Raw genomic sequence first — 55361 nt, forward strand, 5'->3', positions numbered from 1 at the left:
TTGACCTGCGTGTAGGGCTCCATCCAGTCGAGCACTTTGCCTTGCTCCGCCCAGAAAGACACAGGGTCTTCGATGGAGCGCTGGTACATGGTTTCGTAAGTCTCTGCATTGATATGCGCACGCGAGGCAAAAGCCTCAGCAGGTGCGGTCATCTTGGTCATGTCTTCCGACATCGTCGCCTCCCAACTCAAAACGCGGCTCACTCACAGAATGAGCCTTCTCCTCAGGATAAGGTTTACAGAGTTTAAAATGAAAACGCGCGTGGGTTGAGGCGGTTGGATCAGTTCTTTGTGAAGATGTTCACGAAAATTTACTGATCTCTGTAAATTTGATTAACAAATGAAAATATCATTCATATTCAAAGTGATACCGTTCGCACATTTCTTGTTTGAAGTGCATTCTGTAAATTTTCCAGCGTTTGCGGTGGACAGAGCATTTTCTTTGACTGCTCGGTTTTTCAGAAGTTGATGGGGTGTTTCTGTCGCTCTGAGGGGGAAGTTGCCCGACTCGCGCTCAATTCTTTGAGCTTTTGCGAACTGGCCGTCACGCCAAACGTGAAAAAGTGTCCGGACACGGGTCCGGGCACTTTAAACGGAGCTGATGATGGCGTTAGGAAGCGAGACGAAGGTCGTCGATGTCTTTTGAGGTTTTGAGCTGTGCGCTGTCGCGCTCCAGTGATGTAGCCTGGGCTTTTAGGGCCTGCAAAGCCGCTGTGGTTTCTTCGAACATAGCGGCGTTATGTTGTGTCACCTGATCGAGTTGGCTGACGGCAGTGGTGATTTCCGACAGGCCCACGGATTGTTCGGACGCCGAGGTCGCGATCGTCTGCACCAAGCCATCCAAATTGGTGACAAGGGATTCGATCTCTGTCAGCGCACTGCCCGAGGCATTGACGAGCTGCACGCCCTCATCGACCTGACGACCGGAGGTTTCGATCAATTTGGCAATCTCATTGGCCGCCTCAGAACTGCGTTGCGCCAAGGCCCGCACTTCGGAGGCCACAACGGCAAAGCCGCGCCCGGAATCGCCGGCGCGCGCCGCTTCCACCCCTGCGTTCAGCGCCAAAAGATTAGTTTGGAACGCGATATCGTCGATCACGCTTGTGATCTTGGAAATCTGGGTCGAGCTTTCCGCGATGTCATTCATGGCTTGAACCGTGCGCTGCACCACATCGCGGCCAACAATGGAGCGATCTTTGGTCTGACCGACCGTGCTTGCGGCATTTTTCGCGCTTTTAGCGGAGCTCTCGACGGAGGCGGCAAGTTGCGTGATGGCGGCCGCGGTTTCTTCAAGCGAAGCCGCTTGAGTTTCGGTGCGGCGGCTCAGGTCCAGAGAGGCGCTGTTGAGGTTTTCGGTCTCGTTGATGATCGTTGTAGCGCCTTCCGCAATTGCTGCGGCGAGATGTGCGACTTTTTCGACCGCATTGTTGAAGTCATTGCGCAGCTTTTCGTAGGAAGCCGGGAAGACCTCATCGATGTGAACCGTCAGATCACCGCGAGACATCGCACCAAGACCTGTTGCAAGAGAGTCCACGACTCTTTGCTGTTCTTTCAAATTTTTCTCGCGTTCTTCTTCCGCGAGCGCACGTGCTTTTTCTTTTTCGATGCGTGTTGCTTCTTGTTCCAACCGGCGTTGCTCGGCGATTTGTTCCTCACGTTTTTGGGCTTGGCGTTCGCGTTCGACATTTGCCTCGCGCTCCTGCGCGAGTTCGGCGTCTTTGATCGCTTGTTGCTTGGCCAATTCCTCGCGTTCGAGCAAGGCGTTTCGGAAGACCTCCAGAACGCGTGCCATTTCGCCGATTTCACTTTTGCTTTCGGTCATTGGAACGGGGCTTTCGGTGTCACCGTCAGACATTTCGGACATGCGCAGTTTGAGGGCATTCAAAGGTTTTGTGACACTGCGCACCAATAGGGTGGACACGCCGAGGAGCAGGATCAGCGTGACGACTTCAACCGCATGCCCAATATTGCGCATGGTGGCCATCTGGGCTTGGATGTCGGACAGGTAAGAGCCGGTTCCGATAATCCATCCCCAGGGCTGGAATTCGGCGACATAGCTGATTTTTTCCTCATCTCCATCGCCATTCGGCTTGTTGAAGAAATAGGTGATCATGCCACGACCTTGCTCTTTCACAAGAGACGTCATCGAGACGAAAATGTTTGTGCCGCGCGTGTCGGTATAGTTGGACATGTCCTGACCGATCCATTCCGGCTTGGTGGGGTGCGCGATCATTGTGTTGTTTTTGTCGAAGGCAAAGAAATAGCCGGCCTCGTCATAATTGAAGGACATGACGCGCTCTTGGGCGATGGTATAGGCCTCCTCACGGGAGAGGTTGCCTGCCTCAACTTCTTTTTCGAGCATGTCCAGATTTGAGACAACAGTGTCGACGATATCGCTGAGGTGTTGTTCGCGCATGCCGAAGGCGGTGTCATAGGAAATGCTCATGATGATTTGTGTGAGCGAAAGGATCATGATCATCGACACGAGGACGATGGCATAGATCCGTACGGAAAGTTTTGAGAGGAGTTCTCGAATCATCTGGCCCCATTTCTGTGGGAGGTGAAGGTCAATTTTGCTCAAGATGGGCGGGGCTTCTTAAGATTTGGTGCATTGTTTTTCTTTTTGCGAAATTGTGTGAAAGCCGCGGCGGGCAAGTTCGGTGATCAGGCTGGTCTTGCCCACGACCTAAGGTCGCCCGTCACAACGAAGAAATGGTCAGTCAGGGGCCATCCTTGGGTTTGACAAGGGGGGGGGCTGCGATGGGATCAACATGGCCTGAGCCATGGATCAAAGCACCAGAGATTTTCGTAGGCAAAACAGCGCGTATCTGCGTGACAGAGGCAAATCCTCTGACAAGAAAGGCAGAACTATCTGATGCTTTTCAAGGGAATTTGGTGGAGCCTAGCGGGATCGAACCGCTGACCTCCTGCATGCCATGCAGGCGCTCTCCCAGCTGAGCTAAGGCCCCAAATGACCGGTTTGGCGCCGGTCAGGCGACTGTGCGGGTGGGCGTTTCCCGTCCGCCCGCGCTTCCTATTTTGTCTCGCCAGACGTTGCAAGCGAAAAAATGACAGGCAGATGAAATTTCCCATCTGCCTTGTCGGGTGATCCTCAGATCAGTCCTCGTCGTCCGCGGCGACGTCGGCAATCTCGTCGAGGGAGACGTTATCGTCATCCTCGTCATCGTCGAGAAGATCGTCATCGAGATCGATGTCTGCATCATCATCGACCAACAGATCATCCTCGTCGTCGAGATCGTCGGCGGGTTTCGCCTGTTCTTTTTCGGTGATGGCAACGCGGGACTTGTTGTTCACGTCAAACGTCACGATCTCACCGGTGTAGGGAGACACGATCGGATCGCGGTTCAAATCATAGAACCGTTTGCCGGTGGTGGGGCAGACGCGTTTTACGCCCCATTCCTCTTTGGGCATGATGAATCCCTTTCGTTTAATCTGATCCATATGTGGAGACCTGCGGGCCATGCCATATCGCAAGGGAGCTGTCAAAGGCTTTTCCCTCAAAAAATGGTAAAGAGCGTGGCCTCGGCTCCTTCGCCACGATATGTGGGGAGAGTGGACCAGAGAGGCAAGTATGGGCGACATTATTCTCGACGGAAATCCGCCGGTGGGCGTGACTTTGCGGCGCTCGAGCCGGGCAAAGCGGCTGTCTCTGCGGGTGTCGCGTCTCGATGGCCGAGTGACGCTGTCGATGCCCGCGCGTTTGCCGGAGCGTGAGGCCTTGGCGTTCTTGCGTGAAAAGGAAGATTGGATTCGCAAACATCTCGGCACGCGGGCGCCGGAGCAGGCGGCCGTTTTCGGAGCCTCTGTGCCGTTTTTGGGTCGAGAGGTGGAGATCGCGCCGGGGAAGGGGCGGCGTGCCCTCTTGATGGACGGTCGCCTTGAGGTGCCCGGCGAAGCGGACCGCGTTGCTGCAAGGGTGAAAGCTTTTCTCAAACTTGAGGCGCAGATGCGGCTGCGCGAGGCCTCGGACCGTTACGCGGCCTTGCTGAACACCGATTACGGGCGGATCACCCTGCGCGATCCGCGGTCGCGTTGGGGGTCCTGCACCTCGGCGGGCAATCTCATGTATTCCTGGCGTCTGGTGATGGCGCCTGCGGCGGTGCTCGACTATGTCGCCGCGCATGAGGTGGCGCATCGGTTGGAGATGAATCATTCGGATCGCTTTTGGGCCCATGTTGCGCGGGTCTGTCCCGATCATGCTGCGCATCGCCGCTGGTTGCACACCGAGGGCGAAAAGCTACACGCTTGGCGGTTCGAGACGGATTGACATTCCGGCCTTTGTGATCACATTTGCGCGCATGATTACGCCCACGATCCGCCCCTCAGAGACCCCGACCGTTGCCCATGACCGCGTTTACCGCGCCCTGCGGACGCGGATCATGCATGGCGAATTCGTGCCCGGTCAGGCGCTGACCCTGCGTGGCATCGGCAAGATGTTCGATGTGTCCATGACACCTTCGCGCGAGGCGGTGCGGCGGCTGGTGGCGGACGGGGGGCTGAACCTCTCTGCCTCGGGGCGGGTGAGCACGCCGGAGCTGTCGAACGAGCGATTGGAAGAGCTGGCCTCGATCCGCGCGCTGATTGAGCCTGAACTTGCCTCTCGCGCGCTGCCGCGGGCGCATATGGCGCTGATTGACCGGCTTCAGACGATCAATGGCACGATTGCCGAAATGGTCGCGAAACATGACGACGTGGGCTACATCCGGGCCAATCTCGAATTCCATCGCACGCTTTATCTGCGTGCGCAGGCGCCTGCGATGCTGGCGCTGACGGAAACCGTCTGGCTTCAGCTCGGCCCGACGATGCGGGCACTTTATGCGCGTCTCAACCGCACCGAGGTGCCGCATAATCACCGTTTGATCGTTGCCGCCTTGCGGGCGGGGGATGAGCCGGGGCTGCGGCTTGCGGTGCGCTCCGATGTGACGCAGGGGCTGCGGATGCTGGCGGTTTGAGGCGACTGTCTCTATTTTTACTAAAATTTTCAAACACTCTGAAATTTAGCGACGGAAGGTCGGGATATTCCCGTTCAACGCCTTGAGACGCGCAACACCAGATTGGGACAGGCCCAAAGCACAGGGACGCCAAATTGGGACAGGCCCAAAGCACAGGGACGCCAACGCTACATCCCGAACAGGACAGACATCGCCGGGGAGGTTGTCTTCGGTGCCGTTGGCACACCCGTGCAGATCATGCGAAGCCTCGATAAGAAGCTTTCCGCCGACGTGTTTTTTTCCGTTGGCCTTTGTTTGCGCTGCGGGGCTATTCAGCTCTGACAGTTTCCGGCCCTTATCACCCCCCCCCGATGACGGGTCGGACGAGAAGGGATCGCATTTTGGCGATCCCTTCTCACCTAACTTTCAGTTTTCTGAAGGTCGCGCCGAGGTTAAAGGCGTGACGCTTTCGCTGTGGCATGACTCTTGCTTGACCTTTTCTGCGCCGCAGAGTCTTTTGGGGTGGGACGGAGTGGAGCAGGGGCATCGCGCATGGCACGTTATCTGGAAATGACCGAAATGATGACGCCGGATCTGGCGAATTTTTCGGGCAAGGTGCATGGCGGAGCGCTCTTGCGTCTGCTCGATCTCGTGGCCTTTTCCTGTGCCTCGCGCTACTCGGGGCAATATGCCGTGACGCTGTCGGTCGATCAGGTCATGTTCAAACAGCCGATCCATGTGGGTGAATTGCTGCATTGCCGCGCGACGGTGAATTACGTCGGCCGCACCTCGATGGAGATCGGCATCCGGGTCGAGGCGGAAAACATCCGCACCCAGACCGTGCGCCACACCAATTCTTGCTATTTCACCATGGTGGCCGTCGATGACACGGGCAAATCCGTGGCCGTGCCGCAATTCACGCCTGAGACGGAAACGGACAAGAAACGCTGGCGGGCGGCCGAGCTGCGCAAGGAGCTTCGCATCGAGCACGCCAAGCGGCTGGAAGAGGCGGCGAAGGGATAAAAAAAGGCGCTCCGAAGAGCGCCTTTTTCGTGTCGGAATGACCCAAAGCCTTATGCGTGGATCGGACCGTCGCCACAGGCCAGAGCGGCCTCGCGCACGGCTTCCGAGTAGGTCGGGTGGGCGTGACAGGTGAGCGCGACGTCCTGTGCCGAGCCGCCGTATTCCATCGCCACACAGATCTCATGGATCATGTCGCCCGCCGCCGGGCCGATGATCGCGGCACCCAAGAGGCGGTCGGTTTCCGCGTCCGCGATCAGTTTCACAAAGCCGTCGCCCTGGAACACGGCCTTGGCGCGCGCGTTGCCCATGAAGGAAAACTTGCCGACTTTCACCTTGCGGCCTTCTTCTTTCAGCTGTGCTTCGGTCTTGCCGACGGTGGCGACCTCCGGCGAGGTGTAGATCACGGCGGGGATCACGTCATAGTTCACATGGCCATGTTTGCCAGCCAGAACCTCGGCGACGGCCATGCCTTCGTCCTCGGCTTTGTGGGCCAGCATCGGGCCGACGATGGCGTCGCCGATGGCGTAGATGCCCGGCACGTTGGTCGCCCAATGTGCGTCGGTTTTGATCTGGCCGCGCTCGGTCATTTCGACACCCAGCTCGGAGAGGCCAAGCCCGTCGGTGTAGGGTTTACGCCCCGTGGAGACCAGAACGACGTCGGCGTCGAGCGTGTGCTCGCTGTCGTCTTTCTTGAGTTTGTAGTTGACCTTCGCCTTGGTTTTCGAGGCTTCGACATTCTGCACAGCGGCGCCCAGAACGAAGTTGAGGCCTTGTTTTTCCAATAGCTTTTTGAAGGTGCGCTGCACGTCGGCGTCCATGCCGGGGGTGATGAAATCCATGAATTCCACCACGGTCACCTCGGCGCCGAGACGGGCGTAGACCGAGCCAAGCTCCAGACCGATGACGCCCGCGCCGATCACGACCATTTTCTTCGGCACTTTCGGCAGCTCAAGCGCGCCGGTCGAATCGACGACCACGCCGCCTTCGTTGTTCACCTCGACACCCGGCAGGGAGGTCGGCACGGAACCGGAGGCGATCACGATGTTCTTGGCCTCATGGACCTCGTCGCCAACTTTGACTTTGCCCTTTTCCGGGATGGAGCCGTAGCCTTTGAGCCAGTCGATCTTGTTCTTTTTGAACAGGAATTCGATGCCGCCGGTGTTCTGGCCCACGACGTCGTCCTTGTAGGATTTCATCTGCGTCCAATCGACGGAGGGGCTTTTGCCCTTGAGACCCATGGCGGCGAAATTGTGCTCCGCCTCATGCAGGTGGTGCGTCGCGTTCAAGAGCGCTTTCGACGGGATACAGCCGACGTTGAGGCAGGTGCCGCCCAGCGTCTCGCGGCCCTCGACCACGGCGGTCTTGAGGCCCAGTTGGGCGCAGCGAATGGCGGACACGTAGCCGCCGGGGCCAGCGCCGATGATGATCACGTCGTAGGATGCCATGGTCTTCTCCTTGGTCAGAATAGCGGGCCGCTCAGATCAGCGCGGCGATGAACAGAATGGCGCAGCAGAGCATGGCGATCATCCAGATATAGGACCGCCACGGCTGCCAGCCGAAAGCATAGGCGGGCACGTAAAGCACCCGTGCGATCAGATAGCCCACGCCCGCGCCGAGGGTGACGGCACTCGACTGATCCGTCAGGTGGATCAGGAATACGCCCGCGGCGAAGAAGGGGAACATCTGAATGTGATTGTCATAGGCGCGCAGCATCCGCGCCGTGGTCTTGCGCATCTCGCGGTTCGGCGCACGGTCGCGGGGGGAGGTGGTGTACCCCGGCCCCAGATCGACATTCGCCATGACAGAGGCCACCACGAATTGCGCGATGTGCAAGAGGCCTGCGAGGGCGAGGAGGGTGAGGAGCGGGGTCATGCGTTGCGATTCCGACTTGCGGTTGCCTCGCCGGAGTTCACATCAACTTTCAATGTTGAAAGAAACTCAAAGTCGTTCTCGGCAAAGGGCTTTAGGTTTTGAAAGCGATTGAAAAACTCGGGTATCAAGTGAATTCCAAGATAGTCGGTTCTTAAAAACGCAATCTGATGAGGCTCATTATTTCCAGCGTGCCGAAGCTGAATAATTGGCAGCTTTTGGGCTTCTACTTGGATTTCATCGTGCGAGAAATCTGCCGACCAGTTGTGCGCAATCTTATTTCTAATTTTTGCAAGATGCTTAAGAGCACTGAATTCGCTGTCTCCAATTAAACCGTGCGCACGTGCGTGCTCAGCAAGAGACATCAAGCCAAGGTTGCTCTCTGGTCCAAACAGCTTTTCTGTTGATTTGTTCGGTTTCAAACTTTCGAAAACAGCTTTTCGAAGTAATTCTTCGAGCATTCCGGTTACCAACAACACTCGAGCCCGCGGCGACTCGGAATTAAGTCGCCGCAGGAAACCTTCATGGTCAATGCTATTTGCGCTTTGACCCAAAGTGGCCTCACAGATCCATCAACAGACGACGCGGGTCTTCCAGCGCTTCTTTGACGCGCACGAGGAAGGTCACGGCGCCTTTGCCGTCCACGATCCGGTGGTCATAGGACAAAGCCAGATACATCATCGGACGGATGACGACCTGACCGTTGATGGCCATCGGACGGTCCTGAATTTTATGCATGCCGAGGATACCGGACTGCGGGGGGTTCAGGATCGGGGAGGACATCAGGGAGCCGTAGACACCGCCGTTGGAGATGGTGAAAGTGCCGCCCTGCATTTCCGCCATGGACAGCTTGCCGTCACGCGCACGTTTGCCTTTCTCGGAGATGGCTTTTTCGATCTCGGCGAAGGACATGCTGTCGGCATCGCGGATGACCGGAACGACGAGGCCCTGCGGAGTGCCTGCGGCGACGCCCATGTTGACGTAGTTCTTGTAAACCACATCGGTGCCGTCGATCTCGGCGTTCACTTCCGGCACTTCTTTCAGAGCGTGGACACAGGCCTTGGTGAAGAAGGACATGAAGCCCAAGCGCACGCCGTGTTTCTTCTCGAAGAGGTCTTTGTACTGGTTGCGGAGCGCCATCACCTCGGTCATGTCCACCTCGTTGTAGGTGGTGAGCATGGCGGCGGTGTTTTGGCTCTCTTTGAGGCGACGCGCGATGGTCTGACGCAGTTTCGTCATTTTCACGCGCTCTTCGCGGGCGGCGTCTTCGGCCGGACGCGGAGCGGCAGGAGCCGCAGCCGGGGCCGGGGCAGCAGCCGGTTTGTTGAGCGCGTTCAGCACGTCTTCTTTCATGATGCGGCCATCTTTGCCGGAGCCGGACACAGACGCCGGATCGACGCCTTTTTCGGCCATCAGCTTGTTGGCAGAGGGCGCGTTTTCGACGTCTTTCCCACCGGAGGCGGCAGGCGCGGAGGCCGGAGCCGCCGCAGGTTTCGCAGCCGCGCCACCCGCACCCGACGACATCTCAGCCAGTTTGCCACCGGCGGCAACGGTGTCGCCCTCATTGGCGATGATGGAGGTCAGAGTGCCAGCAGCCGGCGCGGGCACTTCGACGGAGACCTTGTCGGTTTCCAGTTCACAGAGCATCTCGTCGGCCTCAAAGCTGTCACCCACGGCTTTGAACCAGGTGGCGACAGTGGCCTCGGTCACGGATTCGCCAAGGGTCGGCACCATGATGTCGACGGAGCCACCGGAGGCGGCGGGTTTATCCTCGGCGTGAGCGCGGGGCTTGACCTCTTCGGGGCCTGCGTTGCCTGCCTCAGAGAGCGTGGCGAGGAGCGCGTCAACACCCACGGTTTCGCCCTCGGCGGCGACGATTTCACCCAGCACGCCAGCGGCGGGGGAGGGCACTTCGACGGTCACCTTGTCGGTTTCCAGCTCGCAGAGCATTTCATCGACCGCCACGGTGTCGCCGGGCTTTTTGAACCAGGTGGCGACGGTGGCTTCGGTCACGGATTCACCCAGGGTCGGGACGCGGACTTCAACGGACATAGGATTACCCTTCGATATTGAGCGCATCGTTCACGAGCGCTTGCTGTTGTGCTTTGTGCTGAGACGCCAGACCCGTGGCGGGCGAGGCGGAGGCGGCGCGACCGGCGTAGACCGGACGCGTGTGCTTTGCGCCGATGCGCGTGAGCACCCATTCGATGTTGGGCTCGACAAAGGTCCAGGCCCCTTGGTTCTTCGGCTCTTCCTGACACCAGATGACTTCGGCGTCTTTGAAGCGTTCAAGCTCCTTGACCATCGAGAGCGCCGGGAACGGGTAGAATTGTTCGAGACGCAGGATGTAGGTGTCGTCCTTACCGGCCTCATCGCGGGCCTCCAAGAGGTCGTAATAGACCTTGCCGGAACAGATCACGACGCGCTTGATGTCCTTGTCCGCTTTCAGTTTGATGTCGGACTTGGCGGTGCCGTTGTCGCGATCGGCGTCATCCCAAAGCACGCGGTGGAAAGAAGATCCATCGGTGAAATCGGCGGCCACGGAGGTCGCGAGTTTATGGCGCAGAAGCGATTTCGGCGTCATCAGCACCAGAGGTTTGCGGTAGGAACGGTGCAGCTGGCGACGCAGGATGTGGAAGTAGTTCGCAGGCGTCGAACAGTTCGCCACGATCCAGTTGTCCTGACCACACATCTGCAGGAAGCGTTCGAGACGGGCGGAGGAGTGTTCCGGGCCCTGACCCTCATAGCCATGCGGCAAAAGCATCACGAGACCGGACATCCGCAGCCATTTCGATTCACCCGAAGAGATGAACTGGTCGAACATGATCTGCGCGCCGTTGGCGAAGTCGCCGAACTGGGCTTCCCACAGGGTGAGCGCGTTCGGTTCGGCCAGAGAGTAGCCATATTCGAACCCAAGGACGGCATATTCGGAGAGCATCGAGTCGATGACCTCGTAATGCGCCTGACCCTCACGGATGTGGTTCAGCGGATAGTAACGATCTTCGGAGGCCTGATCGATCAGACCGGAGTGACGCTGCGAGAAGGTGCCGCGTGTACTGTCCTGACCCGCGAGACGCACCGGGTAGCCCTCGGTCAGAAGCGAGCCGAAAGCCAAGGCTTCGCCGGTCGCCCAGTCGAAGCCTTGGCCGGTTTCGAACATCTGAGCCTTGGCGTCCAATTGGCGCCCCACTGTTTTGTGCAGGTTGAACCCATCAGGCGCCTGCGTCAGCGAGCGGCCGATCTGCGCCATGGTCTCTTCGGTGATCGAGGTTTGACCGCGCTGGTATTCTTCGCCCTCTTTGTTGAGGTGCGACCAACGCCCGTCGAGCCAATCGGCCTTGTTCGGTTTAAAGGTTTTCCCGGCTTCGAACTCTTCGTTCAAGAGCGACTGGAAGGCCGCTTTCATGTCCTCGATCTCGCCCTCGGGGATGAGACCGTCGGCCACGAGACGCTCGGTGTAAAGTTGAAGCGTGGTCTTGTGCCGCTTGATGTTGGTGTACATCTGCGGGTTGGTGAACATCGGCTCGTCGCCTTCGTTGTGACCGAAGCGGCGGTAGCAGAAGATGTCGATGACCACGTCCTTGTGGAACTTCTGACGGAACTCGGTGGCCACTTTGGCGGCGTGCACCACGGCCTCCGGGTCGTCGCCGTTGACGTGGAAGATCGGGGCTTCGACCATGAGCGCAATGTCTGTCGGATAGGGCGAAGAACGCGAGAAGTGCGGCGCGGTGGTAAAGCCGATCTGGTTGTTCACGACGATGTGGATCGTGCCGCCGGTGCGGTGACCGCGCAGACCGGAGAGGCCAAAACATTCGGCCACGACGCCCTGACCCGCAAAGGCCGCGTCACCGTGCAAAAGCACCGGGATGACAGAGGTGCGTTCCGGGTCTTTATTCTGATCGGTCTTGGCGCGGGCCTTGCCCAAAACCACCGGGTTCACCGCCTCGAGGTGCGAGGGGTTGGCGGTCAGGGACAGGTGGACCTTGTTGCCATCGAATTCACGGTCGGAGGAGGCGCCGAGGTGATATTTCACGTCGCCGGAGCCGTCCACGTCCTCGGGCTTGAACGAACCGCCTTGGAATTCGTTGAAAATCGCGCGGTAGGGTTTCGACATCACGTTGGCGAGGACGGACAGGCGCCCGCGGTGCGGCATGCCGATCACGACCTCTTTCGCGCCGAGGCTGCCGCCGCGTTTGATGATCTGTTCCATCGCGGGGATGAGGCTTTCGCCGCCATCGAGACCGAAACGCTTGGTGCCCATGTATTTCACATGAAGGAATTTCTCAAAGCCTTCGGCCTCGACCAGTTTGTTCAGAATGGCGCGACGACCGTTCTTGGTGAACTGGATTTCCTTGCCGAACCCTTCGATCCGCTCTTTGAGCCACCCGGCTTGCTCCGGGTCGGAGATATGCATGTATTGCAGCGCGAAGGTGCCGCAATAGGTGCGTTTCAAAACGTCGATGATCTGGCGCATCGAGGCGTGTTGAAGCCCCAGAACATTGTCGATGAAGATCGGGCGATCCATGTCGGATTCGGTGAAGCCGTAGGTGCGCGGATCAAGCTCCGGGTGCGGTTCCTGAGCGTTCATCTTGAGCGGGTCGAGATCGGCGATGAGGTGGCCCCGAATACGGTAGGCGCGGATGATCATGATCGCGCGGATACTGTCGAGCACGGCGCGTTTGATCTGGTCTTCAGAGACAGCGACGCCTTTTTCAGCGGCTTTCTCTTTGATCTTTTTGCCGGCGGCATCAGCCGCAGCAGCAGGTTCGGCCCATTGACCGTCCAGAGCGTGGGTCAGCTCGTCATTCGGCACCGGCGGCCAGTCGAGGCGCGCCCAAGACGGGCCTGCCGCTTCGGCGGTGACATCCGTTGCCGCATCTCCGAGGGACTGGAAAAACTCGGCCCAGGAGGCGTCCACGGAACTGGGGTCCTGAGTGTACTGGGCGTAGACCTGTTCGAGGTATTCCGCGTTGTGCCCCTGCATGAAGGAGGAGGCATGGAAGATGTCGTTGGGGCTCTGGTCGTTCATCGGTGTGACCTTGATCTGGGGTGCGTTTCCGTTTCGAGGGCAGGATCGCGTTGCCTTTTGTGGGTGCGCCTGCGCCTTTCTTTACAAAGGGCGCAGGCGAATTTTGTCAAATGCAGGCCTCTCTTCGCAAGGCTGCATGGCGCTTTACGCCTTAGCCTTTGGCAATGGCTTCCTGCACGGCTTCGCCGAGCGTGGCCGGGCTGTCTGCCACGATGATGCCTGCGGATTTCATTGCTTCGATTTTGGATTCCGCGTCGCCTTTACCACCGGCGACGATGGCGCCTGCGTGGCCCATGCGGCGGCCCGGAGGGGCGGTGCGGCCCGCGATGAAGCCAGCGGTCGGTTTCCAACGGCCTTTTTTCTTCTGCTCGGCGAGGAATTCGGCGGCTTCTTCTTCGGCGGAGCCCCCGATTTCACCGATCATGATGATCGAGGTGGTTTCCGGGTCATCCAGGAACATGTCGAGCACGTCGATATGCTCGGTGCCTTTGATCGGGTCGCCGCCGATGCCCACTGCGGTAGACTGGCCGAGGCCCAGATCGGAGGTCTGTTTCACAGCCTCATAGGTCAGCGTGCCGGAGCGGGAGACCACGCCCACGGAGCCACGTTTGTGGATGTGACCCGGCATGATGCCGATTTTGCAGGCGTCCGGCGTGATAACGCCCGGGCAGTTCGGACCGATCAGGCGCGAAGAGCTGTCGACCAGCGCGCGCTTCACCTTCATCATGTCGAGCACCGGAATGCCCTCGGTGATGCAGATGATCAGTTCCATCTCGGCGTCGATCGCCTCGAGGATGGAGTCCGCGGCAAACGGCGGCGGCACGTAGATCACGGAAGCATTGGCTTCGGTGACGTGCTTGGCTTCGTGCACGGAATTGAAGACCGGCAGGCCAAGGTGGTCAGCGCCACCTTTGCCCGGGGTCACGCCGCCGACCATTTTGGTGCCGTAAGCGATGGCCTGTTCAGAGTGGAAGGTGCCTTGCGAGCCGGTGAAGCCCTGACAGATCACTTTGGTGTTTTCATCAACGAGAATTGCCATGTTCTTAGCCCTTCACTGCTTTAACGATTTTCTGGGCGCCGTCTTTGAGATCGTCCGCCGCGATGACATCGAGGCCGGAGGTGTTGATGATCTCTTTGCCAAGCTCCACGTTGGTGCCTTCGAGACGGACCACGAGCGGAACCTGAAGGCCCACTTCTTTCACCGCCGCGATCACGCCTTCGGCGATGATGTCGCAGCGCATGATGCCGCCGAAGATGTTCACGAGGATGCCTTTGACGTTCGGATCCGAGGTGATGATCTTGAAGGCTTCGGTCACTTTCTCTTTGGTCGCGCCGCCGCCTACGTCGAGGAAGTTGGCAGGCTCAGCGCCGTAGAGTTTGATGATGTCCATGGTGGCCATCGCCAGACCCGCACCGTTCACCATGCAGCCGATCTCACCGTCAAGCGCGATGTAGTTCAGGTCGTGCTGGGAAGCGGCCAGTTCTTTCGGGTCTTCTTCGGTCTCGTCGCGCAGGCCAACGATGTCGGCGTGGCGGTAAAGCGCGTTGCCGTCAAAGCCGGCTTTACAGTCGAGACATTTCAGATCGCCGGTGTCGGTCACGATCAGCGGGTTGATCTCAAGCATCTCCATGTCTTTGTCGATGAACAGACGATAGAGGTTCGAGATCAGCGCGGCGCACTGTTTGACCTGCTTGCCTTCGAGACCGAGGGCAAATGCGACGCGACGGCCGTGGAAGCCCTGAAGGCCGGTGGCCGGGTCGATGGAGAAGGAGAGGATTTTCTCGGGCGTCTTGTCAGCCACTTCCTCGATGTCCATGCCGCCTTCGGTGGAGGCCACGATGGAAACGCGGGAGGATTGACGATCGACGAGCAGAGCGAGGTAGAGCTCTTTTTCGATGTCGGAACCGTCTTCGATGTAGATGCGGTTCACTTGCTTGCCAGCCGGACCGGTCTGATGCGTGACCAGCGTGTGGCCGAGCATAGCATTGGCTTCCTGCGCGGCTTCCTCAACGGATTTCGCGAGACGCACGCCGCCTTTTTCGCCAGCGCCGGCTTCTTTGAAGGAGCCTTTGCCGCGACCACCTGCGTGGATCTGGGCTTTCACAACCCAAAGCGGGCCGTCAAGCTCGCCGGCTGCGGTTTTCGCATCGGCTGCATTGAGAACGACGCGACCGTCCGAAACCGGCGCGCCGTATTCCTTGAGAAGGGCTTTCGCCTGATACTCGTGGATGTTCATTAGAGATATCCTCTCCCTGGTTCGATTGACCCGTATATGCCATTGGCGACGGGGCATAAGAAATGGTTTTTTGGCCTGTTGGCGGTAAAACGCCCGTGTTTTGGCATTTTGTGATCACAGGAAACTTTCGTGTGATCACAAAATACATATTCCGATCCGGTTTCCGAATCGACCAGTAAATTTTAACCGTATTTGAGGCTTTTAGAGAGGTGCGTCCGAGAGGCTCGGGGGTGTCGAGCGCTAACAGGCCCGGCTCTATCATGGGGCGCGACGCTTTCGCGCGGTAGCGCACAGGCCACTTTCCTTGCCTGTTTGGCGTAGATTTCGTATTTACAGATCAAGACTCACCCATGGATACCTCGGGAAAAATCATGCATATTTCTGGATCGAAAGCCTCACTGGCGCTTGTCGCGCTTCTGGCCACGCCGCTGGCGGCAAACGCAGGCGATTTCAGCCTGTCTCTCTATGGCGGCTACCAAACCGCGCCGCACAGCTCCGTGAAGGGCAACGACGGCGTGGATGATTTCGACTTCACCACCGGTTGGGAGGGCAAAAGCTTCGATACACCGCCCTATTACGGTGTCCGCGGCACTTGGTGGGTGCGTGACAATTTCGGCTGGATCGCCGATTTCAGCCACAGCAAGGTCTATGCCGACAAAGGTGATATGGCCGACAACGGGTTTTCGACCCTCGAGTTTACCGATGGGTTGAACAACCTGACGGTGGGCCCGATCTGGCGCTGGCCGGGTCTGTGGAACAACTTCACGCCCTACGCCAGCGTCTCCGCCGGGATCATCATTCCGCATGTCGAGGTGGCCACGGCGAATACCGATACGCTGGAATATCAGATCGCCGGTCCGACCGTCGCTTTGGTTTTGGGCGCCAGCTATGAGCTGAACGAGCGCTGGGACCTCTTTACGGAATACAAAGGCACCTACAGCCAGCTCGACGTCGATCTCGATGGCGGCGGCAATCTTGAGAGCGACATCATCACCAATGCGCTGAACTTTGGTGTGACCTACAAGTTCTGATCCATCATCGGAACGCGATAAAAAAGCCGGGCCATGTGTCCGGCTTTTGTGTGTCCGGCTTTTTCATGTCTGGCTTTTCACATCTCAAGCCCGGCCTTGGCCAAAATCTCGCCGTCCCTCTCCCGCAACAGCGCATCGAATGTGGCACGTGTCAGGTCCAGATCGTCACAGTCTTTGGGCACAAAGGGATCGAGGCGCAACCGGTCGAGCGCCAAGAGGCGTTCCGCCTGACGGGCATCGAGCGATTGCACCCCCTCCACCAGCCGCAAAATCTCCCGCGGGCGATCGGCGTGGTTGCGGGTAAAGCGGTATTGCGCCTCGCGCGCCTCACCGATTTTGCGTTTCGGGCCGGAATAATTTTCGAAGGATTTCTTGAGCAGTTTGATCGCATAATGCAGCGGCGTGAGCCCGTCGAAATGCAGCAAAAGACGTCTGTTCGTTGCGGTCAGGGGCGGTTTGGCGCCATTGGCGAGCGCTTTGGGGTGATGCACCCCCATCTCCCATTTTTGCCCTCTGGGCACGATGGTTTTGCCGGTGTGATGCCCGGTGAGGCCTTGAGAGAGGAACTTGCCAAACCGACCGTAGAGCGCTTGTATATCCTCCGGCGCCAAGACGATTGGGTGTCGAAATCCCCCCTCGAACAGCATCTCGCCGGGAGAGCCGGGAAGGTAGGCGCGCTCGGCGTTGCGGATGACGAGGCCCTTGTTGCGATCTGCCTTGCCCAAGGCCTTGGAGAGTGCTGCGCCGTCGGAGATGAATTCATCCACATCGCAATGCAGAACCCAGTCGCAAGTCGTGCTTTGATAGACACTGGTCGAGACGAATTTCTGCCGTCCGGTGTGGCGTTCCGGGCGGCGGCCTTGGTTGACCCGATCCCAATGTGCCTGATCGCAGGTCGTGATGAAAATCCCGTCCCGCGCGCCAATCAGACGGTCAACCTCAGGGTTCGGACGGTCGAGAAACACATGCACTTCGGAGGCGCCGATGGCCCGGTGGTGCCGGGCAAAGGCCGCGATCAAAGGCGCGGGTTCGTCGCCCAATGCGACCACGGCCCAAGTCGGAGCGCCCCCCGCCATCAGGCCAGCTGTCCCAGTTTGGCCGCGAGGGTTTTAGCCACGGCTTCGGCGGCGCGGGCGGTGTTCGGGTCTTGCAAAAGGCGCGCCATTTCTTGGGTCACGGCCGCCTCATGTTGGTGATGACCGGTCTCTTCGCGCGCGTTGAAATTCTTGGCCGCGTAGAAATCGTCGTCGCGCTGCACCTCTTGCGGGTTGGCGTAATAACCGTCGCCGCGCTGACGTTTGAGTGCGAACATATCCGGCGTTCTGATAGAGAAATGCAGCACGCGTCCGAGTTTATAGGGCTGTTTCTCGACATTGATCCGGTTGAAGGGCACGCGTTTGGCGCGGTCGAAAAATCGGGGCTCCATATCGGTGCCTGCGGAGTTGAGGGCGCGAAACGTGTCCGCCGTGACGCCGGGCGCCAAAATAGGGCGGTGGATGTCCAGCGCCTCGATGGCGTCGGACCAGCGGAACAGGGTTTTGACCTGTGTCGACTTGCCTTTCCACATCGGCGCAGCGCCGGTGAAGGCGGTCGAAATATGTCGTCCGGGCCACTGCGCATGCCCGCTGTCGCCCATGAACCGCCAGGCGATGGAGACGGAGGAGGCCTGTGCCGCCTCGGCCGCTGCGATGATGTCCTCCACTGTGCCACCCTCGGCGGGCAGTAGAAATTCGTCCGCGTCGAGCCACATCACCCAATCGCCGTCCCGGAAAAAGCCACTGTCTTTCGCAAGATGCGCGGCATGGGTTTGCGGCGGGATGCCCACGGGCACGATCTGTTTCACATGGGTGATTTCGCCCGCCGCATCCAGCGCGTCGAGCAGCGTGTCAGAGCCATCGTCACAATCGTTGGAGACGATGAAAATCTCCGTAAACCCGATGATCTTGTGATAGGCGATCCACTCCAAAAGAAACGGCCCCTCGTTCTTTTGTGCGGAAAACAGAACGCGGCGGGAGGGCGAGGTCTGGGGATCTGAAGAGGTCAAAATGAAATCGCTCTGTCTCGGATTTGAAAGGGGTTGCGTCAAGTTAGCAGGGGCTGAGGTCCCTTGAAATACGAAAAAGCCCGCGGAGTGTGTCCGCGGGCTTTGAATGTCTTGCTCTCTTTCGAGATCAGGCGAGCGAGCCGTCGATGCCTTTACAAGCGTCCATCAGGCCTTTCACGGCGTCGACGGATTTGTCGAACATCACTTGCTCTTCTTTGGTGAGCTTGATGTCGATGACTTTCTCGATGCCGCCAGCGCCGATCACGGTGGGCACGCCCACATACATGTCGGAAACGCCAATCTCGCCGTTGCAGTAAGCGGCACAGGGCAGCACGCGCTTCTGGTCTTTGAGGTAGGCTTCGGCCATCTCGATGGCGGAGGTCGCTGGGGCGTAGAAGGCGGAGCCGGTTTTCAACAGGCCCACGATTTCGGCGCCGCCGTCACGGGTGCGCTGAATGATGGCGTCCAGTTTCTCTTGCGTGGTCCAACCCATTTCAATCAGGTCGGGGAGCGGGATACCGGCCACGGTGGAGTAGCGCGCGGAGGGCACCATGGTGTCGCCGTGACCGCCCAGAACGAAAGCGGTGACGTCACGCATGGAGACACCGAATTCGACGGAGAGGAAGTGACGGAAGCGGGCGCTATCGAGCACACCTGCCATGCCGCAGACTTTGTTGGCCGGAAGACCGGAGAACTTCTGCAGCGCCCAAACCATCGCGTCGAGCGGGTTGGTGATGCAGATGACAAATGCGTCGGGGGCGTGTTTGGCAATGCCTTCGCCGACGGATTTCATGACCTTAAGGTTGATGCCCAGAAGATCGTCGCGGGACATGCCCGGCTTACGTGCCACACCGGCGGTCACGATGCAGACGTCAGCGCCTGCGATGTCCTCATAGGACTGGGTGCCGGACATGGCGGCGTCGAAGCCTTCGGACGGGCCGGATTCAGCGATGTCGAGCGCTTTGCCTTCGGGCAGGCCTTCGGCGATGTCGAAAAGAACGATGTCGCCGAGTTCTTTGAGAGCTGCGAGGTGGGCAAGCGTGCCGCCGATATTGCCGGAGCCGATGAGGGCAATCTTGGGTCGAGCCATGAGTTTGTCTCCAATCTGTTTGTGAGATTGGCGCATGGGTAGCCCTTTGCTGGCTTTCGTGCAAGTCTGTGCTGCGCTGCCGCGACGTGGCTGTCGGGTCTGGTGGCGCTAACCCCTCGATATTTTCAGGGAAAAACCTCTCATTGCCCAAAGGCTGTGCTGATGACGCTCGATCTCAATTTCTACCTTTTCGCCGTGCCGGCGGTGATTTTTGCGGGCATGTCCAAGGGCGGTTTCGGCTCCGCTGCGGCCTTTGCAGCCACGCCTTTTCTGGCCTTGATTCTCACGCCGGGGCAGGCGGTCGGGCTGATGTTGCCGTTGCTGATGGTCATGGATGTGACCGCCGTTAAACTGTTTTGGCGCAAATGGGACCTGCGCGTGGCGGGTGTTCTCATCCTCGGCGCCATTCCCGGAATTGTGATCGGAACGTTGCTTTATGGCGTGGCCGATCCCGCGGTTTTTAAGCTTTTGATCGGGCTTGTGGCGATTGGATTCGTGCTTTGGCAACTGGCGAAAGCGCGGCGTTGGATCACCCCGCCAAAACGTGAACTCGGTACGGGGGCCGGGCTGTTTTGGGGCGGTGTCACCGGGCTTACAAGTTTTATCTCCCACGCTGGAGGTCCGCCCGCCGCCGTCTATATGCTGTCAAAACGGATGGATAAGACGATCTATCAGGCGTCGAGCGTGCTGACCTTTTGGGCGGTGAACCTGATGAAAGTCGTGCCCTATGCTTTTGTGGGCATTTTCTCGAAAGAGACCCTGATCGCCGATCTGACCCTGATCCCGGCAGCGGTTTTAGGCGTCCTAGCCGGGGTCTGGATGCATCACAAAGTGCCGGAAAAATTGTTCTTCGGACTGGCCTATGTGTTTCTGGTCATCACTGGGAGCAAATTGATCTGGGAGGTTTTGGCCGCTTAAGCGTCGTCACCCTTGGCCACGGCCACTTCGGCGAGTGTTTCAAAGGCCTGACCGGAGGCGATCAGACAGGTGACGCCGTTGGGCGTGGTCATCAGGATCGTCCATGTGCCGGTCTCGGTGGAGGCAAAGACCTCGACCACGCCGGAATTGGGCGCGAGGCCGATGGATTGGCGGCTTTCGCCATATTTGCTGGTGAGTCGGTCCAGGATTTGGTCGCGCTGCGCGCAGTTTTGTTGTGCGGACGCCGGGGCGGCTATGATTGTTGTGGCCATGAGCAGGGCGGCTCCGGTCAGAGTGGCAATCCGTGTCGTCATCGTCTTGTCCTTTTCTGTTTCGGCGCGCCACGTCTCGAAAGAGCTGACGCGCGGTGTCCGGTGCTGGGCTTTCCCTTATTTAACGTGCCGGTGTGGGTCTCAGCCTGCCGAAAAAGGGTTAAAAAAGCGGTTACCTTAGCGCGCTGCGCTTGGAGGTTCCGCTTTGAGGTGCAGGGAAATTCTGCGCTGCGGAAAATTTACCCTTGCGGATTGGTGCGCTTGTGTGGCCTCTTGCGCAACAATATTGCGGAGGAAAAGAATCAAATGACCCAAGTCGCCAACCGTCCCTATCGCTCGGCTCTCTACATCCCTGGTTCGAAAGAGCGTGCGTTGGAAAAGGCCAAGGGGCTGGCCTGTGATGCGATCCTGTTCGATCTCGAAGATGCGGTGTCGCCGGATGAAAAGGTGAGCGCGCGCGCACTCTTGAAAGGGGCCCTCGCTCAGGGTGGCTACGGCAATCGGGCCAAGATCGTGCGGGTCAATGGGTTCGACACGCAATGGGGCCGCGATGATGTGGCGGCCTTTGTCGGTGCGGACATTGACGGGATTCTCCTGCCGAAGGTCGAAAGTGCGGCGATGGTCGAGGAGCTTGCACAGGCCATTCCCGATGTGCCGCTCTGGGCGATGATGGAGACGCCGCTGGGCATGTTGAACGCTGCGGAGATTGCCGCACACCCGCGCATGACAGGCTTTGTCATGGGGACGAACGATCTGGCGAAAGAGCTGAACACCCGGTTCCGCGCCGACCGTTTGCCGATGATGGGGGGCTTGCACATGTGCCTGATCGCGGCGCGTGCCTATGGGGTGATCTGCCTCGATGGCGTCTATAATGCCTTCAAGGATGACGAAGGTCTCAAGGCCGAATGCGAGCAGGGTCGGGACATGGGGTTTGACGGCAAAACCCTCATTCACCCGGCGCAATTGGAGATCGCCAACGCCGCCTTCGCGCCCTCTGAGGCGGAGATTGATCTGGCCGAACGTCAGATCGCGGCCTTTGAGGAGGCTGAGGCAAATGGTCAGGGGGTTGCGGTTGTCGATGGGAAAATCGTGGAAAATCTGCATATTGTGACGGCGCGGGCGATGCTCGCCAAACACGAAGCCATTATAGCCATGGAGTAAACGCATGACCCTTCTCATTCCCGGACTGCTGCTTTGGAGTGCAGCGCATCTGTTTAAACGACTGGCGCCGGAGGTGCGCGGCGGGATGGGAGAGAAAGGCAAGGGGTTTGCGGCGCTGGGCATTCTGGCGGGGCTGATCCTGATGATCGCGGGCTACCGGATGAGCGAGACCTACGATTTCTACGCCCTGCCGTCCTTTCTGCGCCATGTGAACAACACGCTGATGGTGATTGCGGTGTTTTTGTTCGCGCTGGGGCATTCCAAAAGCCGCCTGCGGGCCAAGATGCGGCATCCGATGCTGACCAGTGTCGTGGTCTGGGGCGTGGCGCATCTCTTGGTGAATTCGGACGCGGCCTCTTTGGTGCTGTTCGGCGGCATGACGCTTTGGGCGCTTGTCGAGATGGCGTTGATCAACCGCGCTGGTCCTGCGCCTGAGTCTTATAAAGGCGGAAGTCTGGCGGGTGACATCCGTCTGGTGGTGATTTCTCTCGTGGTCTTCGGCGCGATTGCCGGGGTACATATCTGGTTGGGATATAACCCGTTTCCGATGTGAGGGAGTGAGAGATGAAAGCCTACAGGTTGCTGACCGAAGAAGACACATCGGCCTTTTGTCACAAGGTGACAGAGGCTTTGAACAAGGGCTGGGAGTTGTACGGCGACCCCAGCTACGCCTTCGACGCCGCATCGGGAAAGATGCGGTGCGCGCAGGCGGTCATAAAGGAGGCCGAGGGGGAGTATTCGCCCGAGGTGAAGCTGGGACAGCTATAGTGGGAGGGCCATTGAGGTGAAAACCAATCCGGGACGTTTTTTTGAGGATTATCATGTAGGGCAGGTGATCGAGCACGCCGTGCCGCGCACCGTGTCGGGCGGCGAACGCGCGCTTTATCATGCGCTCTATCCGGCGCGGCATGCGCTCTGTTCCTCTGACGAGTTTGCCGAGAACTGTGGGCTGGAAAAAAGCCCGGTGGACGACTTGATCGCCTTTCATGTGGTCTTTGGCAAAACCGTCCCGGATATTTCTCTCAATGCGGTCGCCAACCTTGGCTATGCCGAGGGACGGTGGCTGAAGCCGGTCTACCCCGGCGATACGCTGCGCTCGGTTTCCGAGGTGATCGGTCTGAAACAGAACTCCAACGGCAAATCGGGCGTGGTCTATGTGCGCACGACCGGGCTTAACCAGTTCGACGAGCCTGTGTTGGAATATGTCCGCTGGGTCATGGTGCGCAAAGGCGATCTGGAGGCTCCGGCGCCGGAGACGGTGATCCCGGAACTGTCGAAAGTGGTGGCGCCAGAGGATCTGGTGATCCCGGAGGGGTTGGATTTCCTGAAATACAACTTCACGCTGGCGGGTGAACCGCACCGCTTTGGCGACTATGAGATCGGCGAAAAGATCGACCATGTGGATGGGGTGACTATCGAAGAAGCTGAACATATGATGGCCACGCGGCTGTGGCAGAACACGGCGAAGGTGCATTTCGATGCAACCAACCGCGAGGACGGCAAGCGGTTGATCTATGGCGGCCACGTGATTTCCATGGCCCGGGCCTTGTCCTTCAACGGTCTGGCCAATGCGCAGATGATCGTCGGCCTCAACGGTGGCGCGCATGCCAATCCGTGTTTTGTCGGCGACACCGTGCGGGTCTATACCGAGGTGCTCGACAAGGCAGAAACTGAGGCTCCGGGTGTCGGCGCGCTGCGGCTCAGACTTGTGGCCTATAAACATGGCGCGCCGGAGTTTGCCTATAAGACGGAAGAGGGGAAATATCACTCCGATGTCTTGTTGGATCTGGATTATTGGGCTGTCGTGCCTTTGTAAGCCTTTCGAGAATCCAAATTTGTGATCGCAAAAAGGGGCTGCGCAGGGCTGCGTGGCCCCTTTTTCGTAAAATTCGCCATATGAAGCTCTGAAAATCCTTAGAAAAACCCTAGGAAAGCGTCTTGCGTCCAATTTTGTGATCACTGAATGTTTCTTGTGATCACAGAATGCGTTTTCCTGCACGTTAAGCTGGATAAACCGACCATGTTAGCGCTCACAGGTGGTGACTCGGGGACAAAAAAGTTTATTACGAAAGGCAACTTCAACGCATCAATCGTGAAAGGACGCCACCATGGCTGATGTGAATCGCGGCAACCGACCGCTCTCTCCCTTCATGATCGGACCCTATTATCGACCGCAAATGACGTCGATCTCCTCGATCATGGTCCGTATCACCGGCATTGCATCGCTGGGCTCCGTCTTCCTCGCGATCTGCTGGTTCCTCGCAGCCGCAAGCTCCGAGACGGCCTTCAATTTCTTCAACGGTCTCTACGGCAGCTGGATCGGCAACATCGTGATGCTCGCCGCCGCTTGGGCGATCTGGTACCACATGCTGGGCCGCATCCGTCACGTGATCTGGGACTTCGGCTATTGCCTGGATGTCGAGACCTCCGAAAAAATGGGCTGGGGCATGTTCATCGGGGCGACTGTCCTGACCGTGCTGACCGCTCTTGTGTTTCTGATTTTCTGAGGGGATCGCCATGAACTTTCTCACTGACCGCAAACGTGCGACGGGTCTGGGCTCTGGCGGGACCGGTGCACAACACCATTGGCTGACCATCGCGACCTCCCTGTCGCTCGTCGTGCTCGTGCCGCTCTTCATCTTCACCTTCGGCTATGCCGTCGGCCATTCCCTCGAAGAGGTGCTTGCCTTCTACAGCAGCCCCTGCATCGCGATCATCACGGCGCTCTGCCTCGTCGGTGGCATCATCCACCTCAAGACCGAAGTGGACGAGGCGGTCGAAGATTACGTGGGCGGCATCAAGCGCAAGCTGACGCTGATCGCTGTGGCGGGCTTTTGCTACACGCTGATGGCGGCTGGCCTCTTCGCCCTTTTGAAACTCGCCCTTCAGTGATGCGCGGCAAGGAATAAAGACAATGACAGCAGCATATGAATATGAAACCCACGAATACGACGTGGTCGTCGTTGGCGCCGGTGGTTCTGGTCTGCGTGCGACGCTCGGCATGGCTGAGCAAGGTCTGCGCACCGCCTGTGTGACCAAGGTCTTCCCGACCCGTTCGCACACCGTTGCGGCCCAGGGTGGCATCGCGGCGTCGCTTTCGAACATGGGTCCGGACAACTGGCAGTGGCACATGTATGACACCGTCAAAGGCTCCGACTGGCTCGGCGATACCGATGCGATGGAATACCTCGCCCGTGAAGCGCCCAAGGCGGTTTACGAGCTTGAGCATTACGGTGTGCCGTTCTCGCGTACCGAAGAAGGCAAAATTTACCAGCGTCCCTTCGGCGGTCACACCACCGAATTCGGTGAAGGCCCGCCGGTGCAGCGCACCTGCGCCGCCGCTGACCGGACCGGCCACGCGATCCTGCACACGCTTTACGGCCAGTCCGTTAAGAACAACGCAGAATTCTACATCGAATATTTCGCCATCGACCTGATCATGTCTGACGACGGTCAGTGTCAGGGTGTGCTTTGCTGGAAACTCGATGACGGCACCTTCCACCTCTTCTCCGCGAAGATGGTTGTGCTGGCGACGGGTGGCTATGGCCGCGCCTACTTCTCCGCAACCTCTGCCCACACCTGCACCGGCGACGGTGGCGGCATGGTGGCCCGGGCTGGTCTGGCGCTTCAGGATATGGAATTCGTTCAGTTCCACCCGACCGGCATCTACGGCTCCGGCTGTCTGATCACCGAGGGTGCGCGCGGCGAAGGTGGTTACCTGACCAACTCCGAAGGCGAGCGCTTTATGGAGCGTTACGCGCCGACCTACAAAGACCTCGCACCGCGTGACTACGTGTCCCGCTCGATGACGATGGAAATCCGCGAAGGCCGCGGTGTGGGCGAGCACAAAGACCACATCTTCCTGAATCTCAGCCACCTTCCGGCCGAGGCTCTGGCGGAACGTCTTCCTGGCATCTCCGAGTCTGCCAAAATCTTTGCGGGTGTGGATGTGACCAAAGAGCCGATCCCGGTTCTTCCGACCGTGCACTACAACATGGGTGGTATTCCGACCAACTATCACGGCGAAGTTCTGAACCCGCAGCCGGACAATCCGACCGCTGTGGTGCCGGGCCTGATGGCCGTGGGCGAAGCGGGCTGTGCCTCCGTGCACGGTGCAAACCGTCTGGGCTCCAACTCGCTCATCGACCTCGTGGTCTTTGGCCGCGCCGCCGCAATCCGCGCCGGTCAGGTCGTCGATGCGAAGGCGCCGAACCCGGAGCTGAATATGGCCTCCGTGCAAAAGGCTTTCGATCGTTTCGACGGCATCCGTTACGCCAAAGGCGCGACCCCGACCGCCGAATTGCGTCTCGAGATGCAGCGCACGATGCAGGCCGACGCCGCCGTGTTCCGCACCGACAAGACGCTGAAAGAAGGCGTGGAAAAGATGACCGCCGTGGCCGGCAAGATGGGCGACGTCTCCGTCACCGATCGCTCGCTCGTGTGGAACTCCGATCTGATGGAAACGCTGGAGCTCACCAACCTGATGCCCAACGCCTTGGCCACCATCCACGGTGCCGAGGCTCGTAAAGAATCCCGTGGCGCACATGCGCATGAGGATTACCCGGAGCGTGACGATGCGAACTGGCGCATCCACACGATTTCGCGCGTCGAAGGCAATGAGGTTGAGCTCAGCTACCGTCCGATCATTGAGGATCCGCTGACGACCGAAGCCGAAGGCGGCATCAGCCTCAAGAGGATCGCGCCGAAAGCGCGGACCTTCTAAGGCAAAACCAATATGGTCGCCCCGCATTTCGGGGCGGCCCTCCCTTTTCAACCGGACCTGCAAGATGTCGCTGAAACTGTTTTGGTGGAAATCGCAACCGAACTTTGGAGATCGCATCTCCAAGGATATCGTTGCCTATGTTTCCGGCCAGACAGTCGAGTGGGCAGGGCCGGAAGAGGCCGAGATGATTGGCGTTGGCTCGATCATGTATGCGGCCCGGCAAAGTTTCAAACGTGGCAATAAGGTCAGCCCCTGGCTCTGGGGCACCGGCGCGATGAAGCCACTGCCGACCGATTTCATTGACCATGTCCAGATCGCAGCGCTCCGTGGCCCGATCACCCGCGAGATCCTTGGGGTGAAGACCGAGGTCTTCGGCGATCCGGGGCTTTTGATGCCGCAGGTATTGGGCGGATCGGTCGAGAAAACTGGCAAGATCGGGGTTATTCCCCATATTTCACAGGCCGACGAGACGGCTGCGGCGCTTGCGGGGCTTGGCGATAAGCTCGAGATCATCGATCCGCGCGGCGAGAACCACCTCGATGTGGTGCGCCAGATTGCGGGCTGCGATGTGGTGTTTTCCTCGAGCCTGCATGGGCTGATCATCGCGGATGCTTTTGGTGTGCCCAATGTCTGGCTCGACCCCGATGGCAATCACCCTTATGCCCGGCTGAAATTCTACGATTACGCGGCGGGGATCGGGCGGGTCATGCCTTTGCCGATTTCCGTGAGCCAGATCGAAGCGAGGCTCGATGCGGGGATTGCGCAGGTCGACTATGGCGAGAACGTGCGTCAGGCGCAGCAGCGCTTGATGGCGGTCTTTCCGGCTGCGTTCAAGGCCAAGACCGCCCCGAAAGCCGAGGTGGTGGCATGAGTGTGATCGACCACAGAACTGGCACGGCGCAGCCGCTGATCCTCCAGATCGGGTTCAACCGCTGCGGCACGCTGAGCTTTCATCGGCTGATGGAAGACAACGGCATCCCGGCGCTGCATTGGCAGGAGCCGGAGGGCCGCAATGTCGCGCAGGTGATGGTGAGCAATCTGGCGATGGGCCGCAAACCTTTTGAGGGTTTCGAGGGCATTCGCGCCTTTTCCGACATCGCCTTTCTCAACGGTCAAATGATGATCGACGGTGCGCGGCTGTTCCGCAGTCTCCATGCGGCCTATCCGGACGCCTATTTCTTTTTCAACACGCGCGACAAATCCGATTGGATCGCCTCGCGTGCGGCGCATGCCAATGGCACCTTCCTCAAACGGTTCTGCAAAATGTCGGGCCTCGATGAGGCCGGCGCGAAAGCGGCTTGGGCCGAGATGTTCGACCGCCACACGGCAGAGGTGCACAGCTATTTCTCCACGGCAGATGCCCGGTTCCTGCAATTCGATCTGGACCGCGATGCGCCGTCGAAGATCGCTGACTGGCTCTCGCCGGATTTTGCATTGGATGCGTCGCTTTGGGGCCATTACAACCGCAAATCCCAGCCGCGGGTGCTGCGGGCAGACACGAACAAGGAGGCGCTCGGATGATCCGTTTTTCTTTCAAAACGCCCCTCGCAGGTATGATCGCCGGGCTGATGCTTTTGGGCCTCGCGGGCTGTGTGGAATCTTCCGCTCTGGTCGAGGACAGCACACGCACGGTGGCCAAATCGGTGGTTAAAACCGTGATCAACGACAAGTTCCCCGGCGTGAATGCCGATGTCTATGTCGATTGCATCATGGACAATGCCGAGACGGATCAGCTTGTCTCGCTCGCGCAGGCGGTGGTGGTGGGCGTCGATCAAAGCACGGTGCAGATCGTGACCGACATCGCCCGCGAACCCGAAACGCTCAAATGTATCGCCCAGGGTGCTCTGGGCGTGCCGAGCGGATAGGGGGCGCGATGACAGATTATTTTCGCCGGATGTCAGACCGAGGCCAGATGGCCCAAGCCGCATCCAAGTCAGATATGAAACACAACTCTCTGCCGGCACGTCCGGCGTCAAACTAGGGGAACAGGCCATGGTTCAGTTTAACCTTCCCAAGAACTCCAAAATCGTGACGGGCAAGACCTGGCCGAAGCCCGAGGGCGCGACCAATGTCCGCAAATTCCAGATCTACCGCTGGAATCCCGATGACGAGAAAAACCCGTCGGTGGACACCTATTTCATCGACATGGACAAATGCGGTCCGATGGTTCTCGACGCGCTGATCAAGATCAAGAACGAGATCGATCCGACGCTGACCTTCCGTCGTTCTTGTCGCGAGGGCATCTGTGGTTCCTGTGCGATGAATATCGACGGGATCAACACGCTCGCGTGCATCTACGGTCTCGACGAGATCAAGGGCGATGTGCGCATCTTCCCGCTGCCGCACATGCCGGTGGTGAAAGACCTCATTCCCGATCTGACCCACTTCTACGCGCAGCACGCCTCGATCATGCCGTGGCTTGAGACCAAGACCAACCGCCCGGAAAAAGAATGGCGTCAGTCCATCGAGGATCGCAAGAAACTCGACGGTCTTTACGAATGCGTGATGTGTGCGTCTTGTTCGACCTCCTGCCCGAGCTACTGGTGGAACGGCGACGAGTACCTTGGACCGGCGGCTCTGCTGCACGCCTACCGCTGGATCATCGACTCGCGCGATGAGGCCACCGGCGAGCGTCTGGATTACCTCGAAGACAGCTTTAAACTCTATCGCTGCCACACCATCATGAACTGTGCGAAAACCTGCCCGAAAGGTCTGAACCCGGCGGCAGCGATTGCGCATATCAAGAAGATGATGCTCGAACGTACCCACTAAGCGGTGTCGACAGAACATTCAAAAGCCCCGCTTCGGCGGGGTTTTTCTTTTGCGCTTCTCCCCCTTGCCTCTCCTCGCGCGTCACATCATCTTGCGCGGAGTTGTTTGAGGAGTTTCCCTATGCGCAAATCCATTGGCGCCCGTTTTCTGATCGTCGGCCTGCTGACGCTTTTGATGTTCATTCCCTTGTTCTTCGTCTCGGACATTGTGCAGAGCCGTAAGACTTATTCGCAAAGCACCCTGCGCGAGGTGGGTCGTGAATGGGGCGGGGATCAGGTGATCGCAGGCCCGATGCTTGTGATCCCGGTCGAAGAAACCGTGGACCGCACCGAACGCGAAGCGGTGATCAACCCGGACACGGGCGAGGTCGTGCTGGACGCCGATGGGTCTCCGCGCCAACGCCAAGTGACGCGCAAGGTGACCGTGAGCCGCGATCCGATCTATGTCTATCCGGGGCGCTTCGATGTGAATATCGACACGCAAACGCAAATCCGTCGTCGTGGCATTTTCTCGGTGCCGGTCTATCAGGCGGGGATCGACATGGGGTTCGATTTTCCTTGGGACCAGATCGCCGCGCAGGCGGTGAATGAGGAGGTGATCCTCTGGGATCGCGCCGAGCTGATCCTGTCGCTGTCCTCCAACGCTGCGCTGCGGGGGCAGGCGGTGTTGACCGTCGATGGCGCCGAAGTGCCGCTTGAGCCGATTGCCTCCGCTGACAATGAGGCGGGGATCATGGCGGCGCTGGGCGATCCGCGTGGCAAAGCCGACTATGCGCTGACGCTGGGCGCCAATGGCGCGCAGTCGTTCCAGATCGCACCGGTCGGCCGTCAGACGGCTGTGACCATCAGTTCCGATTGGCCGCATCCGAGTTTCCGCGGCGCTTTCCTGCCGGATGGGTCGGAGATTTCCGAAGAAGGGTTCTCCGCGACCTGGACCATCCCGCATCTGGCCCGCACCCTGCCGCAGATGACGCGCGAGAATTACACCCAGACCCTGCGCTACAGTATGGCCTTCGGGGTCGATTTCATCGAGCCGAATGACTTTTATCAAAAGTCCTTCCGCGCCGCGAATTATTCGATCCTTTTCATCGCGCTGACCTTTCTCACCGTGTTGTTGGTGGAAAAAGGCGCTGAGCGCCCGGCCCACCCGGTGCAATATATCCTGATCGGTCTGGCGCAGTCGATTTTCGTCCTGCTGATGGTGGCCTATTCCGAACAGATCGGCTTTGGCCCGGCCTATGCGCTCTCTGCGGGCGCGACCATTGCGCTTTTGACCTTCTTCGGGGCTGTGGGGCTGAAACTCGGACGGCGCACGGCGGTTCTGGGCGTCATGCTCTTGGTGCTTTACGGCGTGCTCTATCTGATCCTGCGTTCTGCGGATTATGCTTTGCTCGCGGGGGCGTCGCTGTCCTTTGTCGCGCTGGCGGCGACCATGTTCTTTACCCGCAACGAGGATTGGTACGGGCCGGAGGGAAGTGGGTTGTTCGCCCGGAAGCGGAAAGCGACGGAACCGAAAACACCGGCGCAGCCGTAACGCATCCGTGGTTTTCCATTCGGCAAGACAAGGCGTATGAGGGGGCATGGTCATTCTCATCCCCCTCATCCTCATTGCGCTTTACGTCGGCATGTATGTTATGCGCACGGATCGCACGTCGGATTGTCGCTGGCGGCAGACCGGCAAAGACGCGGAGGGCATCACCTTTCGCTGTCAGGTTTGCGGTGCAGAGGCCCGCACCGAAAAGGGCGAGCCAACACATTGCGGCGCAAAGCCCAACACGTAAAAGCCCACCACCTAAGGGTGCTGCGTTGCAGCATACGCATGGCGACTATGCGACATTAGGGGGCTGTCTTTCGCGGCGTCGCAGCATACCTCAGGGCACAAGGGAGACCACTACACCTCCACGGAGTTTATGACATGACCCTGCACGATGTTGCACTGAACGACAAAGCCAAAGACGCCGCGATGAAAGTGTCCGAATGGCTCGAATATTACGCCCCGGCCACCCCGGCGGTGAAATCCAGCGAACAGATTGTTCCGGGCAAACTCGATGTGCTCGATCAAATGTACGCCTACTACGAGTAAGGCCTCCCGGCTTCGTAGACTGAAAAGCCCCGCCAGAGCGGGGCTTTGTCATGTTTAAGCGTTTTTCGTTTAATCGAAATCAGATTGAGCGAAAAACGTTGCCACACTGAATTGATATTGCTGCGTTTCTCAATAATTGAGTGCCTCAAGTTTCTTGAGAAACGCTTTAGCAGTAGCGCTCGACGCCGACCATTTGGACGTCAGAGTAGCGGTCCCCCGAGGCCCAGCCGACGGGGAGAATCTGTTCGATCTCCCAGAGATCGTCCTCAGACAGGCCGATCTCGCCCGCATGGGCCCAATCGGCGAGGTGCTCCTTGGTGCGCGTGCCGGGAATCGGGATCAAGTGATCGCCCTGATGCAGCACCCACGCGAGCGCCAGCGCCGGGGTGGAGACGCCTTTCTTCTTCGCATAGGCTTGGAACGCGTGGATGTAGTCCAGATTCTCCAGCCAGTTTTGCCCTGTGAACCGCGGGTTCATCTTGCGAAAATCATTGTCGGAAAACTGCGCGGGGTCGAGATCGGCAACGCCAAGTGCGCCGCGTGCAACGGGAGAGAAGGGGATGAACGCGATGCCCAGTTCTTCGCAGGTCTGGATCACGCCCAATTCCGGCTGACGGGTCCAAAGCGAATATTCGTTCTGCACCGCTGTGACCGGCACGATTTTATGCGCGCGGCGGATGGTCGAGGGCGCCACTTCAGACAGGCCCCATGCGTCGATCAGCCCCTCTTCGATCAGCTTGCCCATGGTCTCGGCAACCGTCTCCACCGGCAATTCTTTTTGCCGACGGTGGATGTAATAGAGCTCGACCTTGTCGCGGTTCAGCTTTTTCAAAGAGCTTTCCAACTCAGAGCGAATGTAATCTTCCTCATTGTTGAACTTGCGCTGTGGCCCCGGCACGATGCCGACCTTTGTGGCCAGCGTCACTTGCGCGCCGCTCTCTTTAAGGTATTGGCCGACGATCTTCTCAGACCGCCCCATCCCGTAGATATTCGCGGTGTCCCAGAAATCGATCCCGGCGGCTTCGACGGCGGCGAGGGTTTCGAGGGACGTGTCATCATCGGCGGCGCCAAAGAACCCGGCGAAGCTCATGCAGCCAAAACCGATTGCGCCCACCAACGGGCCGTTTGCGCCAAGCTGGCGTTTGGGCATGCTCATGCCTTTTCCTTTTCTGTGCTTTGCAACGAGGTCACCGGCTCCAGAGTTTGGATGCAGCGCCCGTCAGTCGATCTATTGTGTAGCGCGTTTCACCTGTCGGGCAACAACGCGGATCATTCTCTTTGGCTGTGGTCAGGGTGACTTCTATCCGATCCGGATAAAAGGCCGCGTCGCGCGGGCCATGCCCCCAAATTTGGGACACTGGCCCGAGATAGTTGATCTGGGGGCCGGGGTGGGCAATGGCATAGCGACCGACCGAGATGCCGACGCTGCCCGCTGACCCTTCGATCCACTCATACACAAACCCCAAGGCTTCTGTGGCCTGTGTCGGATCGGAGTGGTTCGGAAGGAAAAATGAGGCCTCGACATGTTCGGCCTTATTCGCAAGCTGCGCAAAGAGAACAGGGTCGAGATTGGGCCAATCCTGCGCAGCGCCTGCCAAAGGCATGAAGGCTCCAAGTGCATAGAGAGGCAGGACGAAAAGGCGTGTAAACAAAGGCATGGGGCACCTCCTGGCATTATGAAATGGAATGCCACGAGAGTGTGCCCCGTGCCAAGGACACGATCAACCCGCGAATGCGGCCTCCAATGCGATCTCGACCATGTCGCCAAAACTCTTTTCACGCTGATCTGAGGGAAGTGCTTCATGGGTCAACAGGTGGTCGGAGACGGTCATGACGCCCAATGCGCGCACGCCATGCCGGGCCGCGACGGTGTAAAGCTCGGCAGCTTCCATTTCGACGCCGAGGATGCCGTGACGGATCATCACCTCGTCCAGATCGGGGCGTTCGGCATAGAAGATGTCCGAGGAATAGATGTTGCCAACATGAACGCCAGTGTCTTTCTTGCGGGCGCTGGCGACAGCGGCCTCCAACAGGCCGTAATCGGCGCAGGGTGCGTAGTTAATCTCCTTGAAGAACCCGGCCGAGGGCGTCGTGCCCATGGTGGTGGCGGTCATGGCGATCACCACGTCACGCACCTTGATATGATGCTGCATCGCGCCACAAGACCCGATGCGAATGAGCGTCTTGGCACCATATTCGGTGATCAGCTCATTGGCGTAGATCGAGATTGACGGCATGCCCATGCCGGAGCCGTGGATCGTCACCGGATTGCCCTTATAGGTGCCGGTAAAGCCCAGCATGCCGCGCACCTCGTTTACCAGTTTGATGTCGTCGAGATAGGTCTCGGCGGCCCATTTCGCGCGGTAGGGATCGCCCGGCATCAGGACGGTTTCGGCAATCTCGCCGGGCTTTGCGGCAATATGGGGGGTCGGCATATCCATGCTCCTCGTGCTATCGGTCTTTGGGCCACAGTAAGCCAGCCAGGAACGAGATTGTATAGAATGCAGCGCAGGATTTTTTCGCGCACCGCCATGATGGTTTCTGCGGTGCTTTTCGCAGGGGTTGAAGGCGTTGGGGCCGAGGAGCCGGAAGAGTTGGAAATGGTCAAGGCAATCTTTACCGAGATCCAACCGCTCTCGTTCCAGAAAAAGCGCGAATACTGCGGGTTGATCGGGCGGGATGCCGACGGAAATCTGATCGCCAGCCCCGCGAAACGGGGCTCCGTCGATGGCTGCACCCCGCGCGACACAGAGGAGATGGAGGTGGTCATCGCTTCCTATCACACCCACGGCAGTTTTATGCGCGGCTATGTCTCTGAGGTGCCGTCGGTGAGCGATATGGAAGCCGATGAGAGCGATGGCATCGACGGTTGGGTCGCCACACCGGGCGGGCGGCTTTGGTATGTCGACAGTTCGGAGATGGTGATTTCTCAGGTCTGTGGGCTGGGCTGCCTGCCGGTCGATGCGCGGTTTGAGCGGCATGACAGCGGGCCCGTCGCAGAAAGCTATTCCTACGACGAGCTGGTCACGTTTTTCGAAGAGTAGGCCTTACTCCGCTGCCGCTTTGCTTGGGTCCACGAGCGCCACGATGTCGAACATGATGCGGTTCAACTCGAAATCTTTCGGCGTATAGACCCGCGCCACGCCGATGGCGCGCAGGTGCTCGGCGTCGTCTTCCGGGATGATGCCGCCAGCCACCACGGGGATGTGGCTCAGACCGGCCTCTTTCATCTGCCGCATCAGCTCTTCGATCAGCGGGATATGTGACCCCGACAGAATCGACAGGCCCACCACATGGGCGTCATCGGCCTTGGCCGCGGCGACGATTTCCGCAGGGGTCAGGCGGATGCCCTCATAGGCGATCTCCATGCCACAGTCACGAGCCCGCGCCGCGATCTGTTCGGCGCCGTTGGAGTGGCCGTCGAGGCCGGGTTTGCCGACGAGGAACTTGAGCTTACGCCCCAAGGAGGCCGACACACGGGCGACCTCTTCGCGAATTTCGTCCAAGCCCTCGGTGCGGTTCGACGGGTTAGCAGACACGCCCGTGGGTCCGCGATACTGCCCGAAAGCGGCACGCACCACATCGCCCCATTCGCCCGTCGTCGCCCCGGCTTTTGCCGCCTTGATCGAGGCGGGCATGACGTTGACGCCACTGGCCGCCGCTTCGCGCAACTCTTTGAGCGCGGCTTGGACGGCCTGCTCGTCGCGGGCTGCGCGCCAAGCGTCGAGTCGCGCGATCTGATCGGCCTCGGCCGCAGGATCCGCTTTCATGATGCCGCCATCGCCTGCGGTCAGAGGCGAAGGCTCGCCGGTGGTCCATTTGTTCACGCCGACGACGACGGTCTCCCCCGCCTCGATCTTGGCGATGCGTTCGGCATTGGCCTCCACAAGGCGCGATTTCATGTACTCAATCGACTCGATCGCACCGCCCATGCCGTCAAGCGTCTCAAGCTCGGCCCGCGCGCCCTCTTTCAGAGCGGCCACTTTGCGCTCCACGGCGGGGTTGTTGTCGAAGAGGTCCTCGTATTCCAAGAGGTCCGTCTCATAGGCGAGGATCTGTTGCATGCGCAGCGACCATTGCTGATCGAAGGGACGCGGCAGGCCCAAAGCCTCGTTCCAGGCCGGAAGCTGCACCGCGCGGGCGCGGGCGTTCTTGGACAGCGTCACGGCGAGCATTTCGATCAGAATGCGGTAGACGTTGTTTTCCGGCTGCTGCTCGGTGAGGCCCAGAGAGTTGACCTGCACCCCATAGCGGAAACGGCGGAATTTTGGGTCCTCGACGCCGTAGCGTTCGCGGGTGATTTCATCCCAAAGCTCGACAAAGGCGCGCATCTTGCACATCTCGGTCACAAACCGGATGCCCGCGTTCACAAAGAACGAAATGCGTCCAACCATGTTGGGGAAGGCCTCGGCGGGCACTTTCTCTTTCAGGTCGTCCAGCACGGCGATGGCGGTGGCGAGCGCAAAGGCCAGCTCCTGTTCCGGCGTCGCGCCGGCTTCTTGCAGATGGTAGGAACAGACGTTCATCGGGTTCCATTTCGGTAGGTGCTCGCGGGTGTAGGCGGCGACATCCGTGATCATCCGCAGCGACGGGCGGGGCGGGCACACATATGTGCCGCGCGAGAGGTACTCTTTGATGATGTCGTTCTGCACCGTGCCTTGCAGTTTGGAAATATCCGCGCCTTGTTCCTCGGCGGCAGCAATATAAAGCGCCAAGAGCCAAGGCGCCGTGGCGTTGATCGTCATCGAGGTGTTCATCTGTTCGAGCGGGATCTCGTCGAAGAGCATACGCATGTCGCCCAGATGCGCGACCGGCACACCAACCTTGCCGACCTCGCCTTTCGCCAGTTCATGATCGCTGTCGTACCCCGTTTGCGTCGGCAGGTCGAAGGCGACCGACAGGCCGGTCTGCCCCTTGGACAGGTTGGTGCGATAGAGCGCGTTGGAAGCTTTGGCGGTCGAGTGCCCCGCATAGGTGCGGAACAGCCAGGGACGATCTTTGGTGATCCCGGTTTTATCTTCACTCATCGCAAACCTCCCAATATTGCGCTGCAACATTATTTCTCAAAATGCGTTATGCTTGAAATATTGTACCATTGTCAATTCGCCGCGTCGCGGCGGAGGTGGAAAATTCTGTGACGTCAGGGAATTTCGTGTCTCTTCCACGCGGAAGCCCTTTGTTTTCGAGGGATGTTTTGAAAATTTCTGCATCTGCTCGGTTATAAAATTACAAAATTATACTTATCAGGATTGCATAATTACTTTGTGAGTCGTATCACCATGATATGCCCCGCGATTCTGCATCGCGGCACGACAAGGCTCAAAGCGCTCTCTGAGACAGTTCAGGGAGGCAAGGAGCCGGTAAGATTTGGAGGAAAAACATGGCGCTCGACACGAACCAGCCGGCCTACGAGGCCGAAGAGAAAGACCTCTACGAGATCGGGGAAATCCCTCCGATGGGCTATGTGCCTGAAAAGATGTACGCTTGGGCGATCCGTCGCGAGCGTCACGGCGAACCCGAGACCTCGTTCCAATGCGAAGTGGTCGAGACGCCAAAGCTCGACAGCCACGAGGTTCTGGTGCTCGTGATGGCGGCGGGGGTGAACTACAATGGCATCTGGGCCGGTCTCGGTGTGCCGATCTCGCCCTTCGACGGCCATGGCGCCGAGTATCATATCGCGGGTTCCGATGCGTCCGGCATCGTTTGGGCGGTCGGTGATCGCGTCAAGAACTGGAAAGTGGGCGACGAGGTCGTGATCCACTGTAACCAGGACGATGGTGATGACGCGGAATGTAACGGCGGCGACCCGATGTATTCGCCTTCGCAGCGGATCTGGGGCTATGAGACGCCGGACGGGTCGTTTGCGCAGTTCACCCGCGTGCAGGCGCAACAGCTTTTGCCGCGTCCGAAACATCTGAGCTGGGAAGAGAGTGCGTGCTACACGCTGACGCTGGCGACCGCCTATCGCATGCTCTTTGGCCACCATCCGCATGAGTTGAAACCGGGCCAGAATGTTCTGGTCTGGGGCGCGTCGGGCGGACTCGGTTCCTTCGCGATCCAGCTGGCCAATGCGGCGGGTGCGAATGCGATCGGCGTGATCTCCGACGAGGACAAACGTGATTTCGTCATGGGCCTGGGCGCCAAAGGTGTGATCAACCGCAAGGACTTCGATTGCTGGGGGCAACTGCCCACCGTGAACACGCCGGAATATGCCGCTTGGTTCAAGGAAGCGCGTAAATTTGGCGCCGCGATCTGGGCGATCACCGGCAAGGGCAACAACGTTGACATCGTCTTCGAACATCCGGGCGAGGCGACCTTCCCGGTCTCGACGCTGGTCTGTAAAAAAGGCGGCATGGTCGTGATTTGCGCGGGCACCTCTGGCTTCAACTGCACCTTTGACGTGCGATATATGTGGATGCATCAAAAGCGTTTGCAGGGCTCGCACTTCGCGCATCTGAAGCAAGCGGCGGCGGCGAACAAGTTGATGATCGAACGTCGGATCGATCCCTGTATGTCGGAGGTTTTCCCCTGGGACGAAATCCCGGCGGCACATACGAAGATGCTGAAGAATCAGCACAAGCCGGGGAACATGGCTGTGCTGGTTCAGGCCCCGAAAACCGGTCTTCATACGCTTGAAGACGTGCTGGACGCCGGAAAATAAGTCGGTTTCCCGGCCATTGTTGCTTGGTTTCGAACCCGCCCTTTGACAGAGGGGCGGGTTTTTTCATGGCTGTTGGATTTATGCAACTATAGGTTGAGTTCGCATTGGTGCCGCGAATTGCGGGATGCAAAGCGCGAGAATCTCGCAAGCAGTGCCGTGAATGTATGTGCAAGCCTGTGAAAATTAACGGAATATTTTATTTCAGCATATTACGTAAACTTACCTCGCTATTTTGGGGGAGGGTAAAACCGCGAATTTCAGAGTGCGAAAGAGCTGTCTAAAGTTGAAATTGCACCCAAGCGACAACCGGAAAGAGGGTTTACATGCGCAACGATTGGATTCTTGATGTACTGACGGATTTGCGGACATTCGCGGATCAGAACGGATTGAAGGCAAGCGCCGAACATTTGGCCGACACCTGTCTGGTGGTTGCGGCCGAGTTGTCGAACAGGCCTTCTGAGGCGTTGTCGGAACAGGCGGGGGTGCATGACGACAGGGTTGCAAGACTTTCTGGAGGATATTCAGCAAGTTGAGAATTTCGAAGAGTTTCAGGACGCAACTGTCAAGCTGCGTGATCTCTTAGGTATTGCGCATGTTGTTTACCATTGGGTGAACAGCGTCGGAGAACGATTTGGCGCAGGAACCTATTCATCGGAATGGGTCGATCGGTATCTTGAAAAAGATTACCTGCGCATGGACCCCGTTATCTTTGGCTGTTTCCAAAGGTTTACCCCGGTGTCGTGGAAACAGTTGGATTGGTCGTCCAAGGCGGCCAAGGCGTTTTTCCTTGATGCGCTGGACTATGGTGTCGGAAATCAGGGTTATACGATCCCGATCCGTGGCCCGAACGGGCAATTCGCGCTGTTTACCCTCAATCACAATACAACGGACGATGCCTGGGATCAGTTGATCGCACGCAACGAACGCGATCTTGTGGTCGTGGCGCATGAATTCAACAAAAAAGCTCTGTCCTTCGATGCGCACAGCGAGGCGCAAGTGGGGCCTTCGCTGTCGCCCAGAGAGGCCAGCGCGATCACGCATCTCGCCAAGGGCTTGAGCCGCAGTCAGGCTGCGGCTGAAATGGGAATTTCCGAACATACGCTCAGGGTTTATATCGAATCCGCGCGTCACAAGCTTGGAGCCATGAACACGACTCACGCGGTGGCGCGGGCGCTGTCGATGGGGCTCATCATCGTTTGAAGCGACGACTGATTGCCTGTTGACGCCACGTCCAGTTGCGAAATCTGCCTAAATAACATGCGCAGAACGGATAGTGAACATTCGCACAGCGCAACGGACGCAGCTTATAGATGATGGTTAACGTTTCGCCGATAGCGTCTTCTCAGATGACGGAGACAGGAGTCTAAAATGCTGCGCTATATTTACGGAAACGACCTTTGCCACTTCCCCCGCCTGCGCGACACGATGTTTCGTGATCGCGCGGATCAGTTCAAACGCCGCCTCGGGTGGGACGTGCATGTGAACGAAGCGGGGGAGGAGCGTGATGAATACGATGCGATCAACCCGCTCTATGTGATTTGGCAGAAACCGGACGGCACCCACGGGGGCTCGATGCGGTTTTTGCCAACCACGGGCGACACGATGGTGAACGATCACTTTTCCCACCTCACGGACGGGGTGCGGATCGAAAGCCCGTTTATTTGGGAATGCACCCGCTTTTGCCTCGCCCCCGGTGCGGATCGCCAGGTGACGGCGGCGCTGACGCTGGCGGCGGGTGAGATCATGGAAGAGTTCCACCTGAAACATTTTGTCGGCGTTTTTGACCCACGGATGGAGCGGATTTATTCGCTCATGGGGCTGGTGCCGGATGTGCTGGGCCGTGTCGGCGAAGGTCGTGAGACCATCGGTGTCGGCCTTTGGGAGATGCATGAGGATGTGTTTGCGCCCACTCTGGAACGTGCTGGCGTGGATCGCGAGACCTCCAAACGTTGGTTCCATGACGCGTTCAATCAAAGCTATGTGGAAGAACTGCGGGCCATCGCCTGAGCTGAGATGGATGCGATGACTCTGGCACATGGTGCGGCGTCCCTGTAGGGTCGCCGCATGACCCAGACTGCGCTTACATTTTCCGAAGATCAGGCCGAAGCCTTTGATGCGATCAGCGCGATGTTGGCGCGTGTCGGCGTCGATCTCGAGGATGGCATTATCACGCCGCAAGCCAGCGCGACCAATCAGCTTTGTGCGGTGATCGGCAAGGCGGGCTCCGGGAAAACCCTTTTGTTGGCGCAACTTTACAAGGCGCTGGATGACGCGGGTGTCGAGATCGTCTCTGGCGACTACGAGAACAAACGCCGCAAAGAACGGCGCACGCTGGCCATTCTGGCGCCGACGAACAAAGCGGCGTCTGTGCTGCGCAATCGCGGTGTGCCCGCGACCACCATTCACCGCATTCTCTATACGCCGGTTTATGACCCGGAGTACGAGAAAATTGCCGATTGGCTGGCGGGCAACGGAGAGCGTCCCGATCTCGAAGGGCTCAAGATCGAGGGGCTGACCGAAGAGGCGCTCGACAAGGCCTATGCGTTTTACCAAAATCATAAATCCATCCCCGGCGCGCTGGCCGCTGCGGGGTTGCGTGGGTCTGATTTCATCACCGGCTGGAAACGGCGCGAAGACCCGCTCGACATCGGATTTGTCGATGAAAGCTCGATGTTGGACAAACGTCAGTTCGAGGATTTGCAGGAAATCTTTCCCACCCTCGTGCTGTTCGGCGACCCGGCGCAGTTGGCGCCGGTGAACCAATCCGGTGAGATGATCTTCGAGACGCTGCCCAAGGCAAAACAGCATATTCTCCACCGCATTCACCGTCAGGAAGCCGACAGTCCGATCCTCGATCTCGCGCATGCGCTGGCCGATCCACAACTGAGTTTCGAGCAGTTCGAGCGGATGATCGAAGAGGCGGCTGCGCGCGACGAGCGCGTGGTCTATGCGCAGCGCGTCGAAAGCGATCTGATGGCGCGCTCGCCCGTTTTGGTCTGGCGCAACGCGACCCGCATTCGACTGATCCAAGCCTTTCGACAGGTGTTCGACGCGCCTACAGATGCGCTTTTGCCCGGCGAGCCGCTGATTTGCGACGGGATCGAATTGCCGATGAAACACCGCAAGAAACGCCTCGATCTGGAGGCGCGCGGGTTGATCAAAGGCGCGCAGGTTGTCTACCTCGGGCCGGGGCGTAAACCGGGGTTTTCGCGCCTGCATGTGATGGGCGCAGAAGATCCGAACATCTCCGCGGCCTCCATCGTCAAAATCGAATTTCCCGATGAGGAAGAACCCTTTATCCCCTATGCGGCGCGGATGGGTGCGGCGTTCCTGCATGGCGCGGCGGTGACGATTCACAAGGCGCAGGGTTCGCAATGGGATGATGTTCAGGTCTTTGCACCCGATCTCTACGCGGCCGCGCGCGCGGGGCGGATGGAGGCGGGGATTCCCCTATGGAAACGGCTAGCCTATGTGGCGATCACCCGGGCGCAGACGCGGCTTTTGTGGGTGACGCGGGCGCGTTTGGCGAAACCCTCGGGGCCTCTCTCGGTGGCCGATCTGACGGCGCGTGTCGCCGCCCCTTTGACGCTGGAAGCCGAGCAGATCGAGAACGGGCTGTAACGGTCTTAACGTCGGATCAGGCGGAACACCTGTGACGCACCCCAGCCGAAAATTCCGGCAATCGCCAGCGCCATGATCCCGTAGATCAGCGCATTCTGATAGGCGAGATTGTAGAGCCAGCGCTCGATCCCGACCTTTTGCACATTGATCGAGGTGCCATAGCTGTCGATCACATCGCCGTCGCGGATCAGAAAAATTCGGGTTGTATAAGTGCCTTCGACGATGTTCGACGGAAGCGCGATGGAGGTGTCAAACAGCGTGTCTTCGATGAGTGAGACTTCACCCTCGCGGGTGCGGTATAGGTCGTCGTTTTCACGCAACCGGATCAGCGCCTCGCGGGCCGGCAGGCCGCGCATCCCGGGCAGGATGCGTTTGTCAGCGGTGATTTTCCACAGGCTGTCGGTGAGCGGCGGCAGGATGTCTTGCAGAGGTCGCGTCGTGGCGACGGAATAAAACGTGGGCGTATGGCCGATGACCTGTGCCTCGACGTTGATCCAGATGCCAAACCGTCGATCCTTGCGGCGAATGGTTTCCACCTGTTCCGGCCCGGCGACCGTGATGACCACGTCGAGCGGACTGTTTTCCGGGATCGCGACCTCACGTTTGATCGCACCAAAGACAAGGATTTCAGAGCCGTCGAAATTGGCATTCACGGAGACCCGCGTCTGGCTCAAGGCGGCTACGACCTGTTCGGCCTGCGCCGTCAGGGGGATGAGAAAAAATGCGAGGAGGGCGATCAGGCGACGCATCATCAGACCCCCAGCGAGTAGAGTTCCTTGGGTGTGATCAAAAGATCGACCCCAAGTTTCAGACAGACCAGAAGGACCAGAAGCGCCAACATGATACGCAATTGCTCGGCCTTGAGCCTGAGCCCGATCTGCGTGCCGATCTGGGCGCCGATGACACCGCCAAAGAGCAACAGGAAAGCCAAAAGCACATCGACCGTGTGGTTCGTATAGGCGTGCAACATCGTGGTGAACCCGGCGGTGAAAATGATCTGAAAGAGCGAGGTGCCGATCACCACCTTGGTGGGCATGCCGAGGATGTAGATCATCGCGGGCACCATGATGAACCCGCCGCCGACCCCCATCACGGCGCCCAACATGCCAACGAACACGCCGACCGCGATGGGCGGAATGGCGGAGATATAAAGCCCGGAGGCACGGAATTTCATCTTGAAGGGCAGGGTGTGGACCCAGAGGTGTTTCTTGCGCTCAGGCCGTCCTCCGGGGCGTCCACGCGCGCGTTTGATCGCCCGGATCGACTCGATCAGCATGAGAAAACCGATGATGCCGAGGAAAACGACGTAGCAGAGTGTGACCAAGAGATCGACCTGGCCCATCGCCTTGAGCATGTTGAAAATCTGGATGCCGATGGCGGAGCCGACAAGGCCGCCACCCAGTAACACCATCCCCATTTTCAGATCGACCGTCTTGCGTTTGAGATGCGCGAGCACGCCGGAGACCGACGAGGCGACGATCTGATTGGCGGATGTGGCCACGGCCACGGCAGGGGGGATGCCGACAAAGAACAGCAAAGGCGTGATCAGGAACCCGCCACCGACGCCAAACATGCCGGACAAAACACCGACCATGCCGCCAATCCCCAGAAGCGTGAAGGCGTTCACGGAGACTTCTGCAATGGGGAGGAAGATTTGCATGGGCTGTAGCTTTCGCGTGCGTTTCTTTCAGGAATGCAATGATTTGCCAGTGCCGTCAAATGTTCTGCCGGAGGTGGCATGAAAAAAGCGGGCGCTGAGGCCCGCTTTCAACATCACATTACACCGTCTTAGCGTTCCTTGACGTAGGACTGCCCACTGGCACGCGGCGGGATCGCCTTGCCGACAAAGCCTGCGAGGATGATCACGGTCAAGATGTAGGGCAGGGCCTGCATGAATTGCACCGGGATCACGAAATCGCCCAAAGCGATGGACTGATAGCGGTTGCCGATGGCCTCCAGTAGGCCGAACAACAACGTCGCCCAAAGCGCATACCACGGCCGCCATTTCGCAAAGATCAGCGCGGCAAGCGCGATATAGCCCCGTCCTGCGGACATGTCCTTGACGAAACCTGCCGCCAAAGAGGCGAGATAAGTGCCCGCAAGGCCACAGAGCACACCAGCGATCACGAGGGCCGCGTAGCGCAGTTTGACCACCGAAATCCCGGCGGTGTCCACGGCGCTGGGGTTTTCGCCCACAGCGCGCAGGCGCAGCCCGAAGCGGGACCGATAGAGCACCCACCAAGACAGCGGCACGGCCAAAAGCGCCAGATAGGTGAGCGTGGTGTGGCCGGAGATGAGCTCGTCATAGGCCGGGCCGATCACGGGGATTTTCGCCATGGCGTCGGCAAAGGGCAGGTCCCAGCCCTCAAACCGTCCGTTGCCGGACAAAGAGGGCGTGCGCCCGCCGAGCTGGAACCAGCTTTGACCGATCACAACCGTAAGACCGGCGGCGAGAAAATTCAGCGCCACGCCGGAAATCAGCTGATCGCCTTTGAAGGTGATCGAGGCCAGACCATGCAGCATGGAAAACGCGAGAGACCCCGCAATCCCCGCCAAAAGTCCGATCCAGATCGAGCCGGTGACGGCAGCGGCGGCGCCTGCAAGAAAGGCCGCGGCCAGAAGTTTGCCCTCAAGCCCGATGTCGACAACGCCCGCGCGTTCGGAAAAGAGACCGGCGAGACAGGTCAGCAAAAGAGGGGTCGCAAGACGCAGGGCACTGTCGAGGATCTGGATGATCGTGAGATAGTCCATATCTTACGCCTCCTTCTTTTTGTTTTTGCCGAGCGCGACAAAAAGTTTTTCAAGCGGCATCCGCACCATATTGTCGAGCGCGCCGGTGAACATGATCACAAGCGCCTGAATGACGACGACCAACTCGCGCGGGATCGATTCCCAGAACGACAGCTCGGCGCCGCCTTGGTAGAGAAACCCGAACAACAGCGCGGCCAAAAGGATGCCAATCGGGTGGTTGCGCCCCATGAGCGCGACCGCGATGCCGATGAAACCGGCGCCTTCGACCGCGTTGTCGATCAGGCGCTCGGCCTCGCCCATGACGTTGTTGATCGCCATGAGACCGGCCAGACCGCCAGAGATCAGCATCGCGATGATGACGATGCGCGAGGGGTTGATACCGGCGTATTTCGCCGCCGTTTCCGACTGACCATAGGCGCGGATTTCATAGCCCAGACGCGTTTTCCAGATCAGAATCCAGAACAGGAAGGTGCAGAGAAGCGCCACGAAGAACGCCATGTTCGCGGGGGCGTTGGGCGAAAAATTGATGCCGAGCGGCGCCAGAATTTCGGAGAAATTCGGCAGATGTGCGCCTTCGGGAAAGCGCGCGCTTTCGGTCAGCATCGAGCCTTTGACCTTAAGCACCTTGGTCAAGAGATAGCCCAGCAAAGCCGCGCCGATGTAGTTGAACATGATCGTGGTGATCACGATGTGGCTGCCGCGTTTGGCCTGAAGCCAGGCGGGGATAAAGGCCCAAGCCGCGCCAAACAAAGCGCCGCCGATCATTGCCGCAGGAAGCGCCAGCGTCCAATGCGGCCACGGCACAGCGAGACACACAAGCGTCACGCCCAGCCCGCCCAACATCGCCTGACCTTCGCCGCCGATGTTGAAAAGCCGCGCGTGATAGGCGACGGCCACGGCGAGGCCCGTGAAGATGAAATTGGTGGCGTAATAGAGCGTGTAGCTGATCCCGGAGGTCGAGCCAAAGGCGCCCTGCACCATGGTCTTGATCGCCACCACCGGGTCTTTGCCGATGGCCCAGATCACCAAACCGGAAAAGAAAAACGCCAGAAGGATGGAGATCAAAGGAATGAGGACGGCGTCCGCCCATTTCGGCATCTTGTTCATTGTGCCTTCTCCTCATCTGTAATCCCGGCCATCAACAGGCCAAGCTCGCCCTCGTTGGTCTCAGAGGGCAAGCGTTCGCCCATGATCTGACCGTCGAACATGACGACGATCCGGTCCGACAGCGACATGATCTCGTCAAGCTCCACGGAGACCAAAAGGATCGCCTTGCCCTCATCGCGGAGCGCGACGATCTGTTGGTGAATGAACTCGATCGCGCCGATGTCCACACCGCGCGTCGGTTGGCCCACGAGTAAGAGATCGGGGTTGCGTTCGATCTCGCGGGCCAGCACGATTTTCTGCTGGTTGCCGCCGGAGAACGACTTGGCTTCGAGCTTCGGGTTCGGCGGGCGGACGTCGAATTTGTCCATGCTGGTCTGGGTCATCGCCTTGATGCCCGCATTGGCCATCAACAGCGCGTTTTTCTGATATTCCGGCGCGTGGTGATAGCCGAAGACCATGTTTTCCCAAGCCTGAAACTCGAGGATCAGCCCCTCGTCATGGCGGTCTTCGGGCACATGGGCAATGCCACGCGCGCGGCGGGTCTGGCCGTTGGAATGCTTGCCGGAGAGATCAATTTCCTGACCGTTCATAAGAATTTTTCCGGTGCCGGTCTGATAGCCGCCCAAGACTTCAAGCAATTCAGTTTGACCGTTGCCCGCAACGCCGCAAATGCCAAGGATTTCGCCCTGATGCACCGTCAGATCGATGCCTTTGACGCGGCGAACGCCCTGTTCGTCCACGACTTCGAGGTTCTCGATTTCGACGACAGGCGCGCCGGGGACGGCGGGTTTCTTGTCGACACGCAGCAAGACCTTGCGCCCGACCATCAGCTCGGCGAGCTCTTCAGGGGAGGTCTCTGCAGTTTTCACGGTCGCGGTCATTTCGCCACGACGCATCACGGAAACCGTGTCGGTGATCTCCATGATTTCACGCAGTTTATGCGTGATCATGATGATGGTTTTGCCCTCTTTCTTCAGCCCTTCGAGAATGCGGAAGAGGTGATCGGCCTCGGCAGGCGTCAGCACGCCGGTCGGCTCATCGAGGATCAGGATGTCGGCCTGACGGTAGAGCGCCTTGAGAATCTCGACCCGCTGCTGGTGGCCCACGGAGAGGTCTTCGATCAAGGCGTCCGGGTCGACGGACAATTCATATTCGTCAGAAAGCTGTTTCAATAGCTTGCGGGCCTTGGCGAGCGAGGGCTTCAAAAGCCCGCCGTCTTCAGCGCCCAGAATGACGTTTTCCAGAACGGTGAAGTTTTCGACCAGTTTGAAATGCTGAAACACCATGCCGATGCCGGCGGCGATGGCCTCCTGGCTCTCGCTGATGTTCACCTCTTGGCCGTTGATGATGATCTGGCCCGCGTCCGCCTTGTAGAACCCGTAAAGGATCGACATCAGCGTGGATTTGCCCGCGCCGTTCTCGCCAATGATGCCATGGATCGAGCCCTTGGCGACCGAGATGGAAATATCCTTATTGGCCTGAACCGGGCCGAAAGCCTTTGAAATCCCGCGCAATTCAATCGCGGGGGCGGAAGCGGTGGGGGCGACAGTCTCCTGCCGCCCCGCCTCGTTCTGAACGCTCATGCGACGCTCGCCTTAGTAAGCCGGGCAGGTTTCGTCGGACATGTAGTCGTGGACCACAACCTCGCCGGAGACGATTTTCGCGGTGGCGTCGTCCATGGCGACTTTCATCTCAGGCGTGATCAGCGCTTCGTTGTATTCGTCGATGGCGGCGCCCACGCCGTCATTCGCCAGACCCATCACGAAGATGCCGGTCTCAAGGTCTTCGCCCTGCATGAAGGCGTCATAAACGGCGTTGTCGACGCGCTTCACCATAGAGGTCAGGACATGGCCCGGTTGCAGGTAGTTCTGGTTGCTGTCCACACCGATGGCGAGCATATCCTCGTCGGCTGCGGTTTGCAGAACACCGAGGCCCGTGCCGCCAGCGGCCGCAAACACCACTTCGGAGCCAGCCGCTTTTTGCGCGCGGGTCAATTCGCCGCCCTTCACCGGGTCGTTCCAGGCCGCAGGCGTGGTGCCGGTCATGTTGACGATGACCTTGCCCTCGGGTTTCACGGATTTAAAGCCCTGCGCATAGCCGCAAGCGAATTTGGAGATCAGCGGGATGTCCATGCCGCCGACGAAGGAGACGGTGTCGCCTTCTGCGGCGTAGGCGGCGGCGATGCCGACGAGGTAGGAGCCCTCATGTTCGTTGAACACCACGGAGCGCACGTTCGGCGCGTCCACGACCATATCGATGATGGCGAATTTGGTGTCCGGGAAATCGGCTGCCACGGTTTCAAGCGCGGTGGCAAAGGAGAAGCCAGCCATGATGATCGGGTTGAAGCCGTTCTCGGCAAAGCGGCGCAGCGCCTGTTCGCGCTGGGCGTCGGATTGCAGCTCGACGTCACGATAAGACCCGCCGGTTTCGGCCTTCCAACGCTCGGCACCGTTGTAGGAGCTTTCGTTGAAGGATTTGTCGAACTTGCCACCGAGGTCGAAAATGATCGCCGGATCGGCCAGAGCGGCACCGGAGGTCAGTGCAAGTGCGGCAGCGGCGCCGAGGAACGTGGTCTTCAGGGTCATGAATGGTCTCCCGTTATATACTGGTCTTGGGATCGCCTCTGAGAAGGTCACGACTGAGAACGTCACGTCGTCTCGTTCGAAACAGTCACATGATGCGACCCATGTAAGCGAGCACAGTCTCGCCTTGGCAGGGATTAGGGCGCGTCCCTGCCGGAGGGTCAATACACATTTTGCCAAATTTGACCAATTGGTAGCCTCTTAGGGGGCAATTCTTGGGGAGGCGACCTTATGACGTTGGGTTACGTATGTTTTATACGCTTTTCCATGACCAGGGCGTCGACCTTGGTTTTGTCCGGGGCGGTGTAATAATTCTTGCGCCGACCAGATTCGCTATATCCTTCCGAGAGATAGAGGGAAATCGCGGCTTCGTTGTCGGCGGCCACCTCGAGAAAGGACTTGAGCGCGATCTGGCGATCCGCCTCTTTCTCATAGGCTTTCAAAATCTTGCGGCCAAGCCCCTGACCGCGCGCCTCGGGTGCCACGGCGAGGGTCAACAACTCGGCCTCATGCGGGACAAAACGCCCAAGCGCAAAGGACGGGCCATCGCCGGTGACCAGAAACACGCCCTTCATAGACAAAAGCCCCGCAAACTCGGTCGCGGACCAAGGGCGGGGCGTCTCAAAGCTCGCCGCATGGATATCGGCGAGCATTTCAGGCGTGAATTGGGTCACTTGGGCGGCGACTTATGCCGCAACCGGGCGCACTTCGAGCACCTCGGGGATGTAGTGACGCAGCAGGTTCTCGATGCCCATTTTCAGGGTCAGCGTGGACGACGGACAACCGGCGCAGGCGCCCTGCATATGCAGGTAAACGATGCCGCGATCAAAACCGTGGAAGGTGATGTCGCCACCGTCTTGTGCCACGGCGGGACGCACGCGGGTGTCGAGCAATTCCTTGATCTGGGTGACGATCTCGCTGTCGGGGCCGTCATGATCGGCGTGGCCGCCAGAGGTGTCCGGGCCTTGACCGGCCATCACCGGTTCGCCGGATTGGAAATGCTCCATGATCGCGCCCAGAATGGCGGGTTTGACGTGGTCCCAATCGGTGTCGTCCTCTTTCGTCACAGTGACGAAATCTGAGCCGAAGAACACACCCGCGACATGGCCGACCTTGAAGATGCGGCTGGCGAGCGGCGAGGCGCTTGCGGCCTCTTCTGTTGTGAAATCGGCGGTGCCCGCGTCCAGAACGGTCTGGCCGGGCAGGAATTTCAAAGTGGCGGGGTTCGGCGTGGATTCGGTCTGGATGAACATGGCGCGTATTCCTTAGTAGACAGGTCGGATATGCGCCTTGTGGCGCCGAAAGTCAAGATTTAGAACAGTTCTAAACTATAGCGTCAGATGATCTGTTGTTCAAGCTCTGTCTCGGGAATCCCGCGCACAGCCCAAAAGGCCACCGCCTCGGGGCCGATCATGTCGAGCACGCGTTTCAGATCGCGGTGGTTGCAATGCCGCCAAAGCGCATAGGCCGTGGCGTCGATCACATTGAGCGGCGTGATGTTGTGCTCCTTGCGCACCGTCTGCGCCTCGCGGATCAACTCGGAACGCGTGCCAAAGGGCAGGGGCACCGCATCGACGCGCCAGTTGAACACCAACATCGCGCGCAGGCTTGAGGGCAACACATCGCCAAAGGCAATCACCTGCGGCGGGGTGAGGCGGCGTCGAAAGGTCTGCAACACGCCATCGACCGCCGTATAGGTCATGCTGTCGCTCTCCATGGCGTGCCCCATGCGGTGCTTGGCGTCCTTGAGAAAGGAGTGGAACTCCTTTTCCGAGTGAAGGTAGCTCGCGAGCGTCGGCATCAGGTCACCGCTTCGAGGCGTTCTTTCGACATCTCGCCGGGCACGAGTGTCATGGGGATCGGCAGGAAACCCGCCTGTTTGGTCATCGCGGCCACGAGCGGGCCGGGGCCGGATTTCTCCGTGCCCGCCCCAAGAACGAGGACGCCGATTTCAGGGTCTTCCTTGATCTGTGCCAAGATTTCATGCACCGCCTCGCCTTCGCGTATCACCAGCTCGGGGTCGATGCCCTGACGGTCGCGCATCCATTTGGCGAAGACCTCGTAATGCGCGACGATCCGGTCGCGGGTCTCTTCGCGCATCAGATCGGCAACCCCGATCCAGTGGTTGAACTCTTCGGGCGGAATGATCGACAGGATGGTGACACCACCGCCGGAGTTCGAGGCGCGCATGGCGGCAAAGCGCATGGCGTTGAGACATTCGCGGCTGTCATCGAGGATCACGAGAAACTTGCGCATGGGGGCCTCTTTGGTCGTGCTCTTAATAAGCTTAGGGGCAATTTCACGGCGATGATGACTGAGCCGGGCGCCAGACGCAACAGTTGGTAGATGTGAAAGCCTCAGAGACAAGATGGAGAAAACCCCCGGCTCCGGGAAGCCGAGGGTCCAATGAGGGTCTGATCCATCGGGGAAAATGATCAGAGCGTGCGCCTAACACAGGCGCGTGCGAGACGGGATCAGGCGGGGACAGGTCTGATTCTGAATCGCTTGGGTCCCTTGATAGGGTGGATTTGAAACCCTTATGTGACATCCTTGCTGCGATTTCCCGACGGCCTCACACGTCACCGCTTCGTGATTTGAAGGTGAGCGATGTTTTGCGTCTTTTGGCGCAAAATTGCAGACGTAATCGCATAAGAGGTCTTGAGATGTCCGAGATGAAACGCCGCCACTTTCTGGCGCTGAGCCTTGCCACGCCTTTTCTGGCTCGCGCCGCCTCCGCTCAAGAGGTCGGGTTGACCTTGCCGGAGGAGATGAAATCCACCGGGCCCGCGCGGCAGAATATTTCGAGCTTTCGCCGCATCGACTGGCAGGAGCATTTCGATGAGCTGGGGCAGGGGCGCATTGTGGCCGATACTGTGAGCCGGGCTTTGCATTTCTGGGGGGCGGATGGCACCTACAAACTCTACCCGACCTCTGTGCCGATTTCGGATGAACTGACCCGGCGCGGCTATACGGAGGTCATTCAAAAGGTGAAAGATCCGACCTGGACGCCGACGCCCTCGATGCGCGAACGCGATCCGAGCCTGCCGGTGACGGTGCCCGCCGGGCCGCAAAACCCGCTGGGTGTGCGGGCGCTCTATCTGAGTTGGCAATATTACCGCATCCACGGCACCCACGACACGCGCAAGATCGGGCGGCGGTCGTCGGATGGCTGCATCGGGCTTTACAATGAGCAGATTGTCGATCTCTACGACCGCGTTGCGGTGGGCACGCGGGTCAAGCTGATCTGAGTATTTAGACTGCAATGAAGACGAAAAAGGACGCCACGACGGGCGCCCTTTGTTGTGTTCGGAAGGCAGGCGTTTAGCGCACGAAGCCCATGATCTTGAAGGTTTCCTCCAAAATCGGCTGGGCGATCTCATTGGCCTTCTCGGCCCCTTTCGCCATGATCCGGTCGATCTCTGCCGGGTCGTCCATCAGGCGTTTCATCTCAGTCGAGATCGGCGCGAGATGTTCGACGGCAAGCTCGGCCAAAGCCGGTTTGAACTTGCCCCAACCCTGACCGCCATATTCGGCCAGCACCGCTTCGCCGGTCATATTGGCGAGACCGGCGTAGATGTTGACGAGGTTGCGCGCCTCGGGACGGTTGGCGAGGCCTTCCATCTCTTCGGGAAGAACCTCCGGGTCGGTTTTCGACTTTTTGAACTTCTTGGCGATGGTGTCCGCGTCATCGGTCATGTTGACGCGTTCCATGTCGCTTTCACCCGATTTGGACATCTTTTTCGTGCCGTCGCGAAGGTTCATCACCCGCATCGCCGGGCCTTCGATCACAGGGACCGTTTCCGGGAAGAAATCGACCTTGTAGTCGTGGTTGAATTTATTGGCGATGTCGCGTGTCAGCTCGACGTGCTGTTTCTGATCCTCGCCCACGGGAACATGGGTCGCGTGGTAGACGAGAATGTCGGCGGCCATCAAAGAGGGGTAGGCGTAGAGACCCAAGGACACGTTTTCGGCATTCTTGCCGGCCTTGTCCTTGAACTGAGTCATGCGGTTCATCCAGCCGACGCGGGCGACACAGTTGAACAGCCACGCGAGTTCGGCATGAGCCGGAACACGACACTGGTTGGTCAGGATCGAGGCGTCGGGATCAATCCCCGCGGCCAGATAGCCTGCGGCGACTTCGCGGGTGGCGTGGCGCAAATCTTCGGGGTCTTGCCAGACGGTGATTGCGTGCATATCCATCACGCAATAGATGGTTTCGAACTCACCGCCCTGCATCCCCACGAAGCGTTTGATCGCCCCGAGGTAGTTGCCGAGAGTGAGCCCGCCCGAAGGCTTGATCCCCGAAAAAACGCGGGGGGTGAAGGCAGGCTTGTCCATCTGGAACTCCGTCACTGGATTAATAGGTGATCGTGGCTTACCTATGCGGGACGAGAGCGTCAAGGAAAGGCCCGTTTTATGACCGATGATCCCGAGTATTCCCGCCCCGAAGCGCCCTTTAATGCGCTGCCTCCGATGGTGATTGCGATTGCTTTGGTGCTGGGAGGCATCGAGGTGGTGTTTCAAATTGGCGCTTTGGGCCTCATCGGTGGGCCCGATGCCGTCGGTTGGCGGATCGGTGCGATGGAGACCTACGGCTTTTTCGATACGGTGTTCGAGGCGATGCGGGCGCAGGGCTCATGGCCTTTTGAGCATCTCCGCCGGTTCTTTACCTATGCCTTCGTGCACTACTCGATCACCCATGCGCTGATGGTCATGGTCTTCATTCTGGCGCTGGGCAAGATGGTGGGCGAGACCTTTGGCAATCTGGCGGTTCTGGTGATTTTCATTGTCTCGACGCTGGCCGGGTCTTTGGCGTTCGGATTGATCTTGAATGCCGCAACGCCGCTTTTGGGGGCTTATCCCGCTGCTTACGGCTTTATCGGCGCCTATACGTTCATCTTGTGGCTGGGGCTTGGGCAGATGCAGGAAAACCGCATGCGAGCCTTTACGCTCATCGGCTTTTTGATGGGCTTGCAGTTGCTCTATGGTCTGCTGTTCGGCGGTTCTCCCGATTGGGTGGCCGATCTGGCGGGCTTTGTGGCCGGGTTCGGCACGGCGGCTTTGCTGGTGCCGGGGGCTTTTGGCCGGATTTTGATGCGGCTGCGTCAGCGGTAAAGGCGCTTACATCCACTCAAATCCTAACGGGCATTAAGGTTAACCTGATTAACCTTAATGCGAGGTAGAATGAGATCGTAGCGGGCCAGTGCCGGTCCGCGAGAACGACCTCACCCGCCCCGCCGCACCGAGCCTTTCAATTCGGCCATGCGCACCGCACCGATCAGATGCGCGAAGGTGAAATAGCCAACAATTCCAAGCGCCACCAACAGAAGCGTCCCCAACCCGCGCGACAGCTCGAACACCGGTGACAGTGCCATTTCACCACCCCAAAGCAACGCCCCCATCAGGATCGAGGCGATCAGAATACGCGGCGCGCGGCGGATCAGGCGGGCGTCGGCGTGGACATCTTCGCCCATGCTTTTCTTGCCAAACCACAAGAGTGCCACCATGCCCCAGGCGGCCAGCGTCGTCGCGAAAGCGGCGGCGAGATAGCCGATGACAAAGGACAGGCCGACGGCGACGACGGCGTTGATCACCATGGCGTAGAGCGCAAAGCGGAAAGGTGTTTTGGTGTCTTCGCGGGCGAAATACAGCGGTTGCAGCACCTTTTGCATCACAAAGGCAGGCAGGCCCAATCCGTAAATCATCACCGCAAGCGCGGTCTTTTGCGTGTCTTCCGCCGTGAAGGCGCCGCGCTGGAACAGGAAGGAAATCAACACATCCGGGATCACGATCAGCGCCACGGCTGCGGGCACGGTGAGCAAAAGCGCGAACTCAAAAGCCCGGTTGTAGGCATCGCGGGCGCCCTTGTGATCGCCTGCCTGAAGGCGGCGCGACAGGTCGGGCAAAAGCACGATGCCGATGGCAATCGCGACCACGCCCAGCGGCAATTGATAGAGACGATCCGCGAGGTTCAGGTATTGGATCGCGCCTTCTTGCGAGAAAGACGCGACCTGACGTCCGACCAGAAGGTTGATTTGAACCACACCACCTGCCAGTGCGGCAGGACCGGCCAGAACCAGCAGAGATTTGATCTCCGGCGTGAGACGGGGCAGGCGCGGACGCAGGTTGAAACCGGCCTTGGCGGCGGCGATCCAGACCACGGCCAATTGCGCGGCACCTGCGACCGGCACCGCCCAGATCAGCGCGCGCTCGACGGAAAGGCCAAGCTTTGAGGCCGCAATCATGGCGACCGAGAGCACGACATTGAGCATGACAGGGGCGGCGGCGGCGGCGGCGAAGCGACCGGTGGCGTTCAGGATACCGGAAAACAGCGCGCCCACCGAGATGAACAGCACATAGGGAAAGGCGATGCGGCCAAAATCGACGGCCAGATCGAACCTTTGGTCGCCAATGAGGCCTGCCGCCATCAGCGTGACCAAAGCGGGCATGAACAGCGTCGCCAAAAGCGTGAGCGCAATCAGCGCGGTTGCCAGCACGGCAAGCGTCTCTTCGGCAAAGCGTTTGGCGTGATCCTCGGCTTCGACCTTTTTGGAGAACATCGGCACAAAGGCGACGTTGAGCGTGCCCTCGGCAAAGAACCTGCGGAACATGTTGGGCAGTGAAAAGGCGACGGCAAAGGCCTCGGCCACGGGACCAGCGCCGAAAAAGGCCGCGATCAGCGCATCGCGGACAAAGCCCAGAATGCGGCTCATCAGGGTCCAACCGCCCACCGTGACAAAGCCCCGGACAAGGCGGATCGGCTTCATTGCGCCTGCGCCCGTTTCGCGCCGGTCACGATGGCCTCGCGCAGTTTCTTCTCAAGCGATTTGCGCTTGGATTCGGCATGGAGTTTCATCCCGAACATGTCCTTCACATAGAACACATCGACCACCTGCGCGCCGTAAGTGGCGATCTGGGCGGTGACGATGGAGATGCTGTTTTCGGCCAGAACCCGCGTCAGGTCGTACAAGAGACCGGGACGGTCGCGGGTGTCGACCTCGATGATGGTGAAAATCTCCGACCCCTCGTTGTCAAAGGAAATCGAGGTCGGCACATTGAATTTGCTTTCGCGTTTCTTGATCTTGTCGCGGGTGTCGAGCGCCTCGCGGGCCATGACCTGACCGCGCAGGATCTTGTCGATCATCTGACGCAGACGCGGTAGGCGGGCGCTCTCAAACGGATTGCCGTCATTGTCTTGAATCCAGAACACGGCGGTGGCGTAGCCATCCTTAGAGGTAAAGGTCCGCGCATCGACCACGTTGGCACCGACAAGCGCCAGGGCGCCTGCGAGCCGCGAGAAAATCCCGTGGTGATCGGCCAAGGCGAAACAGGCCCGCGTGGCGTCGCGGTCTTCGTCCTGATGCAGGTCGATGCGAATTTCGTCGGCCTGGATGTCCTTGAGAAGATGCGCAAAAATCTCATGCGCGGCAAAGGGCA

General features: G+C 59.1%; 58 protein-coding genes and 1 tRNA gene (1 of these 59 running past the window's edge). 27 read left to right on the top strand and 32 right to left on the bottom strand.

The window, feature by feature from the left end:
- The 4 genes from ACN0X0_RS15835 to ACN0X0_RS15850 form a co-directional block, all read right to left on the bottom strand.
- Nucleotides 1-173, bottom strand: a 173-nt coding sequence (locus tag ACN0X0_RS15835) for an acetyl-coenzyme A synthetase N-terminal domain-containing protein (protein ID WP_417280043.1), incomplete at its 3' end; no start/stop codon positions are given.
- Between the two features lie 436 nt (nt 174-609).
- Nucleotides 610-2538: a methyl-accepting chemotaxis protein gene (locus ACN0X0_RS15840; RefSeq protein ID WP_417279937.1), complete on the bottom strand. Its 1929-nt coding sequence runs from the start codon at nt 2536-2538 to the stop codon at nt 610-612.
- Between the two features lie 354 nt (nt 2539-2892).
- Nucleotides 2893-2968 (bottom strand) — tRNA-Ala (locus tag ACN0X0_RS15845).
- A 148-nt stretch (nt 2969-3116) separates the two neighbouring features.
- Entirely contained in the window at nt 3117-3431 is a 315-nt protein-coding gene (locus ACN0X0_RS15850) for a TIGR02300 family protein (RefSeq protein ID WP_417261906.1), read from the bottom strand.
- Between the two features lie 160 nt (nt 3432-3591).
- Here ACN0X0_RS15850 and ACN0X0_RS15855 point away from each other — a divergent pair, with 160 nt between their 5' ends.
- The 3 genes from ACN0X0_RS15855 (at nt 3592) to ACN0X0_RS15865 (ending at nt 5974) form a co-directional block, all read left to right on the top strand.
- Nucleotides 3592-4287 (top strand): M48 family metallopeptidase, encoded by a 696-nt coding sequence (locus tag ACN0X0_RS15855; RefSeq protein ID WP_417279938.1) that lies wholly within the window; start codon nt 3592-3594, stop codon nt 4285-4287.
- 31 nt (nt 4288-4318) lie between these two features.
- Entirely contained in the window at nt 4319-4972 is a 654-nt protein-coding gene (locus ACN0X0_RS15860) for a GntR family transcriptional regulator (RefSeq protein ID WP_417261904.1), read from the top strand.
- Between the two features lie 531 nt (nt 4973-5503).
- Nucleotides 5504-5974 carry an acyl-CoA thioesterase gene (locus ACN0X0_RS15865; protein ID WP_226553967.1) on the top strand — a complete coding sequence of 157 codons (471 nt, stop codon included), beginning with the start codon at nt 5504-5506 and terminating at the stop codon, nt 5972-5974.
- Nucleotides 5975-6024: 50 nt separating this feature from the next.
- Here the strand turns inward: ACN0X0_RS15865 and lpdA are convergent, their stop codons facing one another.
- The 7 genes from lpdA to sucC all read right to left on the bottom strand — a co-directional run bounded on the left by lpdA (nt 6025) and on the right by sucC (nt 15109).
- Nucleotides 6025-7419 carry a dihydrolipoyl dehydrogenase gene (gene lpdA, locus ACN0X0_RS15870; RefSeq protein WP_417279939.1) on the bottom strand — a complete coding sequence of 465 codons (1395 nt, stop codon included), beginning with the start codon at nt 7417-7419 and terminating at the stop codon, nt 6025-6027.
- Between the two features lie 31 nt (nt 7420-7450).
- Nucleotides 7451-7846: an MAPEG family protein gene (locus ACN0X0_RS15875; protein WP_417279940.1), complete on the bottom strand. Its 396-nt coding sequence runs from the start codon at nt 7844-7846 to the stop codon at nt 7451-7453.
- Nucleotides 7843-8304 (bottom strand): hypothetical protein, encoded by a 462-nt coding sequence (locus tag ACN0X0_RS15880; protein ID WP_417279941.1) that lies wholly within the window; start codon nt 8302-8304, stop codon nt 7843-7845. Before ACN0X0_RS15880 ends, ACN0X0_RS15875 begins: the two co-directional genes overlap by 4 nt.
- Nucleotides 8305-8404: 100 nt before the next feature.
- Nucleotides 8405-9895 (bottom strand): 2-oxoglutarate dehydrogenase complex dihydrolipoyllysine-residue succinyltransferase, encoded by a 1491-nt coding sequence (odhB, locus tag ACN0X0_RS15885; RefSeq protein ID WP_417279942.1) that lies wholly within the window; start codon nt 9893-9895, stop codon nt 8405-8407.
- 4 nt (nt 9896-9899) lie between these two features.
- Nucleotides 9900-12872: a 2-oxoglutarate dehydrogenase E1 component gene (locus tag ACN0X0_RS15890; protein WP_417279943.1), complete on the bottom strand. Its 2973-nt coding sequence runs from the start codon at nt 12870-12872 to the stop codon at nt 9900-9902.
- A 151-nt stretch (nt 12873-13023) separates the two neighbouring features.
- Nucleotides 13024-13911, bottom strand: coding sequence for a succinate--CoA ligase subunit alpha (sucD, locus tag ACN0X0_RS15895; protein WP_417279944.1), 888 nt, complete (start codon nt 13909-13911; stop codon nt 13024-13026).
- A gap of 4 nt (nt 13912-13915) precedes the next feature.
- On the bottom strand, nt 13916-15109 hold the full coding sequence (sucC, locus tag ACN0X0_RS15900; RefSeq protein ID WP_417279945.1) for an ADP-forming succinate--CoA ligase subunit beta: 1194 nt from the start codon (nt 15107-15109) through the stop codon (nt 13916-13918).
- A 371-nt stretch (nt 15110-15480) separates the two neighbouring features.
- Here sucC and ACN0X0_RS15905 point away from each other — a divergent pair, with 371 nt between their 5' ends.
- On the top strand, nt 15481-16140 hold the full coding sequence (locus ACN0X0_RS15905; protein WP_417279946.1) for an outer membrane protein: 660 nt from the start codon (nt 15481-15483) through the stop codon (nt 16138-16140).
- A 77-nt stretch (nt 16141-16217) separates the two neighbouring features.
- Here the strand turns inward: ACN0X0_RS15905 and ACN0X0_RS15910 are convergent, their stop codons facing one another.
- The 3 genes from ACN0X0_RS15910 to mdh form a co-directional block, all read right to left on the bottom strand.
- Complete coding sequence (locus tag ACN0X0_RS15910) at nt 16218-17216, bottom strand: glycosyltransferase family 2 protein (RefSeq protein WP_417279947.1); 999 nt, start codon at nt 17214-17216, stop codon at nt 16218-16220.
- Nucleotides 17216-18184: a glycosyltransferase family 2 protein gene (locus ACN0X0_RS15915; protein ID WP_417279948.1), complete on the bottom strand. Its 969-nt coding sequence runs from the start codon at nt 18182-18184 to the stop codon at nt 17216-17218. Before ACN0X0_RS15915 ends, ACN0X0_RS15910 begins: the two co-directional genes overlap by 1 nt.
- 127 nt (nt 18185-18311) lie before the next feature.
- Nucleotides 18312-19274 carry a malate dehydrogenase gene (mdh, locus tag ACN0X0_RS15920; protein ID WP_417261893.1) on the bottom strand — a complete coding sequence of 321 codons (963 nt, stop codon included), beginning with the start codon at nt 19272-19274 and terminating at the stop codon, nt 18312-18314.
- A 162-nt stretch (nt 19275-19436) separates the two neighbouring features.
- On the opposite strand from mdh, the gene ACN0X0_RS15925 reads away from it, so the two are divergent.
- Nucleotides 19437-20192, top strand: coding sequence for a sulfite exporter TauE/SafE family protein (locus ACN0X0_RS15925; protein ID WP_417279949.1), 756 nt, complete (start codon nt 19437-19439; stop codon nt 20190-20192).
- Here ACN0X0_RS15925 and ACN0X0_RS15930 read toward each other — a convergent pair.
- Nucleotides 20189-20506: a hypothetical protein gene (locus ACN0X0_RS15930; RefSeq protein WP_417279950.1), complete on the bottom strand. Its 318-nt coding sequence runs from the start codon at nt 20504-20506 to the stop codon at nt 20189-20191. The two genes, ACN0X0_RS15925 and ACN0X0_RS15930, sit on opposite strands and share 4 nt — an antisense overlap.
- 264 nt (nt 20507-20770) lie before the next feature.
- On the opposite strand from ACN0X0_RS15930, the gene ACN0X0_RS15935 reads away from it, so the two are divergent.
- The 14 genes from ACN0X0_RS15935 to ACN0X0_RS16000 all read left to right on the top strand — a co-directional run bounded on the left by ACN0X0_RS15935 (nt 20771) and on the right by ACN0X0_RS16000 (nt 31202).
- Nucleotides 20771-21625: an HpcH/HpaI aldolase/citrate lyase family protein gene (locus ACN0X0_RS15935; RefSeq protein WP_417279951.1), complete on the top strand. Its 855-nt coding sequence runs from the start codon at nt 20771-20773 to the stop codon at nt 21623-21625.
- Between the two features lie 4 nt (nt 21626-21629).
- Nucleotides 21630-22178 (top strand): NnrU family protein, encoded by a 549-nt coding sequence (locus ACN0X0_RS15940; protein WP_417279952.1) that lies wholly within the window; start codon nt 21630-21632, stop codon nt 22176-22178.
- An 11-nt stretch (nt 22179-22189) separates the two neighbouring features.
- Nucleotides 22190-22393 carry a DUF1737 domain-containing protein gene (locus tag ACN0X0_RS15945; protein WP_417279953.1) on the top strand — a complete coding sequence of 68 codons (204 nt, stop codon included), beginning with the start codon at nt 22190-22192 and terminating at the stop codon, nt 22391-22393.
- A gap of 10 nt (nt 22394-22403) precedes the next feature.
- A complete protein-coding gene (locus ACN0X0_RS15950; RefSeq protein WP_417280044.1) occupies nt 22404-23441 on the top strand; it encodes a MaoC family dehydratase in 1038 nt (345 codons plus the stop codon).
- Nucleotides 23442-23733: 292 nt separating this feature from the next.
- A complete protein-coding gene (gene sdhC, locus ACN0X0_RS15955) occupies nt 23734-24132 on the top strand; it encodes a succinate dehydrogenase, cytochrome b556 subunit (RefSeq protein ID WP_321366203.1) in 399 nt (132 codons plus the stop codon).
- A 10-nt stretch (nt 24133-24142) separates the two neighbouring features.
- Nucleotides 24143-24517, top strand: coding sequence for a succinate dehydrogenase, hydrophobic membrane anchor protein (gene sdhD, locus ACN0X0_RS15960; protein ID WP_417279954.1), 375 nt, complete (start codon nt 24143-24145; stop codon nt 24515-24517).
- A 22-nt stretch (nt 24518-24539) separates the two neighbouring features.
- Nucleotides 24540-26348 carry a succinate dehydrogenase flavoprotein subunit gene (gene sdhA / locus ACN0X0_RS15965; protein WP_417279955.1) on the top strand — a complete coding sequence of 603 codons (1809 nt, stop codon included), beginning with the start codon at nt 24540-24542 and terminating at the stop codon, nt 26346-26348.
- Between the two features lie 64 nt (nt 26349-26412).
- Entirely contained in the window at nt 26413-27219 is an 807-nt protein-coding gene (locus tag ACN0X0_RS15970; RefSeq protein WP_417279956.1) for a polysaccharide pyruvyl transferase family protein, read from the top strand.
- A complete protein-coding gene (locus tag ACN0X0_RS15975) occupies nt 27216-27869 on the top strand; it encodes a sulfotransferase (RefSeq protein WP_417279957.1) in 654 nt (217 codons plus the stop codon). Before ACN0X0_RS15970 ends, ACN0X0_RS15975 begins: the two co-directional genes overlap by 4 nt.
- The gene (locus ACN0X0_RS15980; RefSeq protein ID WP_417279958.1) at nt 27866-28213 is read left to right on the top strand and encodes a succinate dehydrogenase; all 348 of its coding nucleotides are present in this window, start codon (nt 27866-27868) and stop codon (nt 28211-28213) included. Before ACN0X0_RS15975 ends, ACN0X0_RS15980 begins: the two co-directional genes overlap by 4 nt.
- A gap of 127 nt (nt 28214-28340) precedes the next feature.
- On the top strand, nt 28341-29120 hold the full coding sequence (locus tag ACN0X0_RS15985; RefSeq protein WP_167602304.1) for a succinate dehydrogenase iron-sulfur subunit: 780 nt from the start codon (nt 28341-28343) through the stop codon (nt 29118-29120).
- Nucleotides 29121-29240: 120 nt separating this feature from the next.
- The gene (creD, locus tag ACN0X0_RS15990) at nt 29241-30653 is read left to right on the top strand and encodes a cell envelope integrity protein CreD (protein WP_417279959.1); all 1413 of its coding nucleotides are present in this window, start codon (nt 29241-29243) and stop codon (nt 30651-30653) included.
- Between the two features lie 46 nt (nt 30654-30699).
- Complete coding sequence (locus tag ACN0X0_RS15995) at nt 30700-30900, top strand: hypothetical protein (protein ID WP_417279960.1); 201 nt, start codon at nt 30700-30702, stop codon at nt 30898-30900.
- Between the two features lie 134 nt (nt 30901-31034).
- Entirely contained in the window at nt 31035-31202 is a 168-nt protein-coding gene (locus tag ACN0X0_RS16000; RefSeq protein ID WP_417279961.1) for a hypothetical protein, read from the top strand.
- 166 nt (nt 31203-31368) lie between these two features.
- Here the strand turns inward: ACN0X0_RS16000 and ACN0X0_RS16005 are convergent, their stop codons facing one another.
- The 3 genes from ACN0X0_RS16005 to deoD form a co-directional block, all read right to left on the bottom strand.
- The gene (locus ACN0X0_RS16005) at nt 31369-32358 is read right to left on the bottom strand and encodes an aldo/keto reductase (RefSeq protein ID WP_417279962.1); all 990 of its coding nucleotides are present in this window, start codon (nt 32356-32358) and stop codon (nt 31369-31371) included.
- A gap of 31 nt (nt 32359-32389) precedes the next feature.
- Nucleotides 32390-32860, bottom strand: a complete 471-nt coding sequence (locus ACN0X0_RS16010; protein WP_417279963.1) for a hypothetical protein — start codon at nt 32858-32860, stop codon at nt 32390-32392.
- Nucleotides 32861-32923: 63 nt separating this feature from the next.
- Entirely contained in the window at nt 32924-33637 is a 714-nt protein-coding gene (gene deoD, locus ACN0X0_RS16015) for a purine-nucleoside phosphorylase (RefSeq protein ID WP_226553996.1), read from the bottom strand.
- Between the two features lie 66 nt (nt 33638-33703).
- Between deoD and ACN0X0_RS16020 the strand changes: the two genes are divergently transcribed.
- Nucleotides 33704-34246 carry a DUF4329 domain-containing protein gene (locus tag ACN0X0_RS16020; protein WP_417279964.1) on the top strand — a complete coding sequence of 181 codons (543 nt, stop codon included), beginning with the start codon at nt 33704-33706 and terminating at the stop codon, nt 34244-34246.
- Between the two features lie 3 nt (nt 34247-34249).
- Here the strand turns inward: ACN0X0_RS16020 and ACN0X0_RS16025 are convergent, their stop codons facing one another.
- Nucleotides 34250-36229 (bottom strand): protein meaA, encoded by a 1980-nt coding sequence (locus ACN0X0_RS16025; RefSeq protein WP_417279965.1) that lies wholly within the window; start codon nt 36227-36229, stop codon nt 34250-34252.
- A 353-nt stretch (nt 36230-36582) separates the two neighbouring features.
- Here ACN0X0_RS16025 and ccrA point away from each other — a divergent pair, with 353 nt between their 5' ends.
- The 5 genes from ccrA to ACN0X0_RS16050 all read left to right on the top strand — a co-directional run bounded on the left by ccrA (nt 36583) and on the right by ACN0X0_RS16050 (nt 41484).
- Nucleotides 36583-37863: a crotonyl-CoA carboxylase/reductase gene (gene ccrA / locus ACN0X0_RS16030; protein WP_417279966.1), complete on the top strand. Its 1281-nt coding sequence runs from the start codon at nt 36583-36585 to the stop codon at nt 37861-37863.
- A gap of 323 nt (nt 37864-38186) precedes the next feature.
- The gene (locus ACN0X0_RS16035; protein ID WP_167602312.1) at nt 38187-38396 is read left to right on the top strand and encodes a hypothetical protein; all 210 of its coding nucleotides are present in this window, start codon (nt 38187-38189) and stop codon (nt 38394-38396) included.
- Nucleotides 38350-39063 (top strand): helix-turn-helix transcriptional regulator, encoded by a 714-nt coding sequence (locus tag ACN0X0_RS16040; RefSeq protein ID WP_226554000.1) that lies wholly within the window; start codon nt 38350-38352, stop codon nt 39061-39063. Before ACN0X0_RS16035 ends, ACN0X0_RS16040 begins: the two co-directional genes overlap by 47 nt.
- A gap of 168 nt (nt 39064-39231) precedes the next feature.
- Nucleotides 39232-39870 (top strand): acyl-homoserine-lactone synthase, encoded by a 639-nt coding sequence (locus tag ACN0X0_RS16045; protein WP_417261876.1) that lies wholly within the window; start codon nt 39232-39234, stop codon nt 39868-39870.
- A gap of 57 nt (nt 39871-39927) precedes the next feature.
- Nucleotides 39928-41484: an ATP-dependent DNA helicase gene (locus ACN0X0_RS16050; protein WP_417279967.1), complete on the top strand. Its 1557-nt coding sequence runs from the start codon at nt 39928-39930 to the stop codon at nt 41482-41484.
- A 5-nt stretch (nt 41485-41489) separates the two neighbouring features.
- On the opposite strand, the gene ACN0X0_RS16055 is transcribed toward ACN0X0_RS16050, so the two are convergent.
- The 10 genes from ACN0X0_RS16055 to ACN0X0_RS16100 form a co-directional block, all read right to left on the bottom strand.
- Nucleotides 41490-42236 carry a TIGR02186 family protein gene (locus tag ACN0X0_RS16055; protein ID WP_417279968.1) on the bottom strand — a complete coding sequence of 249 codons (747 nt, stop codon included), beginning with the start codon at nt 42234-42236 and terminating at the stop codon, nt 41490-41492.
- Nucleotides 42236-43144, bottom strand: coding sequence for a sulfite exporter TauE/SafE family protein (locus ACN0X0_RS16060; protein WP_417279969.1), 909 nt, complete (start codon nt 43142-43144; stop codon nt 42236-42238). The genes ACN0X0_RS16055 and ACN0X0_RS16060 overlap by 1 nt, the downstream gene beginning before the upstream one ends.
- 128 nt (nt 43145-43272) lie before the next feature.
- Nucleotides 43273-44235, bottom strand: coding sequence for an ABC transporter permease (locus ACN0X0_RS16065; RefSeq protein WP_226554004.1), 963 nt, complete (start codon nt 44233-44235; stop codon nt 43273-43275).
- 3 nt (nt 44236-44238) lie between these two features.
- On the bottom strand, nt 44239-45342 hold the full coding sequence (locus tag ACN0X0_RS16070; RefSeq protein ID WP_417279970.1) for an ABC transporter permease: 1104 nt from the start codon (nt 45340-45342) through the stop codon (nt 44239-44241).
- Nucleotides 45339-46925 (bottom strand): ABC transporter ATP-binding protein, encoded by a 1587-nt coding sequence (locus ACN0X0_RS16075; protein ID WP_417279971.1) that lies wholly within the window; start codon nt 46923-46925, stop codon nt 45339-45341. The genes ACN0X0_RS16070 and ACN0X0_RS16075 overlap by 4 nt, the downstream gene beginning before the upstream one ends.
- A 12-nt stretch (nt 46926-46937) precedes the next feature.
- Nucleotides 46938-47927 carry a BMP family lipoprotein gene (locus ACN0X0_RS16080; RefSeq protein ID WP_417261869.1) on the bottom strand — a complete coding sequence of 330 codons (990 nt, stop codon included), beginning with the start codon at nt 47925-47927 and terminating at the stop codon, nt 46938-46940.
- 239 nt (nt 47928-48166) lie between these two features.
- Nucleotides 48167-48598: a ribosomal protein S18-alanine N-acetyltransferase gene (gene rimI / locus ACN0X0_RS16085; RefSeq protein WP_417279972.1), complete on the bottom strand. Its 432-nt coding sequence runs from the start codon at nt 48596-48598 to the stop codon at nt 48167-48169.
- Between the two features lie 12 nt (nt 48599-48610).
- Nucleotides 48611-49177 carry a NifU family protein gene (locus tag ACN0X0_RS16090; protein ID WP_417279973.1) on the bottom strand — a complete coding sequence of 189 codons (567 nt, stop codon included), beginning with the start codon at nt 49175-49177 and terminating at the stop codon, nt 48611-48613.
- A gap of 83 nt (nt 49178-49260) precedes the next feature.
- A complete protein-coding gene (locus ACN0X0_RS16095) occupies nt 49261-49725 on the bottom strand; it encodes a DUF2267 domain-containing protein (protein WP_417279974.1) in 465 nt (154 codons plus the stop codon).
- Nucleotides 49725-50180: a universal stress protein gene (locus ACN0X0_RS16100; RefSeq protein WP_417261866.1), complete on the bottom strand. Its 456-nt coding sequence runs from the start codon at nt 50178-50180 to the stop codon at nt 49725-49727. The genes ACN0X0_RS16095 and ACN0X0_RS16100 overlap by 1 nt, the downstream gene beginning before the upstream one ends.
- Nucleotides 50181-50587: 407 nt before the next feature.
- Between ACN0X0_RS16100 and ACN0X0_RS16105 the strand changes: the two genes are divergently transcribed.
- Nucleotides 50588-51172: a L,D-transpeptidase gene (locus tag ACN0X0_RS16105; protein ID WP_417279975.1), complete on the top strand. Its 585-nt coding sequence runs from the start codon at nt 50588-50590 to the stop codon at nt 51170-51172.
- Between the two features lie 73 nt (nt 51173-51245).
- Here ACN0X0_RS16105 and trpS read toward each other — a convergent pair whose 3' ends face one another.
- Entirely contained in the window at nt 51246-52262 is a 1017-nt protein-coding gene (gene trpS / locus ACN0X0_RS16110) for a tryptophan--tRNA ligase (RefSeq protein WP_417279976.1), read from the bottom strand.
- 78 nt (nt 52263-52340) lie between these two features.
- Here trpS and ACN0X0_RS16115 point away from each other — a divergent pair, with 78 nt between their 5' ends.
- The gene (locus ACN0X0_RS16115; protein WP_417279977.1) at nt 52341-53039 is read left to right on the top strand and encodes a rhomboid family intramembrane serine protease; all 699 of its coding nucleotides are present in this window, start codon (nt 52341-52343) and stop codon (nt 53037-53039) included.
- A 110-nt stretch (nt 53040-53149) separates the two neighbouring features.
- On the opposite strand, the gene murJ is transcribed toward ACN0X0_RS16115, so the two are convergent.
- Together murJ and ACN0X0_RS16125 are read right to left on the bottom strand one after the other, a co-directional pair.
- On the bottom strand, nt 53150-54691 hold the full coding sequence (gene murJ, locus ACN0X0_RS16120) for a murein biosynthesis integral membrane protein MurJ (protein ID WP_417279978.1): 1542 nt from the start codon (nt 54689-54691) through the stop codon (nt 53150-53152).
- A protein-coding gene (locus tag ACN0X0_RS16125; RefSeq protein ID WP_417261861.1) for a [protein-PII] uridylyltransferase crosses the window boundary here: on the bottom strand, nt 54688-55361 show its final stretch. The gene runs 2125 nt beyond the window's last position; 674 of the gene's 2799 nt are visible here — the last part of the coding sequence; its start codon lies beyond the right edge, outside the window; it ends in the stop codon at nt 54688-54690. The genes murJ and ACN0X0_RS16125 overlap by 4 nt, the downstream gene beginning before the upstream one ends.

Origin of the sequence: Celeribacter sp., from assembly GCF_048270365.1 — a bacterium.
In the GTDB taxonomy this organism is placed as follows: domain Bacteria; phylum Pseudomonadota; class Alphaproteobacteria; order Rhodobacterales; family Rhodobacteraceae; genus Celeribacter.

Bases quoted from the DNA above. Each gene is read 5' to 3' on its own strand.
- ACN0X0_RS15875 (WP_417279940.1), bottom strand. From the start codon at position 7,846: ATGACCCCGCTCCTCACCCTCCTCGCCCTCGCAGGCCTCTTGCACATC.
- ACN0X0_RS15850 (WP_417261906.1), bottom strand. From the start codon at position 3,431: ATGCCCAAAGAGGAATGGGGCGTAAAACGCGTCTGCCCCACCACCGGC.
- sucC (WP_417279945.1), bottom strand. From the start codon at position 15,109: ATGAACATCCACGAGTATCAGGCGAAAGCCCTTCTCAAGGAATACGGC.
- ACN0X0_RS16045 (WP_417261876.1), top strand. From the start codon at position 39,232: ATGCTGCGCTATATTTACGGAAACGACCTTTGCCACTTCCCCCGCCTG.
- mdh (WP_417261893.1), bottom strand. From the start codon at position 19,274: ATGGCTCGACCCAAGATTGCCCTCATCGGCTCCGGCAATATCGGCGGC.
- ACN0X0_RS15995 (WP_417279960.1), top strand. From the start codon at position 30,700: ATGGTCATTCTCATCCCCCTCATCCTCATTGCGCTTTACGTCGGCATG.
- ACN0X0_RS16025 (WP_417279965.1), bottom strand. From the start codon at position 36,229: ATGAGTGAAGATAAAACCGGGATCACCAAAGATCGTCCCTGGCTGTTC.
- ACN0X0_RS16080 (WP_417261869.1), bottom strand. From the start codon at position 47,927: ATGACCCTGAAGACCACGTTCCTCGGCGCCGCTGCCGCACTTGCACTG.
- sdhA (WP_417279955.1), top strand. From the start codon at position 24,540: ATGACAGCAGCATATGAATATGAAACCCACGAATACGACGTGGTCGTC.
- ACN0X0_RS15880 (WP_417279941.1), bottom strand. From the start codon at position 8,304: ATGCTCGAAGAATTACTTCGAAAAGCTGTTTTCGAAAGTTTGAAACCG.
- ACN0X0_RS15980 (WP_417279958.1), top strand. From the start codon at position 27,866: ATGATCCGTTTTTCTTTCAAAACGCCCCTCGCAGGTATGATCGCCGGG.
- ACN0X0_RS15935 (WP_417279951.1), top strand. From the start codon at position 20,771: ATGACCCAAGTCGCCAACCGTCCCTATCGCTCGGCTCTCTACATCCCT.
- ACN0X0_RS15865 (WP_226553967.1), top strand. From the start codon at position 5,504: ATGGCACGTTATCTGGAAATGACCGAAATGATGACGCCGGATCTGGCG.
- sdhD (WP_417279954.1), top strand. From the start codon at position 24,143: ATGAACTTTCTCACTGACCGCAAACGTGCGACGGGTCTGGGCTCTGGC.
- ACN0X0_RS16090 (WP_417279973.1), bottom strand. From the start codon at position 49,177: ATGTTCATCCAGACCGAATCCACGCCGAACCCCGCCACTTTGAAATTC.
- odhB (WP_417279942.1), bottom strand. From the start codon at position 9,895: ATGTCCGTTGAAGTCCGCGTCCCGACCCTGGGTGAATCCGTGACCGAA.
- ACN0X0_RS16050 (WP_417279967.1), top strand. From the start codon at position 39,928: ATGACCCAGACTGCGCTTACATTTTCCGAAGATCAGGCCGAAGCCTTT.
- ACN0X0_RS16095 (WP_417279974.1), bottom strand. From the start codon at position 49,725: ATGCCGACGCTCGCGAGCTACCTTCACTCGGAAAAGGAGTTCCACTCC.
- ACN0X0_RS16100 (WP_417261866.1), bottom strand. From the start codon at position 50,180: ATGCGCAAGTTTCTCGTGATCCTCGATGACAGCCGCGAATGTCTCAAC.
- ACN0X0_RS16105 (WP_417279975.1), top strand. From the start codon at position 50,588: ATGTCCGAGATGAAACGCCGCCACTTTCTGGCGCTGAGCCTTGCCACG.
- ACN0X0_RS15910 (WP_417279947.1), bottom strand. From the start codon at position 17,216: ATGGCGGGGGGCGCTCCGACTTGGGCCGTGGTCGCATTGGGCGACGAA.
- sucD (WP_417279944.1), bottom strand. From the start codon at position 13,911: ATGGCAATTCTCGTTGATGAAAACACCAAAGTGATCTGTCAGGGCTTC.
- ACN0X0_RS15855 (WP_417279938.1), top strand. From the start codon at position 3,592: ATGGGCGACATTATTCTCGACGGAAATCCGCCGGTGGGCGTGACTTTG.
- ACN0X0_RS16035 (WP_167602312.1), top strand. From the start codon at position 38,187: ATGCGCAACGATTGGATTCTTGATGTACTGACGGATTTGCGGACATTC.
- ACN0X0_RS15925 (WP_417279949.1), top strand. From the start codon at position 19,437: ATGACGCTCGATCTCAATTTCTACCTTTTCGCCGTGCCGGCGGTGATT.
- ACN0X0_RS16020 (WP_417279964.1), top strand. From the start codon at position 33,704: ATGCAGCGCAGGATTTTTTCGCGCACCGCCATGATGGTTTCTGCGGTG.
- deoD (WP_226553996.1), bottom strand. From the start codon at position 33,637: ATGCCGACCCCCCATATTGCCGCAAAGCCCGGCGAGATTGCCGAAACC.
- creD (WP_417279959.1), top strand. From the start codon at position 29,241: ATGCGCAAATCCATTGGCGCCCGTTTTCTGATCGTCGGCCTGCTGACG.
- trpS (WP_417279976.1), bottom strand. From the start codon at position 52,262: ATGGACAAGCCTGCCTTCACCCCCCGCGTTTTTTCGGGGATCAAGCCT.
- ACN0X0_RS15930 (WP_417279950.1), bottom strand. From the start codon at position 20,506: ATGACGACACGGATTGCCACTCTGACCGGAGCCGCCCTGCTCATGGCC.
- lpdA (WP_417279939.1), bottom strand. From the start codon at position 7,419: ATGGCATCCTACGACGTGATCATCATCGGCGCTGGCCCCGGCGGCTAC.
- ACN0X0_RS16060 (WP_417279969.1), bottom strand. From the start codon at position 43,144: ATGCAAATCTTCCTCCCCATTGCAGAAGTCTCCGTGAACGCCTTCACG.
- ACN0X0_RS15975 (WP_417279957.1), top strand. From the start codon at position 27,216: ATGAGTGTGATCGACCACAGAACTGGCACGGCGCAGCCGCTGATCCTC.
- ACN0X0_RS16065 (WP_226554004.1), bottom strand. From the start codon at position 44,235: ATGGACTATCTCACGATCATCCAGATCCTCGACAGTGCCCTGCGTCTT.
- ACN0X0_RS16055 (WP_417279968.1), bottom strand. From the start codon at position 42,236: ATGATGCGTCGCCTGATCGCCCTCCTCGCATTTTTTCTCATCCCCCTG.
- ACN0X0_RS16000 (WP_417279961.1), top strand. From the start codon at position 31,035: ATGACCCTGCACGATGTTGCACTGAACGACAAAGCCAAAGACGCCGCG.
- ACN0X0_RS15890 (WP_417279943.1), bottom strand. From the start codon at position 12,872: ATGAACGACCAGAGCCCCAACGACATCTTCCATGCCTCCTCCTTCATG.
- ACN0X0_RS16075 (WP_417279971.1), bottom strand. From the start codon at position 46,925: ATGAGCGTTCAGAACGAGGCGGGGCGGCAGGAGACTGTCGCCCCCACC.
- ccrA (WP_417279966.1), top strand. From the start codon at position 36,583: ATGGCGCTCGACACGAACCAGCCGGCCTACGAGGCCGAAGAGAAAGAC.
- ACN0X0_RS16115 (WP_417279977.1), top strand. From the start codon at position 52,341: ATGACCGATGATCCCGAGTATTCCCGCCCCGAAGCGCCCTTTAATGCG.
- sdhC (WP_321366203.1), top strand. From the start codon at position 23,734: ATGGCTGATGTGAATCGCGGCAACCGACCGCTCTCTCCCTTCATGATC.
- ACN0X0_RS16040 (WP_226554000.1), top strand. From the start codon at position 38,350: ATGACGACAGGGTTGCAAGACTTTCTGGAGGATATTCAGCAAGTTGAG.
- murJ (WP_417279978.1), bottom strand. From the start codon at position 54,691: ATGAAGCCGATCCGCCTTGTCCGGGGCTTTGTCACGGTGGGCGGTTGG.
- ACN0X0_RS15940 (WP_417279952.1), top strand. From the start codon at position 21,630: ATGACCCTTCTCATTCCCGGACTGCTGCTTTGGAGTGCAGCGCATCTG.
- ACN0X0_RS15860 (WP_417261904.1), top strand. From the start codon at position 4,319: ATGATTACGCCCACGATCCGCCCCTCAGAGACCCCGACCGTTGCCCAT.
- ACN0X0_RS16070 (WP_417279970.1), bottom strand. From the start codon at position 45,342: ATGAACAAGATGCCGAAATGGGCGGACGCCGTCCTCATTCCTTTGATC.
- ACN0X0_RS16010 (WP_417279963.1), bottom strand. From the start codon at position 32,860: ATGCCTTTGTTTACACGCCTTTTCGTCCTGCCTCTCTATGCACTTGGA.
- ACN0X0_RS15840 (WP_417279937.1), bottom strand. From the start codon at position 2,538: ATGATTCGAGAACTCCTCTCAAAACTTTCCGTACGGATCTATGCCATC.
- ACN0X0_RS15905 (WP_417279946.1), top strand. From the start codon at position 15,481: ATGCATATTTCTGGATCGAAAGCCTCACTGGCGCTTGTCGCGCTTCTG.
- ACN0X0_RS15985 (WP_167602304.1), top strand. From the start codon at position 28,341: ATGGTTCAGTTTAACCTTCCCAAGAACTCCAAAATCGTGACGGGCAAG.
- ACN0X0_RS15945 (WP_417279953.1), top strand. From the start codon at position 22,190: ATGAAAGCCTACAGGTTGCTGACCGAAGAAGACACATCGGCCTTTTGT.
- ACN0X0_RS16005 (WP_417279962.1), bottom strand. From the start codon at position 32,358: ATGAGCATGCCCAAACGCCAGCTTGGCGCAAACGGCCCGTTGGTGGGC.
- ACN0X0_RS15970 (WP_417279956.1), top strand. From the start codon at position 26,413: ATGTCGCTGAAACTGTTTTGGTGGAAATCGCAACCGAACTTTGGAGAT.